At 61.1% G+C, this 57,671-nt stretch carries 48 protein-coding genes and 1 pseudogene (2 of these 49 only partly in view); 37 read left to right on the top strand and 12 right to left on the bottom strand.

Annotated elements, in window-relative coordinates:
- The 25 genes and pseudogenes from fliD to ACQKEN_RS09300 form a co-directional block, all read left to right on the top strand.
- Window positions 1-773, top strand: the 3' portion of a protein-coding gene (gene fliD, locus ACQKEN_RS09420; RefSeq protein WP_427685232.1) for a flagellar filament capping protein FliD. The gene continues 658 nt to the left of window position 1, outside the view; only the last 773 of its 1,431 coding nucleotides appear in the window; its start codon lies off the left edge, out of view; its stop codon occupies window positions 771-773.
- Between the two features lie 120 nt (window positions 774-893).
- The gene (gene fliS / locus ACQKEN_RS09415) at window positions 894-1,289 is read left to right on the top strand and encodes a flagellar export chaperone FliS (protein ID WP_427685231.1); all 396 of its coding nucleotides are present in this window, start codon (window positions 894-896) and stop codon (window positions 1,287-1,289) included.
- An 11-nt stretch (window positions 1,290-1,300) separates the two neighbouring features.
- A complete protein-coding gene (gene fliT, locus ACQKEN_RS09410; RefSeq protein ID WP_122534872.1) occupies window positions 1,301-1,597 on the top strand; it encodes a flagellar protein FliT in 297 nt (98 codons plus the stop codon).
- A 169-nt stretch (window positions 1,598-1,766) separates the two neighbouring features.
- Window positions 1,767-3,242, top strand: a complete 1,476-nt coding sequence (locus ACQKEN_RS09405) for a sigma-54 dependent transcriptional regulator (RefSeq protein ID WP_427685230.1) — start codon at window positions 1,767-1,769, stop codon at window positions 3,240-3,242.
- A 139-nt stretch (window positions 3,243-3,381) separates the two neighbouring features.
- Window positions 3,382-4,629: a sensor histidine kinase gene (locus tag ACQKEN_RS09400; protein WP_427685229.1), complete on the top strand. Its 1,248-nt coding sequence runs from the start codon at window positions 3,382-3,384 to the stop codon at window positions 4,627-4,629.
- Window positions 4,626-6,032 carry a sigma-54-dependent transcriptional regulator gene (locus tag ACQKEN_RS09395; protein WP_427685228.1) on the top strand — a complete coding sequence of 469 codons (1,407 nt, stop codon included), beginning with the start codon at window positions 4,626-4,628 and terminating at the stop codon, window positions 6,030-6,032. The genes ACQKEN_RS09400 and ACQKEN_RS09395 overlap by 4 nt, the downstream gene beginning before the upstream one ends.
- A gap of 329 nt (window positions 6,033-6,361) precedes the next feature.
- Window positions 6,362-6,691 (top strand): flagellar hook-basal body complex protein FliE, encoded by a 330-nt coding sequence (gene fliE / locus ACQKEN_RS09390; protein ID WP_427685227.1) that lies wholly within the window; start codon window positions 6,362-6,364, stop codon window positions 6,689-6,691.
- Between the two features lie 14 nt (window positions 6,692-6,705).
- Window positions 6,706-8,484: a flagellar basal-body MS-ring/collar protein FliF gene (gene fliF / locus ACQKEN_RS09385; RefSeq protein WP_427685226.1), complete on the top strand. Its 1,779-nt coding sequence runs from the start codon at window positions 6,706-6,708 to the stop codon at window positions 8,482-8,484.
- Window positions 8,477-9,493: a flagellar motor switch protein FliG gene (gene fliG, locus ACQKEN_RS09380; RefSeq protein ID WP_065987292.1), complete on the top strand. Its 1,017-nt coding sequence runs from the start codon at window positions 8,477-8,479 to the stop codon at window positions 9,491-9,493. The genes fliF and fliG overlap by 8 nt, the downstream gene beginning before the upstream one ends.
- 15 nt (window positions 9,494-9,508) lie before the next feature.
- Window positions 9,509-10,324, top strand: a complete 816-nt coding sequence (gene fliH / locus ACQKEN_RS09375; protein WP_427685225.1) for a flagellar assembly protein FliH — start codon at window positions 9,509-9,511, stop codon at window positions 10,322-10,324.
- On the top strand, window positions 10,314-11,672 hold the full coding sequence (fliI, locus tag ACQKEN_RS09370) for a flagellar protein export ATPase FliI (RefSeq protein ID WP_427685224.1): 1,359 nt from the start codon (window positions 10,314-10,316) through the stop codon (window positions 11,670-11,672). The genes fliH and fliI overlap by 11 nt, the downstream gene beginning before the upstream one ends.
- A 6-nt stretch (window positions 11,673-11,678) precedes the next feature.
- Window positions 11,679-12,128 (top strand): flagellar export protein FliJ, encoded by a 450-nt coding sequence (gene fliJ, locus ACQKEN_RS09365; RefSeq protein WP_427685223.1) that lies wholly within the window; start codon window positions 11,679-11,681, stop codon window positions 12,126-12,128.
- 982 nt (window positions 12,129-13,110) lie between these two features.
- The gene (locus tag ACQKEN_RS09360; protein WP_427685222.1) at window positions 13,111-13,413 is read left to right on the top strand and encodes an STAS domain-containing protein; all 303 of its coding nucleotides are present in this window, start codon (window positions 13,111-13,113) and stop codon (window positions 13,411-13,413) included.
- Window positions 13,413-15,122 (top strand): ATP-binding SpoIIE family protein phosphatase, encoded by a 1,710-nt coding sequence (locus ACQKEN_RS09355; RefSeq protein ID WP_427685221.1) that lies wholly within the window; start codon window positions 13,413-13,415, stop codon window positions 15,120-15,122. Before ACQKEN_RS09360 ends, ACQKEN_RS09355 begins: the two co-directional genes overlap by 1 nt.
- A 29-nt stretch (window positions 15,123-15,151) precedes the next feature.
- Complete coding sequence (locus ACQKEN_RS09350; protein WP_427685220.1) at window positions 15,152-15,535, top strand: Hpt domain-containing protein; 384 nt, start codon at window positions 15,152-15,154, stop codon at window positions 15,533-15,535.
- A 114-nt stretch (window positions 15,536-15,649) separates the two neighbouring features.
- The gene (locus ACQKEN_RS09345; RefSeq protein WP_427685219.1) at window positions 15,650-17,083 is read left to right on the top strand and encodes a flagellar hook-length control protein FliK; all 1,434 of its coding nucleotides are present in this window, start codon (window positions 15,650-15,652) and stop codon (window positions 17,081-17,083) included.
- A 345-nt stretch (window positions 17,084-17,428) separates the two neighbouring features.
- Window positions 17,429-17,935: a flagellar basal body-associated protein FliL gene (fliL, locus tag ACQKEN_RS09340; RefSeq protein ID WP_427685218.1), complete on the top strand. Its 507-nt coding sequence runs from the start codon at window positions 17,429-17,431 to the stop codon at window positions 17,933-17,935.
- Between the two features lie 9 nt (window positions 17,936-17,944).
- On the top strand, window positions 17,945-18,913 hold the full coding sequence (fliM, locus tag ACQKEN_RS09335) for a flagellar motor switch protein FliM (RefSeq protein WP_237251446.1): 969 nt from the start codon (window positions 17,945-17,947) through the stop codon (window positions 18,911-18,913).
- A 62-nt stretch (window positions 18,914-18,975) separates the two neighbouring features.
- On the top strand, window positions 18,976-19,434 hold the full coding sequence (fliN, locus tag ACQKEN_RS09330) for a flagellar motor switch protein FliN (RefSeq protein ID WP_427685217.1): 459 nt from the start codon (window positions 18,976-18,978) through the stop codon (window positions 19,432-19,434).
- Window positions 19,435-19,917 (top strand): annotated as a pseudogene (gene fliO, locus ACQKEN_RS09325) (flagellar biosynthetic protein FliO); the annotation flags it as partial.
- 119 nt (window positions 19,918-20,036) lie between these two features.
- Complete coding sequence (gene fliP, locus ACQKEN_RS09320) at window positions 20,037-20,780, top strand: flagellar type III secretion system pore protein FliP (RefSeq protein ID WP_427685216.1); 744 nt, start codon at window positions 20,037-20,039, stop codon at window positions 20,778-20,780.
- Window positions 20,781-20,805: 25 nt separating this feature from the next.
- On the top strand, window positions 20,806-21,075 hold the full coding sequence (gene fliQ / locus ACQKEN_RS09315) for a flagellar biosynthesis protein FliQ (RefSeq protein WP_065987304.1): 270 nt from the start codon (window positions 20,806-20,808) through the stop codon (window positions 21,073-21,075).
- A gap of 7 nt (window positions 21,076-21,082) precedes the next feature.
- A complete protein-coding gene (gene fliR / locus ACQKEN_RS09310; RefSeq protein WP_427685215.1) occupies window positions 21,083-21,868 on the top strand; it encodes a flagellar biosynthetic protein FliR in 786 nt (261 codons plus the stop codon).
- A 1-nt stretch (window position 21,869) separates the two neighbouring features.
- Window positions 21,870-23,009, top strand: a complete 1,140-nt coding sequence (gene flhB, locus ACQKEN_RS09305) for a flagellar biosynthesis protein FlhB (RefSeq protein WP_427685214.1) — start codon at window positions 21,870-21,872, stop codon at window positions 23,007-23,009.
- A gap of 929 nt (window positions 23,010-23,938) precedes the next feature.
- On the top strand, window positions 23,939-24,316 hold the full coding sequence (locus ACQKEN_RS09300; RefSeq protein ID WP_427685213.1) for a response regulator: 378 nt from the start codon (window positions 23,939-23,941) through the stop codon (window positions 24,314-24,316).
- Window positions 24,317-24,376: 60 nt separating this feature from the next.
- On the opposite strand, the gene ACQKEN_RS09295 is transcribed toward ACQKEN_RS09300, so the two are convergent.
- Together ACQKEN_RS09295 and ACQKEN_RS09290 are read right to left on the bottom strand one after the other, a co-directional pair.
- Complete coding sequence (locus tag ACQKEN_RS09295; protein WP_427685212.1) at window positions 24,377-26,407, bottom strand: response regulator; 2,031 nt, start codon at window positions 26,405-26,407, stop codon at window positions 24,377-24,379.
- Window positions 26,404-27,888 carry an ATPase domain-containing protein gene (locus ACQKEN_RS09290; RefSeq protein WP_427685211.1) on the bottom strand — a complete coding sequence of 495 codons (1,485 nt, stop codon included), beginning with the start codon at window positions 27,886-27,888 and terminating at the stop codon, window positions 26,404-26,406. Before ACQKEN_RS09290 ends, ACQKEN_RS09295 begins: the two co-directional genes overlap by 4 nt.
- 284 nt (window positions 27,889-28,172) lie before the next feature.
- On the opposite strand from ACQKEN_RS09290, the gene ACQKEN_RS09285 reads away from it, so the two are divergent.
- Complete coding sequence (locus ACQKEN_RS09285) at window positions 28,173-28,985, top strand: crotonase/enoyl-CoA hydratase family protein (RefSeq protein WP_427685210.1); 813 nt, start codon at window positions 28,173-28,175, stop codon at window positions 28,983-28,985.
- 88 nt (window positions 28,986-29,073) lie between these two features.
- The gene (gene nudC / locus ACQKEN_RS09280) at window positions 29,074-29,934 is read left to right on the top strand and encodes an NAD(+) diphosphatase (protein ID WP_427685209.1); all 861 of its coding nucleotides are present in this window, start codon (window positions 29,074-29,076) and stop codon (window positions 29,932-29,934) included.
- On the opposite strand, the gene ACQKEN_RS09275 is transcribed toward nudC, so the two are convergent.
- The 6 genes from ACQKEN_RS09275 to ACQKEN_RS09250 form a co-directional block, all read right to left on the bottom strand.
- A complete protein-coding gene (locus tag ACQKEN_RS09275) occupies window positions 29,896-30,669 on the bottom strand; it encodes a TSUP family transporter (RefSeq protein ID WP_427685208.1) in 774 nt (257 codons plus the stop codon). The two genes, nudC and ACQKEN_RS09275, sit on opposite strands and share 39 nt — an antisense overlap.
- Window positions 30,670-30,927: 258 nt before the next feature.
- Window positions 30,928-32,067: a Gfo/Idh/MocA family protein gene (locus tag ACQKEN_RS09270; protein ID WP_427685207.1), complete on the bottom strand. Its 1,140-nt coding sequence runs from the start codon at window positions 32,065-32,067 to the stop codon at window positions 30,928-30,930.
- Window positions 32,068-32,286: 219 nt separating this feature from the next.
- Window positions 32,287-33,054 (bottom strand): SDR family oxidoreductase, encoded by a 768-nt coding sequence (locus tag ACQKEN_RS09265; RefSeq protein WP_122538346.1) that lies wholly within the window; start codon window positions 33,052-33,054, stop codon window positions 32,287-32,289.
- A 25-nt stretch (window positions 33,055-33,079) separates the two neighbouring features.
- Window positions 33,080-34,147 carry a phosphotransferase family protein gene (locus ACQKEN_RS09260; protein WP_427685206.1) on the bottom strand — a complete coding sequence of 356 codons (1,068 nt, stop codon included), beginning with the start codon at window positions 34,145-34,147 and terminating at the stop codon, window positions 33,080-33,082.
- Window positions 34,148-34,446: 299 nt separating this feature from the next.
- Window positions 34,447-34,761: an SCP2 sterol-binding domain-containing protein gene (locus ACQKEN_RS09255; protein WP_427685205.1), complete on the bottom strand. Its 315-nt coding sequence runs from the start codon at window positions 34,759-34,761 to the stop codon at window positions 34,447-34,449.
- A gap of 57 nt (window positions 34,762-34,818) precedes the next feature.
- Window positions 34,819-35,529 (bottom strand): histidine phosphatase family protein, encoded by a 711-nt coding sequence (locus ACQKEN_RS09250; RefSeq protein WP_427685204.1) that lies wholly within the window; start codon window positions 35,527-35,529, stop codon window positions 34,819-34,821.
- 206 nt (window positions 35,530-35,735) lie between these two features.
- Here ACQKEN_RS09250 and sohB point away from each other — a divergent pair, with 206 nt between their 5' ends.
- Entirely contained in the window at window positions 35,736-36,758 is a 1,023-nt protein-coding gene (gene sohB, locus ACQKEN_RS09245; RefSeq protein ID WP_427685203.1) for a protease SohB, read from the top strand.
- A gap of 236 nt (window positions 36,759-36,994) precedes the next feature.
- On the opposite strand, the gene ACQKEN_RS09240 is transcribed toward sohB, so the two are convergent.
- Window positions 36,995-37,489, bottom strand: a complete 495-nt coding sequence (locus tag ACQKEN_RS09240) for a DUF934 domain-containing protein (protein WP_074887803.1) — start codon at window positions 37,487-37,489, stop codon at window positions 36,995-36,997.
- Entirely contained in the window at window positions 37,473-39,131 is a 1,659-nt protein-coding gene (locus ACQKEN_RS09235; RefSeq protein ID WP_427685202.1) for a nitrite/sulfite reductase, read from the bottom strand. Before ACQKEN_RS09235 ends, ACQKEN_RS09240 begins: the two co-directional genes overlap by 17 nt.
- Window positions 39,132-40,496: 1,365 nt before the next feature.
- Between ACQKEN_RS09235 and tssL the strand changes: the two genes are divergently transcribed.
- The 7 genes from tssL to tssF all read left to right on the top strand — a co-directional run bounded on the left by tssL (window position 40,497) and on the right by tssF (window position 50,798).
- Complete coding sequence (gene tssL, locus ACQKEN_RS09230; RefSeq protein ID WP_427685201.1) at window positions 40,497-41,180, top strand: type VI secretion system protein TssL, short form; 684 nt, start codon at window positions 40,497-40,499, stop codon at window positions 41,178-41,180.
- A gap of 2 nt (window positions 41,181-41,182) precedes the next feature.
- Window positions 41,183-43,909, top strand: a complete 2,727-nt coding sequence (locus ACQKEN_RS09225; RefSeq protein ID WP_427685200.1) for a type VI secretion system Vgr family protein — start codon at window positions 41,183-41,185, stop codon at window positions 43,907-43,909.
- Window positions 43,906-45,864 (top strand): phospholipase D-like domain-containing protein, encoded by a 1,959-nt coding sequence (locus ACQKEN_RS09220; RefSeq protein WP_427685199.1) that lies wholly within the window; start codon window positions 43,906-43,908, stop codon window positions 45,862-45,864. The genes ACQKEN_RS09225 and ACQKEN_RS09220 overlap by 4 nt, the downstream gene beginning before the upstream one ends.
- A gap of 86 nt (window positions 45,865-45,950) precedes the next feature.
- The gene (locus ACQKEN_RS09215) at window positions 45,951-47,144 is read left to right on the top strand and encodes a DUF6396 domain-containing protein (protein ID WP_427685198.1); all 1,194 of its coding nucleotides are present in this window, start codon (window positions 45,951-45,953) and stop codon (window positions 47,142-47,144) included.
- Window positions 47,141-48,601 carry a hypothetical protein gene (locus ACQKEN_RS09210; protein ID WP_427685197.1) on the top strand — a complete coding sequence of 487 codons (1,461 nt, stop codon included), beginning with the start codon at window positions 47,141-47,143 and terminating at the stop codon, window positions 48,599-48,601. The genes ACQKEN_RS09215 and ACQKEN_RS09210 overlap by 4 nt, the downstream gene beginning before the upstream one ends.
- Before the next feature lie 114 nt (window positions 48,602-48,715).
- Window positions 48,716-48,979: a PAAR domain-containing protein gene (locus ACQKEN_RS09205; RefSeq protein WP_427685196.1), complete on the top strand. Its 264-nt coding sequence runs from the start codon at window positions 48,716-48,718 to the stop codon at window positions 48,977-48,979.
- Window positions 48,980-49,031: 52 nt separating this feature from the next.
- Complete coding sequence (gene tssF, locus ACQKEN_RS09200) at window positions 49,032-50,798, top strand: type VI secretion system baseplate subunit TssF (RefSeq protein ID WP_427685195.1); 1,767 nt, start codon at window positions 49,032-49,034, stop codon at window positions 50,796-50,798.
- Between the two features lie 269 nt (window positions 50,799-51,067).
- On the opposite strand, the gene metH is transcribed toward tssF, so the two are convergent.
- Window positions 51,068-54,778 (bottom strand): methionine synthase, encoded by a 3,711-nt coding sequence (gene metH / locus ACQKEN_RS09195; RefSeq protein ID WP_427685194.1) that lies wholly within the window; start codon window positions 54,776-54,778, stop codon window positions 51,068-51,070.
- Window positions 54,779-55,263: 485 nt separating this feature from the next.
- Here metH and ACQKEN_RS09190 point away from each other — a divergent pair, with 485 nt between their 5' ends.
- Both ACQKEN_RS09190 and nfuA read left to right on the top strand, forming a co-directional pair.
- The gene (locus ACQKEN_RS09190) at window positions 55,264-56,283 is read left to right on the top strand and encodes an acyltransferase family protein (RefSeq protein ID WP_427685193.1); all 1,020 of its coding nucleotides are present in this window, start codon (window positions 55,264-55,266) and stop codon (window positions 56,281-56,283) included.
- 106 nt (window positions 56,284-56,389) lie between these two features.
- Window positions 56,390-56,983: a Fe-S biogenesis protein NfuA gene (gene nfuA, locus ACQKEN_RS09185; RefSeq protein ID WP_427685192.1), complete on the top strand. Its 594-nt coding sequence runs from the start codon at window positions 56,390-56,392 to the stop codon at window positions 56,981-56,983.
- A gap of 236 nt (window positions 56,984-57,219) precedes the next feature.
- On the opposite strand, the gene cobM is transcribed toward nfuA, so the two are convergent.
- Window positions 57,220-57,671, bottom strand: partial view of a precorrin-4 C(11)-methyltransferase gene (gene cobM / locus ACQKEN_RS09180; RefSeq protein WP_427685191.1) — the 3' portion only. 295 nt of this gene lie beyond the right edge of the window; the window shows 452 of its 747 coding nt (coding positions 296-747); its start codon lies beyond the right edge, outside the window — the gene reads right to left on this strand; it ends in the stop codon at window positions 57,220-57,222.

Raw genomic sequence — 57,671 nt, 5'->3', positions numbered from 1 at the left:
GCTATATCGGCGCGCAAGCGGTCGATGCCAGTCTGACCGTCAACGGCCTGAGCATCACCAGTGCCAGCAACACCATCGACAAGAGCCTCGGCGGCGTTTCCATGACATTGGTGGGGGGGTTGGGTGCTTCGACCGTGACGGTGTCGGGGAACAACGATGGCCTGAAAGCCTCGCTGCAAACCTTCGTCGATGCTTACAACACCGTCGTCAAAGCCGTGTCCAGCGTCACCAAGGCGACGGTAAGCGACACCCCGGACAAAACCACCGGCGCAACCGTGACGGCTGCGGCGCTTACCGGCGATGCGATGCCTCGCTCGATCCTCTCGGCCATCCGCGACCAGTTGGTGACGACCGGTGCCCCAGGTGGCCTTTCCGTGCTCTCGCAGTTGGGCATCACCACCGGTCAATCCGACGGTACGCTCAGTCTTGATGCGACGAAGTTTACCAAGGCGATGGACCAGGGTCTGGCGGGCGACGTGCAGCAACTGTTCAGCGGCACGGACAGCACCAACGGATTGCTGTCACGGATGAAGGCTGCCATCACGCCTTACACCCAGACCGGCGGCATTTTCGATACGCGCACCACCAGCCTCAACAAGCAGCAGACCGATCTGACGAACCAACAGACCGCCCTCGACCTGCGGGTGACGACGTTGACCGCCACGTTGACCGCCAAGTACAACGCGATGGACTTGCTGGTGGGGCAGCTGAAAGCCTCTTCCACCAGCATCACCTCGTTCTTCGACTCGCTCAATGCCCAGAAGAGTGGCTGACCGTTGACGAGTTGATCAAGACCCGGCCTTCAGTGCCGGGTTTTTGGCATCTGGCCTTAAAGTTTTTCCTGGCCGTGTCGATACCCTCACTATAGAAACTTCGTTGCGCGAGGTAAGACAATGAACCGTATGGCAGCCCTTCGGCAGTATCAGAAGGTCAACTCACACGCCCAGACCGCCGTGGCCACGCCGCACCGTCTGGTACAGATGCTGATGGAAGCCGGTCTGGACCGTATCGCCCAGGCCAAGGGTGCCATCGAGCGTAAGGACGTTCCCGCCAAAGGCCTGTTGATTGGCAAGGCGATTGAAATCATCGGTGGCCTGCGCGAAGGTCTGGACATGGAAAAACAGGCTGAAGCCCTGGCCCATGTCGACAACCTTTACGTGTACCTGATGAAGCGTCTCGCAGAAGCGAACATCAAATCCGATCCCAGGATCCTCGATGAGGTCAGCGGCCTGCTGATCACGGTCAAGGAAGGCTGGGATGCGATCGGCGATCAACAGCCCGTGCTCTGAAGGAGAAACCCATGAGCGTTGCACTCAAGCGAATCGAAGAAACCCGTGAAGCCTTGGTAGATGCCCTCGAGCAGCGGGACTGGGAGGCGATCGGCCAGCTCGATATGGCCTGCCGGGCCTGCGTCGATGAAGTGATCAGCCAGGCGAGCAACGATGAGCCTGAGTTGCGCAACAATCTGGAAGAGCTGCTAGGCGTCTATCGCAAGCTTATTGACGTCGCTGTGGGCGAACGTCAAGCGATCGTCGACGAAATGTCGCAGATCCAGCGAGCGAAAAGCGCGGCAAAGGTTTACCATCTGTTCGGTTGACACTTGGTCCATAGCCAAAATATGTACGCCATAAAATTGACTGTGTACGGTTTTTTGACTTAACTAGTGAAGTTCACTAATTTCGGTGATTGACACGTCTCAACGGACGAAACGAAAGCCAAGCTTGCCCGTGACCGGGCATCGAGTTGACTAGGGAAGTTGCTATTGCATGTGGCGTGAAATCAAAATCCTGCTGATCGATGACGATAGCCAGCGCCGCCGCGACATGGCGGTGATCCTGAACTTTCTGGGTGATGAGAACCTGTCCTGCTCCAGCACAGACTGGCAGCAAGTCGTGGGTTCGTTGACCTCTACCCGAGAAGTGCTCTGCGTGCTGGTCGGCAGCGTGAACGCCCCGGGCAGCCTTCAGGGCCTGCTCAAAACCGTGGCCGCGTGGGACGAGTTCCTTCCGGTCCTGCTGATGGGCGAGAACTCCTCGGCCGAACTGGCGGACGATCTGCGCCGCCGGGTGCTCTCCACCGTCGAGATGCCGCCCAGCTACAGCAAACTGCTGGACTCCCTGCACCGTGCCCAGGTCTATCGCGAGATGTACGACCAGGCCCGTGAACGCGGGCGTCAGCGCGAACCCAATCTTTTCCGCAGCCTCGTCGGCACCAGCCGTGCGATTCAGCACGTGCGCCAGATGATGCAGCAAGTCGCCGACACCGACGCCAGCGTGCTGATCCTCGGTGAATCCGGGACCGGCAAGGAAGTTGTCGCACGTAACCTGCATTACCATTCCAAGCGCCGCGATGCGCCATTCGTGCCGGTCAACTGCGGCGCGATTCCGGCCGAGCTGCTTGAAAGCGAACTGTTCGGCCACGAGAAAGGCGCCTTCACCGGCGCCATCACCAGCCGGGCAGGGCGCTTCGAACTGGCCAACGGCGGCACGCTGTTTCTCGATGAGATCGGCGACATGCCGCTGCCGATGCAGGTCAAGCTGCTGCGCGTGCTGCAGGAGCGCACCTTTGAGCGTGTGGGCAGCAACAAGACCCAGAGTGTCGACGTGCGCATCATTGCCGCGACCCATAAAAATCTTGAAGACATGATCGTGATCGGCAGTTTCCGCGAGGATCTCTACTACCGCCTGAACGTGTTCCCGATCGAGATGGCACCGTTGCGTGAGCGTGTGGAAGACATTCCGCTGCTGATGAACGAGCTGATCTCGCGCATGGAACACGAGAAGCGCGGTTCGATCCGCTTCAACTCCGCTGCCATCATGTCCCTGTGCCGCCACGGCTGGCCGGGCAACGTTCGCGAACTCGCCAACCTCGTCGAGCGCATGGCGATCATGCACCCGTACGGTGTCATCGGCGTCTCCGAGCTGCCGAAGAAATTCCGCTACGTCGACGACGAAGACGAGCAACTGGTCGACAGCCTGCGCAGCGATCTCGAAGAGCGCGTGGCCATCAATGGCCATACGCCGAACTTCGCCAACAGCGCGTTGCTGCCCCCTGAAGGTCTGGACTTGAAGGACTACCTGGGTGGTCTCGAGCAGGGCCTGATTCAGCAGGCGCTGGACGATGCCAACGGGATCGTGGCACGCGCCGCCGAACGTCTGCGCATCCGCCGCACCACGCTGGTGGAGAAAATGCGCAAGTACGGCATGAGCCGCCGCGAAGGCGACGAACAGGTCGAAGACTGACTGTCGATTGACGCGTCAAAAATAAACCGCTGATTTTTCAGCGGTTTTTTTTCGGCACGAGGATTGCTATGTCTCTGGGAACATACCGTTTACTGACGGTTCGCTACCCGAGAGATCAACTATGCCCCAGGCCGCTCAGATGTCTTCCGAACCCGGTTTAGCCATTGGTTCGTTAGTGCAGCAGTCCCCGGAAGTGGCGAGCAGGCAAGGGCTTGAACAGGCCTTTGCGCTGTTCAGCCAGATGTCGACTCAACTGACCGATTCCTACGGCCTTCTGGAAGCACGGGTTACCGAGCTCAAGGGCGAACTGGCCGTGGTCAGCGCCCAGCGCATGCAGGAGCTGGCGGAGAAGGAGCGTCTGGCCAACCGCTTGCAGCATCTGCTCGATCTGCTGCCCGGCGGCGTCATCGTGATCGATGGCACCGGCATGGTTCGCGAGGCCAATCCCGCGGCGCTCGATCTACTGGGCGAGCCGTTGATCGGCATGCTCTGGCGCAACGTCATCGCCCGCTGCTTTGCGCCGCGTGAGGATGATGGCCATGAAATCTCCCTGAAGGACGGCCGCCGGTTGTCCATTGCCACCCGTTCCCTGGACGCCGAGCCAGGTCAACTGGTGCTGCTCAACGACCTGACCGAAACCCGTCATCTGCAAAGTCAGCTGGCGCGCCATGAGCGCTTGTCGTCCCTGGGCCGGATGGTCGCCTCGCTTGCCCATCAGATACGCACGCCGCTCTCCGCCGCCATGATTTACGCCAGCCATCTGGCCGAACAGGCGTTGAACGTCGAGACCCAGCAGCGCTTCGCCGGCCGGCTCAAGGAGCGTCTGCACGAGCTCGAGCATCAGGTGCGCGACATGCTCGTGTTTGCCCGTGGCGAGCTGCCCCTGACTGACCGGGTGACGCCGGCCGCGCTGGTCGCCGCCGTCGAATCCGCCGCCCAGACCCATGTCCGCGACGTGGCGGTGCGCTGGCAGTGCGACAGCCCGACGGGTGAATTGCTGTGCAACCGCGATACGCTGGTCGGCGCGCTGCTCAATCTCATTGAAAACGCGGTCCAGGCCAGTGCCGGCCAGAGTGACGGGCGGCGCCGCATCAAGATCCATGCGTACAACCGCGGCACCACATTGCGCCTCTGTATTAGCGACAGTGGCAGCGGCATTGAGCCTGCGGCGCTGGCCCGCATCGGCGAGCCCTTCTTCACCACCAAAACCACCGGCACCGGCCTTGGTCTGGCCGTTGTCACCGCCGTGGCGCGAGCGCATCAGGGCCATGTTGAATTCCGCTCGCGCCCGGGCCGTGGCACCTGCGCCATCGTCTCGTTGCCCCTGATTCCTGGCGCCGGGACTGGCCCTGACGCGTTGGCCATAACGGCAGGTGAGCGCTCATGACCATCAAGGTGTTGCTGGTCGAGGATGATCCTTCTTTGCGTGAAGCGCTGGGGGAAACCCTGGCGCTGGCCGGCCATGCCTATCAGGCGGTCGGGTCGGCGGAAGAGGCGTTGATTGCCGCTGCCGATTCAGCGTTCAGCCTGGTGGTCAGCGACGTCAATATGCCCGGCATGGACGGTCACCAATTGCTCGGCCAGTTGCGCAGCCGCTACCCGCAATTGCCGGTGCTGTTGATGACCGCCCACGGCACGGTCGACCGCGCGGTGGATGCGATGCGTCAGGGTGCGGCCGATTATCTGGTCAAACCGTTCGAGCCCAAGGCGTTGGTCGCGTTGGTGGCTCGCCATGCATTGGGCCGCCTCGGGCCGGCCGATGGCGAGGGTCCGATTGCGGTCGAGCCTGCCAGCGTGCAGTTGCTCAGCCTCGCCAGTCGTGTCGCGAAGAGCGATTCGACGGTGTTGATTTCAGGCGAGTCCGGCACGGGTAAAGAAGTGCTGGCGCGTTTCATCCATGAGCAATCGCCCCGGGCCGGCAAGCCGTTCATCGCGATCAACTGCGCAGCCATTCCGGACAACATGCTTGAGGCCACACTGTTCGGCCACGAGAAAGGCTCGTTTACCGGCGCCATTGCTTCCCAGGCCGGCAAGTTCGAGCAGGCCGAAGGCGGCACCATTCTGCTCGACGAGATTTCCGAAATGCCCATGGGGCTGCAGGCCAAGCTGTTGCGTGTGCTGCAGGAGCGGGAAGTGGAGCGCGTCGGTGCGCGCAAGCCTATCGAACTGGACATCCGCGTACTGGCGACGACCAACCGCGACCTGGCGGGCGAAGTGGCCGCAGGGCGCTTCCGGGAAGATCTGTTTTATCGATTGTCGGTGTTCCCGCTCGCGTGGCAATCCTTGCGCCAGCGTCCCGCCGACATTTTGCCGCTGGCCGAGCGTCTGCTGGCCAAGCACGTCAATAAAATGAAGCATGCCCCGGTGCGGCTGTCGGCCGAAGCGCAGCAGTGCCTGATCAGCTACGCCTGGCCGGGCAACGTCCGCGAGCTGGACAACGCGGTGCAGCGGGCGCTGATTCTGCAGCAGGGCGGCGTGATCCAGGCCGAGGACTTCTGTCTGGCCGGGCCGGTGACATTCGCCGTCGCGCCGACGCCTCAAGTGTCGGCAGTCGCAAGCGGTGCCATGGACGCGTCGCCCGACACGAGCAGCGGGGAAGGGGCCGGCGCCCTGGGGGAAGACCTGCGTCGCCGCGAGTTCCAGATGATCATCGACACCCTTCGCGCCGAACGCGGCCGTCGCAAGGAGGCCGCCGAACGCCTCGGTATCAGCCCGCGTACGTTGCGCTACAAGCTGGCGCAGATGCGTGATGCGGGGATGGATGTCGAAGGGTTTCTGTTTGCCTCCTGAAACTGCGGGCCTGCCGGTAATCCTGAACGCGCGACGACACGTGATAACCCGGTAGGAGCGTGGCTTGTCCCGCGATCGGCTGCGCAGCAGTCGTGAATCAATAGACCCTGTGTGTTCGATACACCGCATCCACCGGTTTGCTGCCGCTGCTCGCCAGATCGCGGGACAAGCCACGCTCCTACACGTTCTTGTCCTGCCGAAATGTACCCATCCGAACACTTTCATCAAACGTGGCATATGGCCGCTATTGGTCTGGCACCCTTGTTGCTAATGCTTAGGTAACCGCTGAATCCGTGTCAAAAATTTGCGGCCCTTTTGAGAGAAACGTCATGACCCAAGGTGTTGAATTTAATCGCTTGATGTTGGACATGCGCGCCATGCAAATGGACGCCATGGCTCAGCCCAAGGCCATCGCAGCGCCAGAACAGGCCGGTGCGAGCAGTTTCGCTGACATGCTCGGCATGGCGGTGAACAAGGTCAACGACACCCAGCAGGCGTCGAATCAGCTGTCGACCGCCTTCGAGATGGGCAAGAGCGGCGTGGACCTCACCGACGTGATGATCTCCTCGCAGAAAGCCAGCGTGTCGTTTCAGGCGCTGACCCAGGTACGCAACAAGCTGGTTCAGGCGTACCAAGACATCATGCAAATGCCGGTTTGAGGACTATTTAAGTCATGGCCGAAGCCGTCGTCGATAACGTACCCGCCAAAACGGGTGCGCCAGGAAGCAAGCCGCCGATGTTCGGCCTGGCGTTCCTGCAAAATCTCTCCGAGATGACCATGCTGCGTCAGGTCGGCCTTATGGTCGGTCTGGCTGCCAGCGTGGCGATTGGTTTCGCCGTCGTGCTTTGGTCGCAGCAGCCTGATTACAAGCCGCTCTATGGCAGCTTGTCGGGCGTCGACACCAAGCAGGTGATGGACACGTTGGCCCAGGCCGACATTCCCTACACCGTCGAGCCCAATTCCGGCGCGCTGCTGGTGAAGTCCGATGACCTGTCCCGCGCTCGCATCAAGCTGGCCGGTGCCGGTATCGCCCAGAGCGACGGCAACGTCGGTTTCGAAATCCTCGACAAGGATCAAGGCCTGGGCACCAGCCAGTTCATGGAGGCCACTCGTTATCGTCGTGGCCTGGAAGGCGAACTGGCGCGGACCATTTCCAGCCTCAATAACGTCAAGGGCGCCCGCGTTCACCTGGCGATTCCGAAGAGCTCGGTGTTCGTGCGTGACGATCGCAAGCCCAGCGCTTCCATCCTGGTCGAGCTGTATGCCGGTCGTTCGCTGGAGCCGGGTCAGGTGCTGGCGATCATGAACCTGGTCGCCACCAGCGTGCCGGAACTGAGCAAGTCGCAGATCTCCGTCGTCGACCAGAAAGGCAATCTGCTGTCCGATCAGGCCGAGAACTCCGAACTGTCCATGGCCGGCAAGCAATTCGACTACACCCGCCGCATGGAAAGCATGCTAACCCAGCGTGTGCAGAACATTCTGCAGCCGGTGCTGGGCAATGACCGCTACAAGGCAGAAGTGTCGGCGGACGTTGATTTCAGCGCCGTCGAGTCCACCGCCGAAAGCTTCAACCCGGACCAGCCTGCCTTGCGCAGCGAGCAGACGGTCAACGAACAACGCTCCAGCAGCAGCGGTTCAGGGGGCGTACCGGGTGCACTGAGCAACCAGCCGCCAGGCCCGGCGACCGCGCCGCAGAACGCCGCCGCCGGTGCTGCCGGAGCCGCGGGCGCCATCGCCCCGGGCCAGCCGCTGCTGGACGCCAACGGCCAACAGATCATGGACCCGGCCACCGGTCAGCCGATGCTGGCGCCGTACCCGGCCGACAAGCGTAACCAGTCGACCAAGAACTTCGAGCTCGACCGTTCCATCAGCCACACCAAGCAGCAGCAGGGCAAGGTCAATCGCCTGTCGGTAGCGGTGGTGGTCGATGATCAGGTCAAGGTCAACCCGGCCAATGGCGAAACAACGATGGTGCCGTGGACCGCCGATCAATTGGCGCGCTTCACCCGCCTGGTGCAGGACGCCGTCGGCTTCGATGCCAGCCGTGGCGACAGCGTCAGCGTGATCAACGTGCCGTTCTCTACCGAACGCGGCGAAGTGATTCCGGACATCGCGTTCTACTCGCAGCCCTGGTTCTGGGACATCGTCAAACAGGCCATGGGCGTGCTGTTCATCCTGGTACTGGTGTTCGGTGTACTGCGTCCGGTGCTCAAGGGCATCACCAATCCTCAGGGCAAGGCCGGCGACAGCGACTCCGAGCTGGGCGGCATGATCGGGATGGACGGTGAATTGGCAAATGACCGCGTCAGTCTGGGCGGTCCGCAAAGTATTCTGTTGCCGAGCCCTACCGAGGGCTATGACGCACAGCTCAACGCAATCAAGAGCCTTGTGGCCGAGGACCCGGCGCGTGTAGCCCAGGTCGTCAAAGAGTGGATCAACGCTGATGAGTGATAGAGCTGCTGCGCTTAAATTGACCCGTGTGGACAAGGCCGCGATTCTGCTGCTTACTCTGGGCGAAACCGACGCTGCGCAGGTCCTGCGCCACATGGGCCCGAAAGAGGTCCAGCGGGTGGGCGTGGCCATGGCGCAAATGCGCAATGTGCACCGCGAGCAGGTCGAGCAGGTGATGAGCGAGTTCGTCGACGTGGTCGGCGATCAGACCGGTGTCGGCATCGGCTCGGACGGCTACATCCGCAAGATGCTTACCCAGGCACTGGGCGAGGACAAGGCCAACGGCCTGATCGACCGGATCCTGCTGGGCGGCAATACCAGTGGTCTCGACAGCCTCAAGTGGATGGAACCCCGCGCGGTGGCCGACGTCATCCGTTTCGAGCACCCGCAGATTCAAGCCATCGTCGTCGCCTACCTGGACGCCGATCAGGCCGGTGAAGTGCTCAGCCATTTCGACCACAAGGTGCGCCTGGACATCATCCTGCGCGTGTCGTCGTTGAACACCGTGCAGCCGGCGGCGCTGAAAGAATTGAACCAGATCCTTGAGAAGCAGTTCTCGGGCAACGCCAACACGTCGCGTACTACCCTGGGTGGTATCAAGCGTGCGGCGGATATCATGAACTTCCTCGACAGCTCGATCGAAGGCCAGCTCATGGACTCGATCCGCGAAGTGGACGAGGACCTGTCGACGCAGATCGAAGACCTCATGTTTGTCTTCAACAACCTGTCCGACGTCGACGACCGTGGTATTCAGGCTTTGCTGCGCGAAGTCTCCTCCGATGTGCTGGTGCTGGCATTGAAGGGCTCCGACGACGCCATCAAGGAAAAGATTTTCAAGAACATGTCCAAACGTGCCGCCGAACTGCTGCGCGACGACCTGGAAGCCAAAGGCCCGGTTCGCGTCAGCGATGTGGAAGGCGCCCAGAAAGAAATTCTCACCATTGCCCGTCGTATGGCGGAGGCCGGGGAGATCGTTCTTGGCGGCAAAGGTGGCGAGGAAATGATTTAAGCGTAGGTGCCGTTGATGTCCAGCTCCGATAAAGCAGCACCCAGTGAGCTCATCCGCGCCCAGGATTTGCGCGGCATCGACGTCTGGGCCCTGCCCAGCTTCGACCCGCACGTGGAAATGCCCGAGCCGGAACCGGTGGTCGAGGAAGCCGAGCTCGCCGAAAGCGAAGAAGTGCCGCTGGAAGAAGTCCAGCCGATGACCCTGGAAGAGTTGGAGAGCATCCGTCAGGACGCCTACAACGAGGGGTTTGCCATCGGCGAAAAAGAGGGCTTTCACAGCACCCAGCTCAAGGTTCGTCAGGAAGCGGAAGCGGCCTTGGCGGCCAAGCTCGACAGCATGGAAATTCTGATGGGGCATCTGTTCGAACCCATCGCTGACCAGGACGCGCAGATCGAGAAATCGATGGTGTCACTGGTCGAGCATGTGGTCCGCCAGGTCATCCAGCGCGAGCTGAAAACCGACTCCAGCCAGATTGGCACGGTGCTGCGTGAAGCGTTGCGGCTGTTGCCGATGGGCGCGGCCAACGTGCGCATTCTGATCAATCCCCAGGACTTCGCGCTGGTCAAAGCCATGCGCGAGCGTCACGAGGAAACCTGGCGCATTCTCGAGGACGAGACGCTGCAGCCGGGCGGTTGCCGTGTCGAGAGCGAGCACAGTCGCATCGACGCCACGGTCGAGGCGCGGATCAGTCAGGCCCTCGGCAAAATGTTCGACCAGTTGCACGAGCAGGCTCTGCACCCGGCGCCGCCGGATGTAACCATCGAACTGGAAGAGGCGATCCAGAGCGCCGAGAAAACCACTTACCCGCTGGGTGCTGTCGATGCGCCTTGAACGCACCAGTTTCGCCAAACGCCTGAGCACGTACCCCGAGGCCATTTCCCTGCCTGCGCAGCCGATCGTCGAAGGACGGCTGCTGCGCATGGTCGGCCTGACCCTCGAAGCCGAGGGCTTACGCGCCGCCATGGGCAGCCGTTGCATGGTGATCAACGACGGCAGTCATCATCCGGTTGAGGTTGAGGCCGAAGTCATGGGCTTCTCCGGTGGCAAGGTATTCCTGATGCCGGTCGGCAGCGTCTCCGGCATTGCGCCGGGCGCCCGCGTCGTGCCGCTGCCGGACACCGGCCGTCTGCCCATGGGCATGACCATGCTCGGCCGCGTCCTCGACGGCGCCGGTCGTCCGCTCGACGGCAAGGGCGGCATGAAAGCCGAGGACTGGGTGCCGATGGACGGCCCGACCATCAACCCGCTCAACCGCAACCCCATCAGCCAGCCGCTGGACGTGGGCATTCGTTGCATCAACGGTTTGTTGACGGTCGGCCGCGGTCAGCGTCTGGGCCTGTTCGCCGGTACCGGCGTGGGCAAGAGCGTGCTGCTGGGGATGATGACCCGCTTTACTGAGGCCGACATCATCGTCGTCGGGCTGATCGGCGAACGGGGCCGCGAGGTTAAGGAGTTCATCGAGCACAGCCTGGGCGAGGAGGGCCTCAAGCGCTCGGTCGTCGTGGCCTCTCCGGCGGATGACGCGCCGTTGATGCGTCTGCGCGCAGCGATGTATTGCACGCGGATCGCCGAGTATTTTCGCGACAAGGGCAAGAACGTCCTGTTGCTGATGGATTCGCTCACGCGTTTCGCCCAGGCCCAGCGGGAAATCGCCCTGGCCATCGGCGAGCCGCCCGCCACCAAAGGTTATCCGCCGTCGGTGTTCGCCAAGCTGCCCAAGCTGGTCGAGCGCGCCGGTAACGCCGAGGCGGGCGGTGGCTCGATCACTGCGTTCTACACCGTATTGTCCGAAGGCGACGACCAGCAGGACCCGATCGCCGACTCGGCCCGGGGCGTGCTCGACGGCCATATCGTGCTGTCGCGGCGGCTGGCCGAAGAAGGCCATTACCCGGCCATCGACATCGAAGCGTCGATCAGCCGGGTGATGCCGTCCGTGGTCGATCCGCAGCACATGGTTCAGGCGCAGTATTTCAAGCAGTTGTGGTCGCGTTATCAGCAGAGCCGCGATTTGATCAGCGTTGGCGCCTATGTGGCCGGCGGCGATCGCGAGACTGACCTGGCGATTTCGCTGCAGCCTCAGTTGGTGAAGTATCTACGCCAGGGCTTGACGGAGAACGAGAGCATGCAGAGCAGTGAGGAGCAGTTGGCGAAGATTTTCAATCCTCAGGCCGGCGGTTAACCGGTCGTGGCACTCAGTCGCGCAGCCCGTCTGGCGCCGGTGGTCGAGATGGCCGAGAAGGTCGAGAAGGCCGCGGTGCAGCGCCTGGGGCATTTTCAGGGGCAGGTACGGCTGGCCGAGGCCAAGCTGGGTGAGCTGGACAAGTTTCGCTCTGATTATCAGCAGCAGTGGATCGACAAGGGCGCCCATGGGGTGTCGGGTCAGTGGCTGATGAATTATCAGCGCTTTCTCAATCAATTGGAGACGGCGGTGGCACAGCAGCGTCAGAGTCTGGCGTGGCATGAGAATAATCTGAACAAGGCGCGCGGCGAGTGGCAGAAGGCGTATGCGCGGGTGGAGGGGCTGCGTAAGTTGGTGCAGCGGTATATCGATGAGGCGCGTGCGCTGGAAGATAAACGCGAGCAGAAATTGCTGGATGAGTTGGTACAGAGATTGCCCAAGACGGAGCAGTTTTAGGAGCTTGAGATCAAGAGCATCTGCCTGGGGGCAGATTGTTTCGCCTTCGGCGAGTTACTTTAAAAAGCACTAAAAGTAACCAAAAGTGCCTGCTCCTGGTTTGGCCCTCCTGCGTCGGGTTCCCTCGCTCCGGTCTTGCTCCGTGGGCCCGCGCCGAACGGACATCCATGTCCTGACGGCGCTCTCGCCGCATCCATGCGGCTCGGCCAACTGCGCAAAACCTCCGCTCGGCCTGCACCCAAGTCGCGTTTTGTGGTGTTTGGGCTGGCGTGGGAGAAGATCAAAAGCAATGCAAAGCAAAGCAACGGTAGGGCTGAATGGTATTACGGTAGGGCTTAAGGTTATTGGTGAGTGATCGGGCTGGAAAAATACCCGGCGCTTCTGGGCTACCGCGTTGAAGATGGGTATGAGGTCTGTAGGAGCCGGCTTGCTGGCGAACGCGGTTGATCATTCACTGCTGTGGTGCCTGGCCGGACGCATTCGCCAGCAAGCCGGCTCCTACAGGGAAATTGCATCCGGTCATTGAGAATGTACGAAAGGCCACCGAAACACCGCGCGCACCCGTGGGACCGGCTTCAGCCGGGAAGCTTTTGATCTGCTTTTGATCCGCTTTTGATTTTCGTACACAGAAATCCCAAACACCGCCAATCGCGACTTGGGTGCAGGCTGAACGCAGACGACGCGGAGTGGGTCGAGCGGCATGGATGCCGCGAGAGCGCCGTCAGGACATGGATGTCCGTTCGGCGCGGGCCCACGGAGCGTCGTCGGAGTGAGGGAACCCGACGAAGTCGGGCCAAACCAGGAGCAAGCACCCTTGGTTACTTGGGGTGCTTTTCCAAGTAACTCGCCGAAGGCGAAACAGTCTGCCCCCAGGCAGACGCTCTTAGTCCTGAAAGCCAAGTAAAAGCTAACGATTTGCCACGCCTCACAAGGGCTGCTAAAACTCAAGCGTCTGGCGCTGTTTCATACAAGGAATTTGCCAATGTCAGTTACCTCCGAACGTTCCGCCGATGGCCAAGAACTGATCATCATCATCAAAGGACGCTTCGACTTTTCGACGCACCAGGATTTCCGCGGCGCCTACGAAAAAGAAACCCAGGCCAAACGCTACACGGTTGACCTGAGCGGCACGACCTACCTCGACAGTTCGGCGCTGGGTATGCTGCTCCTGCTGCGTGACCACGCCGGTGGCGAGAGAGCCGAAGTCCAACTGGTCAACTGCAACGCCGACGTCCACAAAATCCTCACCATCTCCAATTTTTCCAAACTCTTCAAAATCGCCTGATGATTTCGTCTGCCTCCGATCGCCTGACGGTCCTCATCGCCGATGACAACGTCAGCGACAGGATGCTCCTGTCCGCCATCGTCAGCCGCCAGGGCCATGACGTTCTGACCGCCAGCGACGGCGCCGAAGCCGTCGGGCTGTTCGAGCGTCGGCGGCCGCAACTGGTGCTGATGGACGCCATGATGCCGGTCATGGACGGTTTCGAAGCGGCGCGCCAGATCAAGACCCTCGCGGGTGACGCGCTGGTGCCGATCATCTTCCTGACGTCGCTGACCGAAGGCGAAGACCTCGCCCGTTGCCTCGACGCCGGGGGTGACGACTTCATTGCCAAGCCCTACAACCAAGTGGTGCTGGCCGCCAAGATCAACGCCATGAACCGCCTGCGCGTGTTGCAGGAAACCGTCCTGCACCAGCGCGACCTGATCACCCGCCACCATAAATACCTGCTCAACGAACAACGCGTGGCCAAGGCGGTGTTCGACCAGATCGCCCACTCCGGGTGCCTGAGTTCGCGCAACATCCGTTACCTGCAATCGCCCTACGCGCTGTTCAACGGCGACCTGCTGCTCGCCGCGTGGTCGCCGTCCGGCAACATGCACTTGCTGCTGGGGGATTTCACCGGCCATGGTTTGCCGGCAGCGGTGGGGGCGATGCCGCTGGCCGAAGTGTTCTACGGCATGACCGCCAAGGGTTACGGCTTGCCCGAAACCCTGCGGGAGATGAACGCCAAGCTCAAACGCATCCTGCCGGTCGACATGTTCTGCTGCGCCGCGCTGCTGTGCCTTAACTTCAAGCAGCAACTGGTCGAGGTCTGGAACGGCGGCCTGCCGGATGGGTACCTGCTGCACGGCGACGGCCGGGCGCATACGCCGCTGATCTCGTCGAACGTGCCCCTTGGTGTGTTGAGCGCCGGCAGCTTTGATGACAACACCCAAGTGTACCCGTTTGGCCCGGGGGATCGGGTCTTTCTGTTGTCCGACGGCGTTGTGGACAGCACCGGTCAGGACGGCGAACTGTTCGGCGCCCGGCGTTTGCAGAACGTGCTGGTGAGCAACCGCAACCCGGCGCTGCTGATCGAAGAAGTGCAATGGGCCCTGGCGCGGTTTCGCGGCCAGGCGCGAGACGACGTGAGCATGGTCGAAGTGGCATTCACCGAACCTGACGCGCTCGGCCCGCCTTCTGTCATCTACACCGACAGCGGCGATTCCAGCCCGCTGGATTGGTCCGCTTCGTTCGAGTACCGCGCGGCAACCCTCAAGCGCTTCAACCCGCTGCCGTATCTGTTGCAGCTGGTACAGGAGGTCCATGGCTTGCGCATGCAGAGCAGCGAGCTGTATATCGTGCTGTCGGAGCTGTACAGCAATGCGCTGGAACATGGCGTTCTCGGGCTCGACTCGGCGCTGAAACGCGACGCCGCAGGTTTTGGGCTTTACTATCAGCAACGCGCCGAACGCCTCGATCGTCTGGAAGACGGTTTTATCCGCATCGATTTCCAGATCGTTCCGGACGGCGAGGGCGGTCGCCTGACGGTGCGGGTGCAGGACAGCGGCGCGGGTTTCGATTCCGATCGCGTGCTGGCGCTGCCGCCGGCAGTCACCCAATTGTCCGGGCGCGGCCTTGCGCTGGTGCGGCAACTCAGCGACCGGTGTCAGTGGTCCGATGATGGCCGGACGGCCAGCGTGGAATTTGTCTGGGAGGGTCTGGCATAATCCGCGCGTCTTGATCAAGGAGTGAACAAGTGTCGAATAATCCTGTGGACTTCAACGTGCTCAGCACGCTGCGTGACGTAATGGAAGCTGAATACCCGGCGCTGCTGAAGGTGTTCATTTCCGATTCCGTCAACCGTGTCAACGACATGACCCTGTTGTTGCGTGACCCTTCCTTCACTGCCGCCTCGCTGCAACGCCTCGGCCTGATGGCCCACAGCTTCAAGGGCAGCACCGGCAATATGGGCGCCACCCACTTGTCCGAACTCTGCCTGCAACTGGAAGAACAGGGGCGCGGGTCAGTGGCGGCGGACGACGCCCTGATAAGGCTGCTGGTGTCCGAGATCAAGGAGGAATTCTGCGCCGTCAGGAAGGTTTTCGAAGACGAACTGCAGCTCTGCCATGCCAGCCACTGAGCCTGGCGTCCTCCCCGGTTTTCAACCTGAAGCACGCCTTTAATCCAGCCAGTCGGCGCAGTTGGCCCGCCATTTGCTTTGTCTCTCTGCAATTGTGCTCTTGCGGAGATTCACATGGCCCTCGCCAACAACCCATTACTGACCGCTTTGACAGCGGCCAAAGTCCAGAAAGCCGGGAATACCTCGCCGGCAAAGGCGCCGGACCCCGTCAAGCACAGCACTTCCAGCTTCTCTGACGTGTTCGCCAAGCAGGCGCCCGTCAAGTCCCACAGTGCGGATAACTCATCGGCAAAGGCGGCAAGCGCCAAGAGTTCGGTAGCGGACGACAAGCCCGCCGCCAGCCATACGTCTGCCGCTGACAACAAGACCGTTGCCGATAACGGCAATGGGTTGCCTGCCAAGCCGGTGAACGGCAAGGCCGACGATGAGGCAGGCGCGGGCAAAGGTAAGGATGACGGCAAGGATGACGCCTCCGACAGCGGGCAGGACCAGACGGTGGCAGATGCGCCTGTGGCCGATCCTGCGCTGGACCCGACCCTGGCCGTCACGCCGCCGGTTCAAGAGCCTGTGGCCGTCGCGCCTCCCGTTCAACCGGTGGTGGATCCGGCGCTCCTCGCCGCCGCGCTGCCAGTGATGCCGCCGCCTGCCGTGCAAGCGCCGACCGACGCAACCGATGTAACCGACGCTGCCGGCGACGGTTTCGATCCGTCCGCCGATCCGCTGGAAGGCTTGACCGCCGTGCAAGTCGCTCTGGAAAACAAGGCGCAGCAGACGGCCCGGAACAACGGTGTGCAGGGCGACGGAAAAGGCGGGGGCAAGCAAGACCCGAACGCCGATCCTTCGCAGCTGCTGGCCACTAACCTGGCGGCGCTGGGCGACCAACCCGTGGACAAGAGCACCACCGAAGGCGGCGGCGACAAAGCGTTCAGCGGCCTGCTGGCTGACGGCCTGAAAGACGTGAAGGGCGCCACCAGTGATACACGGGTGGACAACTTCGCCGACCGGCTGGCGGCGTTGTCCCAGGCCGCTCAGGTGAAAAACACCTCGGCGGCTCCGGCCACGCCACTGCTCAATCAGCCCTTGGCGATGAATCAGGGGGGATGGACCGAAGGTGTGGTCAACCGCGTGATGTACCTGTCGAGCCAGAACCTCAAGCAGGCGGACATCCAGCTGGAGCCTGCTGAACTGGGCCGTCTGGACATCCGCGTCAATATGGCGGCGGACCAGCAGACCCAGGTCACGTTCATGAGCGCCCACGTTGGCGTGCGTGAAGCGCTGGAAAGCCAGATGTCCCGGCTGCGTGATTCCTTCGTCCAGCAGGGCATGGGGCAGGTCAACGTCAACGTCTCCGACCAGTCCCAGGGCTGGCAGCAACAGGCTCAGCAGCAGTCGGGCGGCGACGGTCAGCGCAACGGCGGCGGCAGCCGTGTCAACGGTGCCGGTGGCAGCGACCTCATCGCCGACGGCGCCCCGGTGGACGCCGCTTCGGCCGCCGCCAGCGCGCCGCTGACCGTCGTGGGTTCCAGCGCAGTCGATTATTACGCCTGATCTAGCGGCAAGCCTACTTCTGCCGAAGGCGTAGGAGCGTGGCTGGTCCCGCGATCGGCTGCGCAGCAGTCGTGAAACCTGAATCCTTGATCCCGTCTGACACACCGCGTCAACCGGTTTACTGCCGCTGCGCACCAGATCGCGGGACAAGCCACGCTCCTACGCCCTTCGGGCAGAATCCAAAGCCAACATCGTGGTTTCGCCCTTCAGGCAGAATCCAAAGCCAACATCGTGGTTCCAACCGCCAGGCATAATCAGCCGACCCCTCGCGCCAACTCTGGCACAACCCTTGCTCTTCCTCTGTCACGCAACACCGAACCCCTTGGATAGTGACGGATTATTGGCATGGCGAAGAGTGACGACGCAGCAGTGGCGGACCCTGCGAAAAAGGGCAAGTTAAAGATCATCATCCTCATTGTGGTGGGGTTGCTGCTGGCCATTGGTGTGTCGGTAGGCGCGACCTGGTTCATCATGCACAAGGCCGAGAGCAAGCCCGATGCAGCCGCCATTGCAGAAGCGGCGAATGCCAAAAAAGAGGCGATCTTCGAACCGCTGACGCCGCCCTTCGTCGTCAACTACAACGTCAACGGCCGTCAGCGCTACATGCAGGTCAGCATCACTTTGCTGGCCCGCGACAAGGCCGACCTCGAAGCGTTGAAAGCGCACATGCCGGTCATCCGTAATAACCTGGTGATGATGTTCTCCGGTCAGCCATTCGATACCATCGCAACGCCGGTGGGCATGGAAATGCTGCGCCAGAAGGCTGCAGCCGTGGTCCAGGAAGTGGGCCAGAAAGAGCTGAGCAAGAGCGTGATCGAACAGGTACTTTTCACTAACTACGTACTGCAGTAGGACCACGACATGGCCGTGCAAGACCTGCTGTCCCAGGATGAGATCGACGCGCTGTTGCATGGCGTCGACGACGGTCTGGTACAGACCGATAGTGTTGCCGAGCCTGGCAGCGTAAAGAGTTATGACCTGACCAGTCAGGATCGCATCGTCCGCGGACGCATGCCGACCCTGGAAATGATCAACGAGCGTTTCGCCCGCTACACCCGCATCAGCATGTTCAACCTGCTGCGCCGCTCCGCCGACGTGGCCGTGGGGGGCGTGCAGGTGATGAAGTTCGGCGAATACGTGCACTCGCTGTACGTGCCGACCAGTCTCAACCTGGTCAAGATCAAGCCTCTGCGCGGCACCGCGCTGTTCATCCTCGACGCCAAGCTGGTGTTCAAGCTGGTGGACAACTTCTTTGGCGGCGACGGCCGTCACGCCAAGATCGAAGGGCGTGAATTCACCCCGACCGAACTGCGCGTGGTGCGCATCGTGCTGGATCAGGCCTTCATTGATTTGAAGGAAGCCTGGCAGGCGATCATGGAAGTCAACTTCGAGTACATCAACTCGGAAGTGAACCCGGCCATGGCCAACATCGTCGGCCCGAGCGAAGCCATCGTGGTCTCCACCTTCCATATCGAACTGGACGGCGGTGGCGGTGATCTTCACGTGACCATGCCGTATTCGATGATCGAGCCGGTGCGCGAAATGCTCGACGCCGGTTTCCAGTCGGATGTCGACGACCAGGACGAACGCTGGGTCAACGCCCTCAAGCAGGACGTGCTCGACGTGTCGGTGCCGTTGCGCGTCGCCGTCGCCACGCGTCAGCTCAAGCTGCGCGACATCCTGCACATGCAGCCGGGCGACGTGATCCCGGTCGAGCTGCCGGAACACCTGGTCATGCGCGCCAACGGCGTGCCGTCCTTCAAGGTCAAACTGGGTTCGCACAAGGGCAATCTGGCCCTGCAAGTCGTCGAACCCATAGAACGCCGCTGACCCTCCGTCTCCGGCAAAACGAATGTGCTGCGTAAACGAATCAATGTTCCCCGAGGACCACCATGGCTAATGACAACGATATGACTTCCGCAGACGACCAGGCTCTGGCCGACGAGTGGGCTGCTGCACTGGGTGAATCCGGGGACGGGCAAGCGGACATCGACGCGCTGCTGGCCGCCGATGCCGGCAACTCCGCCAACCGCATGTCGATGGAAGAGTTCGGCGGCGTGCCGAAAAGCAACGGCGCGGTCAGCCTGGACGGGCCGAACCTGGACGTGATCCTGGATATCCCGGTCTCGATTTCCATGGAAGTGGGCAGCACCGACATCAACATCCGCAACCTGCTGCAGCTCAACCAGGGCTCGGTAATCGAACTGGACCGTCTGGCCGGCGAGCCGCTGGACGTGCTGGTCAACGGCACCCTCATCGCCCATGGCGAAGTGGTGGTGGTCAACGAAAAGTTCGGCATCCGTCTGACCGACGTGATCAGCCCGAGCGAACGTATCAAGAAGCTGCGTTAAGTGCGCGGCGTGATCAGAACCCTGTCGAGCCTGCCGCTGCTGGCGTTGTCCTGGGCGGTGATGGCGGCCGATCCGGCGACGCCGGCCGCGCCTGCAGCAACGACGGCGACGACGGCTGCAGCGACGGCACCGGCCGTCGCCGCGCCGGTGGCCGGTTCGCTCAATGGCGGGATGGCCGGTCAGTTGCTGCAACTGGTGCTGGGGCTGCTGCTGGTGATCGGGCTGATCTTCGTGCTGGCCTGGCTGATGCGCCGGGTGCAGCGCGCAGGGCCGGCCGGCAATCAGGTGATCAAGCTGGTGGGCTCCCGCGCTCTGGGGACCCGCGATCGGCTGGTGCTGGTGCAGGTCGGCAACGAACAGGTGTTGCTTGGCGTCTCGCCGGGCAGCATCACCGCGCTGCACGTAATGAACGAGCCGGTCGAGGTTCCAGAGGCGCAAAACGCGCAGCCGGAATTCGCAAAACGCCTGCTTGAGGCGCTGGGCAACAAGGGCACGGCCGGGCCACGCACGGGCAAGAACGTGTTCGGTGGTGCAGGGAAAAATGCAGGTACGCCGGGCACGACGGGCGCGACACGTACTACGGATCAGAAGGACACGAACTGATGCGCATTGTTTTGACGCTGCTGCTGTTGCTTGCAGCGCCGCTGGCGTTCGGCGCCGATCCGTTGTCGATCCCGGCCATCACGCTGGGCACCGGCGCCAACGGCCAGCAGGAATATTCGGTCAGCCTGCAGATCCTGCTGATCATGACCGCGCTGAGCTTCATCCCGGCGTTCGTCATGCTGATGACCAGCTTCACGCGGATCATCATCGTCTTCTCGATCCTGCGTCAGGCCCTCGGCCTGCAACAGACGCCGTCCAACCAGATCCTCACCGGCATGGCGCTGTTCCTGACCATGTTCATCATGGCGCCGGTGTTCGACCGGGTGAACACTGACGCCTTGCAGCCCTACCTGGCGGAAAAACTTACCGCCCAGGACGCCGTGGCCAAGGCCGAAGTGCCGATCAAGGATTTCATGCTGGCGCAGACCCGCTCCAGCGACCTTGAGCTGTTCATGCGCCTGTCCAAGCGCACCGACATTCCGACGCCTGATGCGGCGCCGCTGACGATTCTGGTGCCGGCATTCGTGACCTCCGAATTGAAAACGGCGTTCCAGATCGGCTTCATGATTTTCATCCCGTTCCTGATCATCGACCTGGTGGTCGCGAGCATCCTGATGGCCATGGGCATGATGATGCTGTCGCCGCTGATCATTTCCCTGCCATTCAAAATCATGCTGTTCGTGCTGGTGGATGGCTGGGCGCTGATCATCGGCACCCTGGCCGGCAGTTTTGGTGGCGTATGAATTCGTCTGATGTGGAGTGCGCAGCATGACCCCGGAAGTAGCCGTCGACCTGTTTCGAGAAGCGCTGTGGCTGACCACGACCATGGTCGCCATTCTGGTGGTGCCGAGCCTGATCGTCGGCCTGATCGTCTCGATGTTCCAGGCCGCGACGCAGATCAACGAACAGACCTTGAGCTTCCTGCCACGCCTGCTGGTCATGCTGGTGACACTGATCGTGGTCGGCCCGTGGATGGTGCGCACCTTCATGGAGTACATCACCAACCTGTACACCAGCATTCCCCAAGTGATCGGCTGACCTCTCGATGGAACCTGTGCTGGCGTTGACCGACACCCAGATCAGCACCTGGGTGGCGGCGTTCATGCTGCCGCTGTTTCGCATCGGCGCGCTGCTGATGACCATGCCGATGATCGGAACCGCGCTGGTGCCCAAGCGCGTGCGGCTTTATCTGGCGCTGGCGATCACCGTCGTGGTTGCGCCAAGCCTGCCACCGATGCCCGCCGTAAGTGCCCTCGACCTCAGCGGCCTGCTGCTGATCGCGCAACAGATCATCATTGGCGCCGGGCTCGGACTGTCGCTGCAGCTGTTTTTCCAGACCTTCGTGATCGCCGGGCAGGTCATCGGGATTCAGATGGGCATGGGCTTCGCGTCCATGGTCGACCCGGTCAATGGCGTATCGATCGCGACGGTCGGGCAGTTCTTCACCATGCTCGTGACCCTGCTGTTCCTGGCCATGAACGCCCACCTGGTGGTGTTCGAAATCCTCATTGAAAGTTTCACCACCTTGCCGGTGGGGCAGGGCCTTGGTACCGCCGACCTCTGGTTGTTGGTGATGCGTCTGGGCTGGGTGCTCGGCGCGGCGCTGGTGCTGGTGCTGCCGGCCATCGCTGCGCTGCTGGTGGTGAACATCGCCATGGGCGTGATGACCCGGGCGGCGCCGCAGCTGAACATCTTCTCGATCGGTTTTCCGCTCACGCTGGTGCTGGGCATGGTGATTCTGTGGATCACCCTCGGCGACATTCTCAATCAATACCAACCGCTGGCGGTCGACGCCCTGCAGTTGCTCAGAGACCTGGTCAAGGCGCGCTGACATGGCCGAAAGCGAGAGTGGTCAGGACAAGACAGAAGACCCCACGGACAAACGCAAACGCGACGCCCGGGAGAAGGGCGAGATCGCCCGCTCCAAGGAGCTGAACACGGTTGTGGTGATGATTGTGGGGGCTGCGGGGCTGCTGGCGTTCGGCGGTTCCATGGCGGAAATGATGATGCAGTTGATGCGCGACAACTTCACCATCACCCGCGAGGCGATTCTCGACGAGCGCAGCATGGCGATCATGCTGATGGCCTCGGGCAAGGCGGCGTTGCTGTCGGTGCAGCCGATTCTGCTGGCGTTGACCGTGGCAGCGTTCGTCGGCCCCATTTCCCTCGGCGGCTGGCTGTTTGCCGCAGGCTCCCTGGCGCCCAAGTTCAGCCGCATGAACCCGGCCGCCGGCATCAAGCGAATGTTTTCGCCCAAGGCGTTGATCGAGCTGCTGAAGTCGCTGGCCAAGTTTTTGATTGTGCTGGTGGTGGCGCTGGTGGTGCTCATGAAGGACAAGGGCGATCTGATTTCCATCTCTAAGGAGCCGCTTGAGATGGCGGTGGTGCACAGTTTGCAACTGGTGGGTTGGAGCACGTTGTGGATGGCGCTGGGCCTGTTGATCATCGCGGCGATCGATGTGCCGGTGCAGTTGTGGGAGGCCCACAAAAAGCTGCTGATGACCAAGCAGGAGGTGCGCGATGAGCACAAGGACAGTGAGGGGCGGCCGGAGGTCAAGCAGCGGATTCGTCAGTTGCAGCGGGATATGTCGCAGCGGCGGATGATGGCGGCGATTCCCGAGGCGGATGTGATTATCACGAACCCGACGCATTATGCGGTGGCGTTGAAGTATGACGCGGAGCGGGGCGGGGCGCCGATTCTGTTGGCCAAAGGCAGTGATTTCATGGCGCTGAAGATTCGGGAGATCGCGGCGCAGCATGAGATTTTGTTGTTGCAGTCGCCGGCGCTGGCGCGGTCGATTTATTACAGCACGGAGTTGGATCAGGAGATTCCGGCGGGGTTGTATCTGGCGGTGGCGCAGGTGTTGGCGTATGTCTATCAGATTCGGCAGTATCGGGCGGGGCGTGGCAAGCGGCCCGATCCGCTGAGAGACAATCTGCCGATTCCGCCGGATTTGAGGCGTGATTCTTAAGTCTTCTAGATCGTCAAGATCAAGGGCGTCTGCCTGGGGGCAGACTGTTTCGCCTTCGGCGAGTTACTTGATAAAGCCCCAAGTAACCAAGGGCTTTTGCTCCTGGTTGGGCTCCTCCTTCGTCGGAGTACCCTCACTTCGGTCTCGCTCCGTGGGCCCGCGCCGAACGGACATCCATGTCCTGACGGCGCTCTCGCGGCATCCATGCCGCTCGGCCCACTGCGCGAGACCTGCGTTCAGCCTGCACCCAAGTCGCGTTTGGCGGTGTTTGAGCCTTTTGTGTATGAAGATCAAAAGCGCTGCGCAGATCAAGAGCTTCCCGGCTAAAGCCGGTCCCACGGAGTGCGCGTTGTTTCAACGATCTTCGATCGCTCATCGTCGTACCTGACAGAACGCATTTTTTCTGTAGGAGCCGGCTTGCTGGCGAACGCGGTGGGTCAGATATGAAGACGTAGGCTGACAACCTGCATTCGCCAGCAAGCCGGCTCCTACGGTGAAATCGCGTTCACCCAGTAGGATCGGCTTCAGCCGGGAAGCTTCCGGTTTTGCTGTTGCTGTTGATCTTCTACGCGGTAGTCCGAACATCACAAAACGCGACTTGGGTGCAGGCCGAACGCAGACGACGCGCAGTGGGCCGAGCGGCATGGATGCCGCGAGAGCGCCGTCAGGACATGGATGTCCGTTCGGCGCGGGCCCACGGAGCGTCGTCGGAGTGAGGGTACTCCGACGGAGGAGGAGCCCAACCAGGAGCACAAGCCCTTGGTTACTTGGGGCTTTATCAACTAACTCGCCGAAGGCGAAACAGGAGGCCGTTAGGCCGACCATTGCTCATCCCGCAGCCCTTCAATCAAATAACTCATCAACCTGCGCAACCTCCAGCGCGGGCCATGGTCGTAATGGCAGCTATCTATAAGATCAAAGGCGTTCAAATGAGCTCTGATGCAGAAAATGTCGTACTCATCGTCGAAGACGAGCCGCTCATTCTGATGCTGCTGTCCGATTACCTGTCGGGCGAAGGCTATCGGGTGTTGCAGGCGGAGAACGGGGAGCAGGCATTCGAAATTCTTGCCACCAAACCCCACCTCGATTTGATGATCACCGATTACCGCCTCCCCGGCGGGGTGTCTGGCGTGATGATCGCCGAGCCCGCCGTCAAGCTGCGACCGGAGCTCAAGGTTATCTTCATCAGTGGCTACCCGGCAGAGATCGTCGAGTCGGGCAGCCCGATCGCCCAGAAGGCTCCGATCCTGGCCAAGCCGTTCACCATGGAAACGCTGCACTCGCAGATCCAGACCCTGCTCAACTGACCCCTTCGGAAAACAACAAAGCCGGCAATCGCCGGCTTTTGTGTGAGCCGCTGTCTTGCGTCAGCCCTCGATCATCTCCCGCACCTTGGCCGTCAATTGGTCAAAGGCAAACGGCTTGGTGATCATCTGCATGCCTTCTTCAAGGAACCCCGAGCGGGCGCTGGCGTTTTCCGCGTAGCCGGTGATGAACAGCACTTTCAGATCCGAGCGCAGCTGCCGACCAATGTCAGCCAGCTGACGCCCATTCATGCCCGGCAGGCCGACGTCACTGATCATCAGGTCAATGCGCTGGCTCGATTCCAGAATCGGAATCGCCCCGACCGCATCGCCTGCTTCCACGTAGGCATACCCCAGCTCGCTCAACACCTGGCTGACCAGCGCGCGCACGGCCGGATCGTCCTCGACCAGCAGAATGGTTTCGCCTTCACGGGCCTGCGCCGTGTCGTTGGGGAGGGCGGGATCATCTTGCTGCGCCGCCCCGTGGTAACGCGGCAGGAACAGCTGCACCGTGGTGCCGTCGCCCACCTGGCTCTCGATCTCGACATGACCGTGGGATTGCTTGGTAAAGCCGTAGATCATCGACAGGCCAAGGCCGGTGCCCTGGCCAATCGGTTTGGTGGTGAAGAATGGATCGAACGCCCGGCTGATGACGTTTTCCGGCATCCCGCAGCCCGTATCGCGCACGCTGAGCACCACGTAATCACCCGGCAGGAGATTTTCGTAGGCGTTGGTGAAGTCGCGGTCGAGGCGGCGGTTGAAGGTTTCGATCATCAGCATGCCGCCGTCGGGCATGGCGTCGCGGGCGTTGAGCACCAGGTTGAGCAGGGCGCTTTCAAGCTGGTTGGGGTCGGCCTCGGCGGTCCAGAGTTCCGGGTCCAGGCACATGTCGAGACGGATGCTCTCGTTGACGCTGCGGTTCAGCAGTTCGCCCATGGAGTTGACCAGGTCGTTCATCAGGACCGGCTTGGGGTCCAGCGACTGGCGGCGCGAGAACGCCAGCAAGCGGTGGGTCAGGGCGGCGGCGCGGTTGGCCGAGGTGACGCCCAGGTCGATCAGGCCATCAAGGTCATCGGTGCGACCCCGCGCCAGACGGCGCCTTAGCAGTTCAAGGCTGCCGATGATACCGGTCAGCATGTTGTTGAAGTCGTGGGCGATACCGCCGGTGAGCTGGCCCACCGCTTCCATCTTCTGCGACTGCCGCAGGACTTCTTCGTTGTGGCGCAGCTGGGAGGTGCGTTCCTCGACCTGCTGCTCCAGGGTTTCGTTGAGCCGGCGCAGCTGCTGTTCGGCCAGCTTGCGCTCGGTGATGTCCGAGGTCACGCCGGACAGCAGGCTGACGCGGCCATTGCGCGCCCGGATCGCCCGGGCCCTGATATCCACCCAGTGCACCGAGCCGTCCGGCCAGACGTTGCGAAACTCGATGATGAAGTCGTCGCCGCTGTCCACCGTGTGCTGTAGCACGGACTGCATGCGCGGCTGATCTTCCGGGTGCACGGCGCTCAGCCACTCGTGATAGGAGAGTGGGTCGCGCTCGTCCCGACCAAAGTGCGCCTTGGTGATGGCCGAGCATTCCAGCGCCAGAAATTCGGTGTCCAGCTGCCAGGAGCCCAGCCGTCCCGCCTTGAGCGCGTGCTGCAGGCGCTGTTCGCTTTCCAGCAGTTCTTCCAGCCGGGTGCGGGCCTCGTATTGCCTTCTACGCCCGCGCACGGCGGTGCTCACCAGACTAATGAGCGTGGCAGGGTGAAACGGCCGCTCCAGAAACGTGACGTTGCCGAGCATCTTGCCAAGGTGCGCCGAGGGGTTCTGTTTCGGGCCGCCGTGGTGGGTCAGCAACACGATGGGGAAGTCCGACCAGGCCGCTTGATTGGCCAGCAGGCTGAGCAGCGGATTGATGTCCGCGCTGCGCAAGGCCTCATCGGCGATGATCGCCAGGCCGGCACCGGACATCAGCTCACTGCAGAGCTGCGCCAGGTCGTGGGTGATGATCGCCGGGTAGCCCGCTTCCTGCAGCATGGTCAGCGCAATCTGGCTGTCACGTCCAACAGGGGCCAGGATAATGGCCCGTTCCGATAACTGTCCCGGAGTGCTCACGCGTCGGTGTCCCGCAACAGGGGGTTTTTCTCACCGTGATATTGAGGGATGCCACGCAATACGCCCTGAAAGGCTTCCAGCGGTTCGCCGATGGTCATGCCGGACGAACTGATGCGGTATTCACGAATGGTTGATTCATGGGTGCCTGTGCGTTTTTTGATGACAGAAATGGCCCGACGGACCTGACCCATTGCCTCGAAGTAACGCAGCAGGATCACTGAGTCGGCGAGGTAGGTGATGTCCACCGGGGTCTGCATGTCGCCGACCAGACCGTGCTGGGCGACGGTCATGAACGTCGAGGCGCCATGACGATTGAGGTACAGCAACAGTTCGTGCACATGCAGCACCAGCGCGTTCTCTTCGGGCATCGCGGCCTGATAGCCGTTGAGGCTGTCGATCACCACGGTCTGGATGCCCAGTTCGTCGACACAGCGGCGAACGCGGTGGGCAAATTCACCCGGCGACAATTCAGTCGCGTCGACTTGCTCGATGAGCAGATTGCCGGTCGCTTCAAGTGCTCGAAGATCAATGCCCAGCTTGCTCATCCGCGTGTACAGCAGGCCGAGCTCTTCATCGAAGATAAACAGCGCCGCCTTTTCACCACGCTGCACCGCGGCCGCAGCGAACTTGAGCGCGATCAACGATTTGCCGGTGCCCGCAGGACCCAGAATCACAGTGCTGGATCCGCTGTCCAGTCCGCCACCCAGCAGGGCATCGACTTGCTTCATGCCGCTGCTCAGCTGTCGGCTGACATACCCGGCACGATGCTCGGCCGCGACCAGGCGCGGGAACACCTGAATGCCATCGTCCATGATGTTGAAGTCGTGATAACCACCGCGGTACTTCTGGCCGCGGTACTTCACCACGCGCAGGCGTCGGCGATCAGTGCCGTAGGCGGGTGTCAGACCCTCGAGACGGATCACGCCGTGGGCAACGCTGTGCACGGTTTTATCCAGGGATTCGGTGGTGAGGTCGTCAAGCAATACCACCGTCGTGTCGTAGCGCGCGAAATAGTGCTTGATCGCCAGGATCTGCCGGCGATAGCGCAACGAACTCTGCGCCAGCAGGCGGATTTCCGAGAGGCTGTCGATGATCACCCGCGAAGGTTTGACCTGCTCGACGATTTCGAAAATCTGCTTGGTCGCCTCGCCCAGTTCAAGGTCCGAGGAGTACAGCAAACTCTGCTGATGGGCAGCGTTCAACAAATCTTCAGGGGGTGTCAGTTCGAACACCGAGATGTTCTCGTCCAGCTCCCAGCCGTGGGAGCGTGCGCCGTCGCGCAATTCGCGTTCGGTTTCAGACAGCGTGATATACAGACCACGTTCGCCCGCCGCTGCGCCTGCCAGCAGAAACTGCAGCGCGACGGTGGTTTTGCCGGTGCCGGGCTCTCCTTCGAGGAGAAACACGTGACTGCGCGAAAGGCCACCCGCAAGGATGTCGTCCAGGCCCACGATACCGGTTGCCGCTTTTGATGTAGTCAAGAATCGCCCTCTTGCGACCTGAGAAAGGGTCGGGCGCCGAAACGGGTTCGACTGCCCAGGCAGTCATGGTCGGGAGTGTCCGATCCCATGCAGCCATCACTCTGGACCGTTACCGGCTGAGACCGTTCAGTTTATTGCTGGCCGACCGATGGCAAATGTGGCGGCCCCGGCGGGTTCACTGTCCGGCAAATGGCGCAACCGTGGCCTGCGGGCGCCCATACTGACTTGCTATGATCCGCGGTCAAGAAATAAACCTCGTCTGGCCTCTACAAGGATCTAAAGCCGTGTCTGACTACAGTGCGTTCAAGGTCGAGATGGCCGACCACATTGCCCACGTGCAGATCAATCGCCCGGAAAAAATCAACGCCATGAACGCTGCGTTCTGGCAGGAAATCATCGAGATTTTCCGCTGGGTCGAGGACACTGACGACGTGCGCGTGGTGGTGCTCAGTGGCGCAGGCAAACACTTCTCTTCCGGCATCGACCTGACCCTGCTCGCGTCGGTGGCCAGCGAGCTGGGCAAGGACGTGGGCCGCAACGCCCGCCTCTTGAGGCGCAAGATACTGCACATGCAGGAATCCTTCAGCGTGGTCGACCGTTGCAGTAAACCCGTGCTCGCCGCTGTTCAGGGCTATTGCATCGGCGGCGCCATCGACCTGATCAGCGCCTGCGACATGCGCTACGCGGCGGACGATGCACTGTTTTCCATTCGCGAAATCGACATGGGCATGGCGGCGGATGTCGGCACTTTGCAGCGCCTGCCGCGATTGATCGGCGACGGCATGATGCGCGAAATGGCCTACACCGGCCGCAACGTCGGCGCCGAAGAAGCGCTGCGCATCGGCCTGGTCAATCGCACGTTTGCCGACCTGCCGCAGTTGCTCGAAGGCGTGTTCGCCATCGCCCGGGACATCGCGGGCAAATCCCCCATCGCCATCAGCGGCAGCAAGCGCATGATTAGCTACATGCGCGATCACAGCGTGGACGACGGCCTCGAATACGTTGCCACCTGGAACGCTGCCATGTTGCAATCGGCCGACCTGAAGCTGGCGATGATGGCTCACATGAGCAAACAGAAGCCGGTTTTCGACAATTGACTGACCTAATTGAATGCGTCGCCACCTGCCGCTTTTGAGCCTCTCTGGAGCTGCAGAAGGGAAGGTCGGTGATCAGAGGAGTTGAGGCATGACGCGCCCGAAGCGTTGGACCACCGCCGTGCTTGATGTTCAGGGGCCCGGCGGTTGGGCTGTGGTTCAGAGTGACCAGGGCTTTCTGAAAGACAGCAACGGCGTGCTGTTCCCGCGTGAATGGCTGAAGCGGCAGGAGCTGTCGTTGATGCATGAGCACGGCATTGGCCACTTCGATGGCGAGCCGGTGTACGTGCAGACACTTCGACATTCGCCGGAGTCGGCGTTGGATTTAGAGGGTGCGCAATGGCAGACCCTGCGCCAGTTCATGCTCGCCGATGACGCCGATGTGTTCCAGATGCTCGGCTACGCGGCGCAGATCAGCACATGGGCCCGCGAACACGGTTTTTGTGGCAGTTGCGGTCAGCCGGCGCAGCAAGTGCCGGGGGAGCGGGCGATGTATTGTCCGCACTGCGATCTGCGCGCCTATCCGCGGATCTCGCCGAGCATGATCGTGCTGATCACCCGAGGCGATGAGGTGCTGCTTGCGCGCTCGCCGCGTTTTGTGACCGGGGTCTACAGCACGCTGGCCGGGTTCGCCGAGCCGGGTGAGTCGGCCGAGGACTGTGTCCGGCGGGAGGTGATGGAAGAGGTACAGGTGACGGTCAAGAACATCCAGTACATGGGCAGCCAGTGCTGGCCGTTTCCGCACTCGATGATGCTGGGCTTTCACGCTGAATACGACAGTGGCGACATCGTGCCCCAGGCAGACGAAATCGAAGACGCTCAGTGGTTCAGCATCCATGACCTGCCGCCGTTGCCGGCCAGTCGCTCGATTGCGCGCTACCTGATCGATCTGTATCTGGCCCGGCGCTCAGGCTCAGTTGAACCAGTGCTGCCAGGCCAGGCGGACGGTTAAGCCCAACACCACGGTGATGAACACAGGGCGGATGAACTTGGCGCCGCCCTTGATCGCTGTTTTAGCGCCCATAAAGGCGCCGGCCATCACCGCCACACCCATCGTCAACCCGATGACCCAGTCCACCGAGCCGTTGATGGCGAAGATCATCAATGCGGCGGCGTTGCTGACGAAGTTCATGCTGCGGGCGACGCCGCTGGCCTTCACCAGATCGACTGGGTACATCAACAGCGTGCTGACCGTCCAGAACGCCCCGGTGCCGGGACCGGCCACGCCGTCGTAAAAGCCCAGCCCGAGGCCCTGGGGCAGCTGCCATTTGGTCTTGATCGGCGCGTTGCTGTCCAGCGGCGCCTTGGGCGTGCCGCCGAACAGCAGGTACAGCCCGCAGCCGAACACGATCACCGGGAGCATCTGGTTCAGCAGTTCAGCCGGCAGATAATGCGCGACCACGGCGCCGATCAGCGCACCCACCGCCGTCCCGATCAGGCCGCGTTTCCACTGAGCGGGGTGAAACAGCTTGCGGCGGTAAAAGGTGTAGCTGGCGGTGGCCGAACCGAAGGTCGAGCTGAGCTTGTTGGTGCCCAGCACCAGGTGCGGCGGCAGGCCCGCGGTGAGCAGGGCAGGCGTGGTCAACAGACCGCCGCCGCCGGCAATCGCATCGATGAAACCGGCGACAAAGGCAACGACGGCGAGCACCAGCAGGGTGGTGGGTTCAACGGTGAGTTCGAACGGCATGGGAAGGCGCTTATCGGGCAGATGGGCAGAAGGGCTGCCCGGAAGCGCAGCATTCTACCTGCAAGGCGCGCGGTGGAGTAGGACCGGCTTCAGCCGGGAAGAGGCCGGCACGAACACCCTGAATTTCGCGGTGTGGCGCCCGACGCCTTCCCGGCTAAAGCCAGTCCCACCAACCGCACACGCGGTCAGTCAGTAGGACCGGCTTCAGCCGGGAAGGGACCGGCATGAACATCCTCCATTTTCGGGCTCATACCCGACTCAAATATCCGAAACACTCACCCAACGCATTTCCTTCGCCGCAATCCGAATCGCGGTAGCCAGGCGCTCGACTTCCATCGCTTCGGCAAAATCCGTCCCGTTCGAACCCTGCCCACCCAGCGCCTGAATCAGTTCATACACTTCCAGCGTCTTCAGCTCGTTGTACCCCAGCTGATGCCCCGGCGCCGGGCAGAAAGAGGCATACCCGGGTTGCGCGGGCCCCGCCAGAATCCGCTGGAACCCGTCGCGTCCCGGCGCGCCCGCGCGGTACAGCCGCAGCTCGTTCAAACGTTCCTGATCAAACGACAACGTGCCTTCGGTGCCACCGATTTCGAAGCTCAGGTGATTCTTGTAGCCGTGCTTGAGCCAACTGCTGCCGAACGTACCCCGCGCGCCGTTGGCGAAGCGCAGCAGCGCGTAGGTCTGGTCATCGATGCTGATCGCCCGTCGCTCTTCGCTGCCGCGCGCGACCGGTCGCTGTGGGTGCACCGTTTGCGAGTCCGCGCACACCGCCTCGACATCGCCGAGCAGGTACCGCGCCATCGCCAGCAAATGACTGCCGAGGTCCGCCAGGGCGCCGCCGGCATGGGCCTCTTCACAGCGCCAGGACCACGGCGACAACCCGTCGCCCATGAAGTCCTCGCTGAACTCCCCCTGGAAACTGACGATCCGCCCCAGCTCGCCGCTTTCAATCATCTGCTTCGCCAATCCGATGATCGGATTGTGCTGATAGTTGTAGCCCACCCTTGTGACCACCTCGGCCTTGCGCGCTGCGGCCTGCATCTCCCTCGCCTGTGCCAGACTCACCGCCAGTGGCTTCTCGCAATACACCGCCTTGCCCGCTTCAAGGGCGGCCATGGCCATGGGGAAATGCAGCAGGTTCGGCGTGGTGATCGCCACCAGATTGACCGCCGGATCGCTGATCAGCTGTTGCCAGTCGCCATGACTGCGCTCGAACCCCCAACTGGCTGCGCACTGTTCCGCGCGCGCAGCATCTGCATCGGCCATCGCGACAAGCGTGAGGTTGAACGGAAGATCAAACGTGGTGCGTGCGTTGTGGAACGCCAGGGCATGAGCCCGGCCCATGAAGCCTGTGCCGATCAGGCCGACGCCCAGTTCTGGAAGAGAATTTCCGCGCATGACAGCGTGTCCTTTAAGACCTGTTGTTGTGCGGAAAATGTAGGCGGTTGGGGGTGCCCGATGGAATCTTTATTCCATCAGGAACACCTCAGTTTCACCTCATGGGCAGATGCTATGGGGGCGCGCTTGACCCCGATTGCAGTGTGTCAGGGAGTGAATGAACACCAGATACATCGAATTCGCGGGCAAGCGCGCTCCTACAGATGATCGCTCAGTGGCTCAGGACAGGAACCCGCCGTCCACGTTCAACGCCACGCCCGTCGTGTAGCTGGACGCATCGCTGGCCAGGTACAGCACCGTCCCGGCCATTTCGCTCGGCGCCGCCACCCGCTTGAGGGGAATCTGCGCCAGGGCGGTGTTGAGGATCTTCTCGTTGCTCACCAGCGCCGAGGCGAACTTGGTGTCGGTCAGGCCGGGGAGCAGGGCGTTGCAGCGGATGCCGAACTGCGCGCATTCCTTGGCGAAGACCTTGGTCATGTTGATCACCGCCGCCTTGGTCACCGAATAGATGCCCTGGTACACGCCCGGCGAGACGCCGTTGATCGACGCTACGTTGATGATGCTGCCACCGCCGTGTTCGCGCATCAGCTTGCCGGCCTCCACGGACATGAAGAAGTAGCCGCGGATGTTCACGTCGACGGTCTTCTGGAACGCGCCGAGGTCGGTGTCCAGCACGTTGCAGAACTGCGGGTTGGTCGCCGCGTTGTTCACCAGAATGTCCAGCCGACCGAACTGCTCGCGGATCTGCGCGAACACCGCCGTGATCTGTTCCATTTCACCGATGTGGCAGGCAATAGCGGTGGCTTGGCCGCCGTCGGCAATGATCGCGTCCGCCACCTGCTGGCAGCCGTCGATCCTGCGGCTCGAGACGATGACATGGGCGCCTTGCTGGGCCAGCAGTTTTGCGATGGCTTCACCGATGCCACGGCTGGCGCCCGAAACGAAAGCGATCTTGCCATCGAGGTCGAACAGTTGAGTCTTGGACATTGTTGTTTTCCTTGTCGTGTCGCAATCAGAGGCTGGAACGCTCAATCACTTGCAGGGCCATGCGCTCGAGCAGGGCGTTCATGTGAATGAACTGCGCGAAGCGCTTGTCCTGTGTCTGGCCGTGGAAGAAGCGGTAGTAGATCTGCTGGACGATGCCCGCCAGACGGAACAGACCGTAGGTGTAGTAAAAGTCGAAATTGTCGATGGCAATGCCCGAACGCTCGGCGTAGTACGCCACGAACTGCTCGCGGGTGAGCATGCCCGGGGCATGGCTGGGCTGGCGACGCATCAGTTGCACCGGCGCCGGGTCGTCCGCCTGAATCCAGTACGCCAGGCTGTTGCCCAGGTCCATCAGCGGATCCCCCAGCGTGGTCAGCTCCCAGTCCAGCACGCCGATGATCTGCATCGGGTTGTCGGGGTCGAGGATGACGTTGTCGAAGCGATAGTCGTTGTGCACCAGGCTTGAAACCGGGTGGTCGGCCGGCTTTTTCTCGTCCAGCCAGAGGGCGACCTTTTCCCAGCTCGGCGCATCGGCAGTGCGCGCTTTCTCGTAACGCTCGGTCCAGCCGCGAATCTGCCGCTCAACGTAACCCTGGGGCTTGCCCAGATCGCCGAGCCCACAGGCGGTGTAATCCACCTGATGCAGCTCGACCAGCCGATCAATGAAGCTCTTGCACAGGGTCTCGGTCTGCGCGGCATCGAGGTTCAGCTCGGCGGGCAGCTCCGAACGCAGGATGATGCCCTTGACCCGCTCCATTACGTAGAACTCGGCGCCGATCACCGTCTCGTCGGTGCAATGCAGGTACGCCTTGGGGCAATAAGGGAAGGCGTCGCGCAACTGATTGAGGATGCGGAATTCGCGGCCCATGTCGTGGGCGCTTTTCGCCTTGTGGCCAAAAGGTGGACGGCGCAGAACGAATTCCTGCTCGGGGTACTTCAGCAGGTAGGTCAGGTTTGACGCGCCACCGGGAAACTGACTGATCTGCGCGCTGCCGCTCAGGCCGGGGATATGGGCTTTCAGGTAGGGGGCGATCAACCCGGCGTCGAGTTCTTCGCCGGATCGAACCTGGGTGGACTGGTCGGTGAGCGCCATGCTTATCCCTGCAGATTATTTTGGTTGGCCAGGATCATTGGCTAATCTAATGCGCCCCGCCGCCTGCGAACAAGGGCTATTGGCGTGGGTGTTACGGGGCAATCAGCATCCCTGATTCACGGCTGCGGCCGCTGTCCTCACATCGCCCGGACGAAAAAAAACCGAAGCCGGGCAGCTTCGGTTTTTCGGGATGGAACAGTCCCTTGTAGGAGCGCGCTTGCCCGCGATTGCGGTCCATCAGCAACACAAACTGCCACCGACAAACCTCGCAGCCCGAGCAAATACCTGCACGCCTGTCCTCAGGAAGGAAACAACTCGCTCAGTTTCATCGCCAGCATCATGTCGCCTTCAGCGCGCAGTTTGCCGCCCATGAACGCCTGCATGCCGTCGGTTTCGCCGCTGACGATGCCTTCCAGGGTTTCGCCGTCCATCACCAGGGTGACTTGCGCGTCCGGGTTGACGCCTTCCTGCAGTTCGCAGGTGCTGTCCTTGACGATCAGGGAGAAGTTCTTGGTTTCGTCGATGCGGAAACCGAACACCAGGTCCAGGCCCGCAGCGGCGGACGGGTTGAACTTGGCTTTCATGGCTTGGACGGCGTTTTCTACGGAGCTCATGGTGTGATCCTTTTATATGAGTGATGACGAGCACTTTGCGGGTGCGATTGGCCGGGCTCAGCGGTAGGTGATGAGCTCCGGCGCCTTCATCAGTTGCAGGTGCGCGTAACTGTTGAAGGAAGCCAGGGACACCTCGCGCTCACGGAACTTGAGGTGATTGAGCGAGGTGTTGACGATGTGCCAGTTGAGTTCAAAGGCCTGGGTGGCCGGCATTTGCGTGATCAGGTGGAGCAGGGCGGTGATGGTACCGCCGGAGGTGAACACGGCGATGCGATCGCTTGGCCCGGCGCTGTCGAGAATGCCGCTGAGGCCGGCTTCGACCTGCTCGACGAAGGCCTGCCAGCTCTGCAGCGCCGCAGCGTCATGATCGCCCACCAGCCAGCGGCGAATGATCGCGGCAAACAGGCGCTGGAACTCGGCGCGGTTGTTGGCGGCGTCGCGCATGATCTCGAAGGCGTGAGGCTCGTCATCAAGCATCGCCGGGAGCAGCGCGCGGATCACGCCTTCGGCGTTGAATTCGTTGAAGGCGATGTCGGTTTCGAGTTCGGGTGTGGCGAGGCCGGCGGCATTGAGCTGCGCGATCACCGTCTCGGCCGTGTGGCGCTGGCGGAACAGCGCGCCACTGATGCAGCGGTCGAAGCTCAGACCCAGCTGCGCGAGGTGGGCGCCGAGGATTTCCGACTGACGAAAACCGGTGGGCGACAGGACGTCGTAATCGTCTGCACCAAACGAGGCCTGGCCATGTCGTATGAGATAGATGCTGCCCACGACCGCTTCACCCTGGCACGTTGAAAGTGCTGGGAGGTTATGAGGACGGCCCGCGGTCTGTCAATGAAAAAACATACGCTCGTTTGAATTGGCCGATCTGTCCCGTATTCACCGTCTCGTCGCTGGCCCGGTCACCGGCGCGCCGGTATGCTTGGCCCCATTCGCGATCCTCTGCCGAGGGTCTGCTGTACCGGTAAGGAGTTTCTGTGGAGTTCATTTTCGATTACGCCAGCTTCCTGGCAAAGACTGTCACCATCGTGATCGCGATCATTGTGGTGCTGGTGGTCATCGGTTCGATGCGCGGTCGTGGCCGCCGTGGCGCAGGCGGCCAGCTGCACGTCACCAAGCTCAATGACTTCTACAAAGGGCTGCGTGATCGCCTTGAAGGTTCGCTGCTGGACAAGGCCCGGCTCAAGGCGCTGCGCAAGGCCCAGGCCAAGGAGCTGAAGAAGGACAAGAAGTCCACCGAGGTCAAGTCGCGGGTTTACGTGCTGGATTTCGACGGCGACATCAAGGCCTCGGCCACCGAGAACATGCGCAACGAGATCACCGCGCTGCTGAGCCTCGCCACGCCCAAGGATGAAGTGGTGCTGCGCCTCGAAAGCGGCGGCGGCATGGTGCACAGCTACGGACTGGCCTCGTCGCAACTGGCGCGGATTCGTCAGGCGGGCATTCCGCTGACCATCTGCATCGACAAGGTCGCGGCCAGCGGCGGCTACATGATGGCGTGCATCGGCACCCGGATCATCAGCGCGCCGTTCGCGATCCTGGGATCGATCGGCGTGGTGGCCCAACTGCCCAACGTCAATCGCCTGCTGAAAAAGCATGACATTGATTTCGAAGTGCTGACCGCCGGCGAGTACAAGCGCACGCTGACGGTGTTTGGCGAAAACACCGAGAAGGGCCGCGAGAAATTCCAGGAAGATCTGGACATCACCCATGAGCTGTTCAAGAACTTCGTCGCCAGCTACCGCCCGCAGTTGGATATCGACGAAGTCGCCACCGGCGAAATCTGGCTGGGCATCGCGGCCAAGGACAAGCAACTGGTGGATGAGCTGAAGACCAGCGATGAATACCTGTCGGAGAAAGCCAAGACCGCCGAGGTGTTCCATCTGCACTACGCCGAACGCAAAAGCCTGCAGCAGCGCGTTGGCATTGCCGCAAGCACATCGGTAGACCACTTGGTGACCGGGTGGTGGGGCAAGCTGACGCAGCAGCGGTTCTGGTAGGTGAGCTGATGTGCATGAGTCTGTAGGAGCGTGGCTTGTCCCGCGATCGGTTGCGCAGCAGCCGCAATGGCCGCAGTTTTTTGCGAAACTGACACACCGTTGAACTGATCTACTGCCGCTTCGCGGCAGATCGCGGGACAAGCCACGCTCCTACATGAACCGTTCACCCTCTCCATTAAAAAGCCCCGACTTCTCACGAAACCGGGGCTTTTTGTTGCCTGTTGATCAGTGTCGGATCAACGGCGCCGGAACAGCGGCAGCGGCTCGTCGGTGGCCGCCTGATAGGTTACCGAGAAGTCTCTCAGACCTTCCAGCGCCTCATACGGGTCCTTGTCGGCACGAATCGCGAACGCGTCGAACCCGCAGCGGTGCAGGTAGAACAGCTGATCGCGCAATACATCGCCAATCGCCCGCAGCTCGCCCTTGTAACCGTAGCGGTCACGCAACAGGCGCGCGTTGGAGTAGCTGCGGCCGTCGGTGAACGCCGGGAAGTTCAGGGCGATGACCTGGAACTGATCCGCGTCGTCACCGATTTCCTCGGCTTCCTCGTCGCTGTCCAGCCAGACACCCAGACCGCCGTCACGGGCCTTCAACGCATGGGCATGCTCGCGCCACAGGTTCAGCGGCACGATCAGGTCGTCGCAGTTGGACAGACTGTCGAACGTCGTGTCCTTGGGCAGCAGGTGCCAGGTCTCGTCGATGACCGCGTTGTTCTTAATGATTCGCTGCATAGACGCGCTCCTTGAAAGGGTCGATGCCAATACGCTGGAAAGTGTCGATGAAGCGTTCGTCTTCGTTACGTTTTTCAACGTAGACGTTGATCAACTTCTCGATCACATCCGGCATGACGTCCTGGGCGAATGACGGGCCGAGGATCTTGCCAAGGCTGGCGTCACGGCTGGCGCTGCCGCCCAAGGACACCTGGTAGAACTCTTCGCCTTTCTTGTCCACGCCGAGAATGCCGATGTGGCCAACGTGGTGGTGGCCGCAGGCGTTCATGCAGCCAGAGATGTTCAGGTCCAGCTCGCCGATGTCGAACAGGTAATCAAGGTCGTCGAAGCGACGCTGGATCGACTCGGCAATGGGGATCGACTTGGCGTTGGCCAGCGAGCAGAAGTCACCACCCGGGCAGCAGATGATGTCCGTCAGCAGGCCAATGTTCGGCGTCGCGAAGCCCTGCTCGCGCAGCTCGCCCCACATCGTGAACAGCTGGCTCTGCTCGACGTCGGCCAGAATAATGTTCTGCTCGTGGGAGGTGCGCAGCTGACCGAAGCTGTAGGTGTCGGCGAGGTCGGCGATGCCGTCCAGTTGCTTGTCGGTGAGATCCCCCGGCGCGACGCCGGTAGGTTTCAGCGACAGCGTCACCGCTGCGTATCCCGGCTTTTTGTGGGCCAGGACATTGCGCGAGCGCCAGCGGGCGAAACCCGGATGCTGTTGATCCAGCTGAGCCAGTTCGGCGCTGTAATCGGGCAGCGCCTTGTAGTCCGGGTCGACGAAGTGCTTGGCGACGCGATGCACTTCGGCCTCGGTCAGGGTCGTCTGGCCGCCGCGCAGGTGGGCCATCTCGGCTTCGACCTTCTCGGCGAACACTTCAGGCGTCAGCGCCTTGACCAGAATCTTGATGCGCGCCTTGTACTTGTTGTCGCGACGGCCGTAGCGGTTGTACACACGCAGGATGGCGTCGAGGTAGCTCAACAGGTCCTGCCACGGCAGAAACTCGTTGATGAACGCGCCCACCACCGGCGTACGGCCGAGGCCACCGCCGACCAGCACGCGGAAGCCGAGCTCGCCGGCAGCGTTCTTCACCGGCTCCAGGCCGATGTCGTGGACTTCGATGGCGGCGCGGTCGGACGTCGAGCCGTTGATCGCGATCTTGAACTTGCGCGGCAGGTAGGCGAATTCCGGGTGGAACGTCGTCCACTGACGGACGATTTCACACCAGGGGCGCGGGTCTACCAGTTCGTCGGCAGCGACGCCGGCGAACTGGTCCGTGGTGACGTTGCGCAGGCAGTTGCCACTGGTCTGGATGGCGTGCATCTGCACGGTGGCCAGCTCGGCGAGAATGTCGGGAATGTCTTCGAGTGCCGGCCAGTTGAACTGCACGTTCTGGCGGGTACTGATGTGCGCGTAGCCCTTGTCGTAATCGCGGGCGATCTTCGCCAGCATGCGAGCCTGGCGCGAGGTCAACTGGCCGTAGGGCACAGCGACGCGCAGCATCGGGGCGAAGCGTTGGATGTAGAGGCCGTTTTGCAGGCGAAGCGGGCGGAACTCTTCTTCGCTGAGCTCGCCGGCCAGATAGCGGCGGGTCTGGTCGCGGAACTGCTTGACGCGGTCCTCGACGATCCGCTGATCGTACTCGTCGTATACGTACATGGTGGTCCTGTTCTCAGGCGGTTCACTGCTGCTGGGCCAGCCGGAAAGGCGATGCGTTGTCGTCTGCTTTCAGGCTACCGAACAAATCTGCGCGCACGGCCGCGCACTCCTTGCGGAGCCGGGGGAGGTTACCAGTTTGCAGATATGCGCAAAAGTGATGTTTGAGTATATGCACAGAACCAAAAGTGCTAAGCAGCGCGTCGGGCCAGCTTAACCTCACTTGTGATAAGGGCATGGCTAAACTTTACTCTGGTGATGGCCGCCGACACCTGTCGACGGTCTGCGAGTTTTGCGATCACCCATAAAACAGACAAAAGGCGATGCAATGCGAAATCACCCGAAAGTAATCAAAACCGGCAGCCATGTGGATGCATGGGCCATTCTCTTCATTATTGTGCTGGTGGTGGGGGCGGCGCTGTTCTGGGTGAATCATCAGTAGCGCGGCCCTGCGTGCTCCTGAAATGTTTTGACTGATGCATAGGCTTGGCGGATACCGCCCATCCGTAGGAGCCGGCTTGCTGGCGAATGCGTTCGTGCAGACACTGCAACGATTTATGCGAAATCGGGTTCGCCAGCAAGCCGGCTCCTACGGGCACCGTGTGCCGCAGATCGGTGCAGGAGCGCGCTTGCCCGCGAAGGGGTCAGTACATCCGACGCTTCTTTGTCGTTTGCGGATGTCTCCGCGGGCAAGGTGAAGCGCTACCCCGGTCGCTCCTACAGGCTGACGTCCGCCGAATGGGCGAGGTTTGGCGCTAGTCATTGACACCGCCATTTCCCGTTTCCACTCTTCATATTTCGGCCCTGACGATTTAAATACTCAGGTGTTCCCGGCTGAATCGGGTAAAGGGTCTGCATTTAAAATTTAAACAGTGGGCAAACGTTCCGTTAAACGGAATGTGTATTCGGGCTGTTCGCCGATGAATATAAAACCTTGCCGTTGTGTTGGCGTTCACAGTGCCGGCTTTAACTCACTTCAGATTCTGGCTTCGTATTCATTTCGCTTAGCGTGTCAGAACTTTCCGTAGGATCGCTCCTGATCTTTGTAAGAAGTTTCTTGATATGAAAAGTCGGGTAGCATTTTATTTTTTCAGTGATTAGCCTTGCTTCTCAACGCCGGGTGGACTCTGGGCGACGTAGCTGCGGCCCAGGGCTGTCGGCCCCTTGGACACGCCGCGGGGTTCGCGTTGTGCACATTTCCGCGGTCGAGTTCCCGCCCTTAAATATCGATTATCAAGGCGGATGGCAAGCCAGCAGTAACGACATGCGTTATCCAGTGCGCGCACTTTATTGATGTGGGCCGGCATCACGTTATCGCCTGGGTGATCGATTAATCATTCAATCCTGAAATTGTTCTCGGTGTTACCTATGAATCCAGTCAGTCATGAGCCCTCCGGTACTGCGCCGATCAATGTAGACCTTATCTTCCAGGACACCTATTTGCTGGCCGTTGAACTGAATTATGGTTGCACCATGACCAACAGCAAAATATTGCGCGAGACGTGCATTGCCCAGGTCGAAGGCGCGCGCAGCGCATTGCAGGAAGCAGGCATGTGCCGGCGCAGTGTCGACTTGATCATCCATGCGCAATGCGCGCTGCTCGATGAAGCCGTGCTGGCCAACGTCGGGGAAGGCGTCCGACAGATATGGATCAACGAATCGTTGCAGGCGAGGTTCTGCGGGCATCACCGAGCGGGTGAAATCCTGCATGAGCAAATGCGGGAAGTACTGCGCGAGCCTGCGCCGGACATGCACGTCGTGACCCTATTCCAGCGGGTGATGATGTTGGGATTTCTGGGCAATTATCGATCGCTGGATGACGAAGAGCGCATGGTCTTGAAAAACCAGCTGGACGCACTGGCAGGGCCGCAACTGTTCCCGGTGCGGCCGACCTGGATAGACGCCAGAGGGCCTGTCCGCAGATTCCCCTGGTGGCTACGTTCTCCACTCCTGCACCTGGCAATCGCGGGGCTGGCGCTGGTCGTCGTGTGGTGGTTCCTGAATCGTACGCTCGCCAACATGGTCGACGAGCTTGTCGTGAGGGGCGTCTGAACATGACGGACTCACTCCCGGCCTTCTTTGACCACAGCCGTCACACCCTGCGCGTCGATGAGCTGGATGCCGACCTTGACGTGCTGACGTTCACGGGCGAAGAGCAGCTCAGCCAGCCATTCATCTATGTCATCGAATTCACCTCGTCGAGGCAGGATATCGGCGCCGGTCAGATGCTCGGCAAAGCCGCGCGGTTCACGCTGCACACCGCGCCCCACGTGCTGTCCAGCGCCATGGGCGGTCTGCCGCTACCCGCCGTACCCCCGCTGCGCACCCTGTGTGGCGTGGTCACCGGTTTCAAGTGCCTGTCAGCCTCCAGAGACGAGGCGCGTTACGAAGTCACCCTTGAACCGCGGCTGGCGCTGCTCTCCCGCGGGCATCAGTACCGTATCTACCAACACATGTCGGTGCCGGAGATTGTCGACAGCATTCTGCGCAGTCGCCACGGCATGGAAGGCCATGATTTCCGCTTCAAGCTCGTCCGTGACTACCCCCGGCGCGAGCAAGTGATGCAATTCGGCGAAAGCGATCTGGCGTTCATCTCACGGCTGCTGGCCGAGGTGGGCATCTGGTTTCGTTTCGCCCACGACGCCCGTCTCGACATCGACGTGATCGAATTCCACGACGATCAGCGCCACTACCAATGGCCGCAAACCCCGGTGCCGTGTCGCTCGCCATCGGGTCTGGACAGCCATGATCAGGACGCGGTGTGGCAGCTGCAATCCGACCATTGCGTGGTGGAAAAGAGCATTCACTTTCGTGCCTACGACCCTCGCGATGCTGATGCGTGGCTCGACGGGGAGGTCGATCAAAGCCGTCGCGCCACCACCACCTACGGCGAGGCCTATCACTACGCCGAACCCTATACCGTGCTGGGCGACCCACGGGATCAGGACGAAGACCTTGAAAGCGAAAGCGGCTTTTTCTATGCCCGGCTGCGCCACGAACGTTATCTCAATGCCCAGACGCGTTTAACCGGTGTCAGCAGCAGTGCGACCCTGGCGCTGGGGCAAATCCTCGACGTCACCGGCGACGCCCCCCACGCCTTCGAGCCTGGCGCCGTGATCACGGGCCTGAGCCTGCGCGCCGCCCGGGACCGCAGTTTCGAAGTCGCCTTCGTGGCCATTCCCTTCAGCGAGACCGTTTGCTTCCGTCCCCCGGTGCCGCGCAAGCCGCAGCTCGCCGGCACCGTGGCCGCCCGGGTGACCAGCGTCATCGCCAACGACCCTTACAGCCACATCGATAAGGAAGGTCGCTACAAGGTCAACTTTCTGTTCGACCGTGACCACTGGGAGCCCGGTGAAGAAAGCGCGTGGCTGCGTCTGGCCCGGGCCTACGCCGGCGACACCCACGGCCTGCACCTGCCGTTGATTGCCGGCACCGAAGTGGCCGTGGCCTTCGAGCACGGCGACCCCGACCGGCCCTACATCGCCCATGCCTTGCACGACGACCGGCATCCTGACCCGGTAACACTGGCGGACCGGGACTTCACCCGCAACGTGCTGCGCACCCCCGCCAACAACAAACTGCGCATGGAAGATGAGCGCGGCAAGGAACACGTCAAGCTCAGCACCGACCACAGCGGCAAGAGCCAGCTGAACCTGGGGCATCTGGTGGATGCCAACAAGGACAAGCGCGGCGAAGGCTTCGAACTGCGCACCGACGGCTGGGGGGCGATTCGCAGCGGCAAAGGGATGTTCATCAGCGCCGATGAACAGGCCGGCGCTCAAGGGCAGCAGCTGGAGATGGCTGCGGCGATTACCCACCTGCAGCACGCGGTGGAGCAACTGCAAGGGCTGTCCCAGGATGCCCAGGCGAGCAGGGCCGAGCCCGCTGGCGTTCAGGCGCAAGTGGACTTGCTGGAGCAGAATCTCGAACAGCTCAAATCCGCCGTGCTGTTGCTCAGCGCACCCCAGGGGATTGCCCTCACCAGCGGCAAGCACCTGCAACTGGCCGCCCACGACAACCTCATGCTCAACGCCGGCGGCGAAGCCGACATCAGCGTGGTCAAGCGGATGTTCATCGGGGTCGGCAAAGGCTTGAGCCTGTTCGTGCGCCAGTTGGGCATCAAGCTGATCGCCAACCAAGGGCCGGTCACCGTGCAGGCCCAGAACGACACGCTGGAGTTGTTGGCCCGGCAAGGCCTGAGCATCACCAGCACCGAAGACGAAATCCACATCGTCGCCAAGAAGAAGATCGTGCTCAACGCCGCAGGCAGCTACCTGACGCTGGAGCAGGGCCTCATCGAGTCGGGGACGGCGGGCGACCATCTCCTCAAGGCCGCGAGTTTTCAGTTCATCAAGGGCGGCGCGACCATGGCCGCCGACCATCCCGACTCCCCGAAACAGCTGACCCGCCAGCCCCTGCGCCTGAAGCTGGCCGCAACGCCCAACCTTGGCAGCAGCTGGACTCACATGCCCTACAAGCTTTATGCCGATGGCGGACTGATCAGCGAAGGCGTCATGGACGGCAGCGGGCACGTCGAGGTTGATCATCAGCCGACGACGCAGGAATACCGGCTGGAAATGGCCAACGGCGTCAGCTACCGCATTCCCGCCGTGACCGCTTACAGCCATCCCGAGCAGGGAAGGCTGGCCAATCAGGGCCTGCACAACCACCGTTCCGCGCCCGACACCCCGGTCAATCAGCCGGCTTCACACACCGACCACCGCACGCAGTATGCCGCCGTGCTGAATAACACCGCCGATCAGGAAGAGGAGGCCCCATGACGCAGCCCGAAATCGTCGCGCCCGTATCGTTTCAAGAAACCGACACCGTGACTCTGTGTGCGCCCTGGTACGTGCAGGAGTCCGAGTACGGACCGGCCCTGGCCACGTATAAGTCGCTGGTCAATGGAGAGGAGACCTTTGGTGCCGTGCACGAGGCCATCGAAAACGCGACCCATTCGGTGGACATCATCTGCTGGGGATTTCAGCCTTCGATGTATTTCATTCGTGGGGCATCCCATCCGGCCTGCACAACCGAAGTGCCCAAAGTCGGTGGTTTAAAAGGGGTGACGTGGCACCACGCGTGCATCGGCGAACTGCTCATGCAGAAGGCTAAACAGGGCGTAAAGGTACGCGTATTGGGCTGGGAGGCGCCTTTCAACGCCGCAGGGGTGGCGGGTGAGGCCAACTTGCCGGGGAAGCGGGGGTTGCCGATTGACGATCGCAAGATGCAGAGCGCCACCGATGATCAATACGCCTATGACCGCAAGTGGTTCGCGATGTGTTCTATCGCAGGTATTCCTATGCCGTTATGGCGTGACCTGGAAAGGCCTGCCTTCGCCAGTCGCGGCTTTAGCCTGTTCGACCGCGCCGAGATCATTCACCAGGCCCGGTATCACGGCTCCGACCCGAACCTTAGTGTCAGCACACTCGGGGCTCTTGGCGCGTTCGCCACCCACCACCAAAAAACCGTGCTGGTGGACTATGAAGCCCCCGAACACGCGGTGGGTTTCGTCATGGGCCACAACACCCTCGACGAATATTGGGACACCGACGCTCATTCGGCGCTTAAGCGCGACAAATCCAGTAAACCCGCGCCCAATGCCGGGCCTCGCGGTGACACGCCGCGTCAGGACATTTCCAGCCAGGTGGCCGGGCCGATCCTGGAACACCTGCACCACAACTTCGCCACCGCCTGGTTCGACGCGACGGGCGAAGACCTGATGACCACTCGCGACGCCATGGCCCTGGGCAAACGCCTGCAATGCCCGCCCGACCAGCAACGGCACTTCGCCCAGATCCTTCGCACCCAGGCCCAGGAAGGCCGCCGCGACATCGAGACGCTCTACCTGCAAGCGGTGAACAACGCCACGGGCTTCATCTACATCGAAAACCAGTACTTTCGCTGGCCGCCCCTGGCCGAAATGATCAAGAAGGCCGCCCTCGCCCAGACCCAGGGCGGACGCGACCCCGGCAAGCACGGCGCATTGCACCTGTTCGTGATCACCAACGTCACCGACGACGGCATCGGCAAAGGCACCGTCAACACCCAACGTATGCTCGACAGTCTGGGGCGCGCCGACACCATGCCGGAGATCACCCGACTGCAACGCATCGAGTCAGCCAAGGCACAGGCCGCTGCGCAAGAGCCGGACCTGAGCGAATTGATCGCTGATCAGGCGATGACCTTTGTGAGCCATTTGCTGACCGGGCCAAATAGCGAGATGAGTGAAAAGGCCCTGCAAAAGCAGCGCGACGCCGAAAGCGCAGCGGCCTTCCGGCGGGCCGTGCTCGAAGGCCAGATCAAGGCCATCGAACAGGAAGTGCTCAAGCCCGAGGACATCCCCAACCTCAAAGTGCATATCTGCTCGCTGGTGGCGCCCGACTCACTTCCCGGTAACTGGATGCCGGTGTACATCCATTCCAAGTTGATGATCGTCGACGACGTGTTTACCACCCATGGCTCCGCCAACATCAACACCAGAAGCATGCAGGTGGACAGCGAATTGAACATTGCCCATGAGTGGGCCGGTGAGACTCAGGCGTTGAGGAGGAGGTTGTGGGACCTGCATACGGCTGGAGTGGGGGTGCAGGATGATCCGAAAGTGGCGTTTGAGGCTTGGCAGAAAATTATCGAAGAGAACAAAAAGAGTCAGAGTGAGGAAGGGGGAGGCAAACCCTACGCCCCCCTCGTAGAGTTTCACTATTGCCCCGCCACGCTGACGAACCTCGACTGATGCGCCGCTTACTGCTGCTTGCTTGCCTAACCCTGCCTGCCTGCGACAGCGGCAACGGCTTACCACCACCGGACAAGGACATCCACATGAAATCCCTCGCTGCCATTAAGGACAACCTGGCCTTTACCTGCAAACACGAAGCGCTACCTCTGGCGAGTCCTGACAGCGATGTGCTGTTTCAATACGCCCGTTGGCTGGAGAAAAACAATCAGCTGAAACAAGACCCGGATATCGACCTTGAAATCGCCCGGCTTTACCGGATCGCCACTGAGAATGGTCATCCGAAGGCCAATATCAACCTGCAGAACGGAGGCCTGCGCGGGAAATACAAACTGCGGGGTCACGAACACCTGCGCTTCAGTCAAGACCTGATCGATGCAAACGTAGCCACGGGTTACTACTTTGTGTCGGCGTTTCTAAAAAACGGTATCGCCGATCTCAAGCAGGACATGGAAATCTCACTGCGCTATCTGCGCAAGGCCGCTGACGAGGGTAGTGCGCAAGCCCAATACGAAATCGGTGATGCGCTTGCTCCCAGTAGCAGGGCCCCGGACGTCGCGCGACAGATGCGTCATTGCGCAGCTGAGCAAGGGCAGGGGCGAGCCGCTCGCGCGCTAGGCGTTGATCTCAAATACACCAAGCAATACGGTGAAGCGCTTGAGGTCTTTCAACTCGGGGTCGCTGCAGGTGATTCAACTTCAGCTAGTTTTTTAGAAGGAGGATTTTCAGGCCCTGAGCCAGCGAATAAGTTGGATTATCTAGGTCAGCAGAAAGACGCTGAGCGGGCCGAGCGCTACAACAAAATCTGGAGCATCCTCGCCGACTACTCCTACGCCCACCCCAAAGTCCCCGAAATCAACGACATCCTCCCGCTGCCCCCGGCCAAACTGCCGCCGTGGGACGGCAAGCTCCAATGGCTGGAAGCCCGCGAAGCCAATGTCCCGCCTGAAAAGCCTTCGCCGGAGTTAATTCAGCGCCTGACCCAGGACCTGAAGCTCGACCCTGCCACCGGCAGACCGATGCCGGGCGCCAAGGGCTTCAGCCAGGCAGACCTGTCAGCCGATCAATGCGTCGCCGGGACCAAGTGCCCGGTCAGCGGTTGGTGGCAGGTGGTCGTTCACCGGGAGCTGCACACCCCCGACGGCCAGCCGATTGTTCGTCACTTCGAGCAAGGAGACGTTTTCCCTGTCGAGCGCATGCGCTACTACCGTGACCGAATCTGGCCGCTTGCCAAGAGCGAGCACGAAGGCCCGGTACGGGTCTGGTGGAGGCTGGCATGAAGAAATGGTTTTTGATGGTGCCATTAATGCTGTTCGCAATAAGGTGGCTCGCCATAGAGTCTTTCGAGCGCTACAGCGAAGTGCCGGTCTGTGAAGAGCGGGAGAACCGGTGGGATGCCCCTATCCGCAGTTGCTCAACCTATGACCAGACGCTTGCATCCCACTATAGGGTTTTAAAGGGTGAGGTATATTGGGAGCACCAAAACTATGCCCCTGAGTTTGGCTGCGGACAAGGTCCGGGTGCGATTGGTGGAAATCTTATAAGTTTCAAGTGCTGGATGCAGCGGGATGGGTACGCTCGCACAGTAGAACATCGAACGTTAATAAAAGTAGAGACGTATTCACCATCATTCAAGATATTAGAGGGTCGGAGTTCCGTCCCTTTGGAATGGCAAAAAAGGCAATTCAATAACTACGCTATAGGTCAACGTGGTGTCTATTATAAAGGTTATTTGATGGAGCACGTTGATCCGGATGACTTTGAAGTGATTTTTCCTTTCGGCAATGAAGAAGAGTGGAGCTTCATCAACGTGGCTCGCGCTGGAAAGATGACGTTTGTGCAAGGGGTGGAATTTGGTGAAATTGACTTGGCTAAATTCCGCTTGATTAAGCCTTCAAAATGTCCAGAAAATTCTCGCGAATGTTTCTCTTATGATCTAACGAAATTGCTCAGCGGGGATCGTGATAGAGGTGTGTTTGGGTCGATAGGTAAGGATTTGATTTTTTTAAGTGCGGACGGCGCAATTCTTTTTAAAAACAAATCTTCTTCGGGTATGTTCACATTTTCTGATAAGTTGGGCCAGTATATTTATACCGGTGGGGTTCTATACGAACTCTCCAGAGCGTCGGATGAGCTTACTGTCGCCAATTCGTACGCAATAAAAAGGTCGAGATGGTTTCGCCCAGATCACAAGCCGCTTGCGCAGCCTCTAGAAGGAAACCTCAGATGGCAGCACGAGCAGATCATGCGATATGACCTCACCAGTGAAGCAGTCTATTTTGATGGTGAGCGGTTGCCGGGGGCTGACCCTAATGACTTAACTGTTGTCTTTCCTTTCGGGACAGATGAGCGCTGGAAGATATTCAATATATCGAGGAGCGGTAAATCTTCATTCGTTGGGGCTCGTAATGTCGGAAAGATCGACTTCAATGGGCTAAGGATTTTGCCTCCATGTAAGGTTTTCTCAAGCGGCGTCAGCAGTGCCTGCTGGTCTGAGCAGCGTATTTTGAGGTCGATTCGTGAGCAAGGGGTAGTGACTATTGTTGGGGAAGATGTCTTTTACTTTAGTCCTTATGGAGGGGTGCGTCGTTTTACAGGTGCGGCTTCGGTCGACCTCTATGCATATGAGAAAAGTGGGGTTTTCTACATTCATAGTGATGGCGAGAACTATAAAGTATCCAACTATACTCGGCGCTACGAAGTATTGAATACTCGCCTAGGCCAAGGTATGGAATGACTGAAAGTTTAGCGAGTATGAAGTGCTTTATGCGTCAGGAGAAAGCGTGCACGTAAGTAGCCTGCGATAATTATCTCAATATATTGCTCTATCTTTTTTATGAAGGTGCAAACCATGAAAGGCATCATCCGCATCGGCGACACCATCACCGGCGGCGGCATCGTCAAAACCGGCTCGGACGCAATGATCTTCGAAGGCATTGGCGCAGCACGCGTAGGCGACATCGTGCTTTGCCCGCTGCCAGGCCATGGCACCACCCGCATTGCCCAGGGCAACTCAGGCTACAGCGAAGACGGCGTGCCGATCGCGTTTAACGGCGACCTCTGTGAGTGTGGCTGCGCATTAATCACCTCGTTGCCGGAAGCCACCGCCGGCTAAGCGGGGATGATGTATTCCAACACCCGAGACATCCAGGACAAGGACATCTGCCATGAGCAAGGACAACCCGACGCTGGCCTACTTCGACGCCGAGATGCGCTACCTGCGCGAAGCGGCTAAAGAATACGCCGAAGCATTTCCCGACCGCGCCGCCGCGTTGAATCTGGACAGACCCGGGGCGCAGGACCCCGCGGTCGAGCAGCTGTTCCAGGGCTTTGCGTTTCTCATGGGGCGACTGCGGGAAAAGCTCGACGACGATTTGCCGGAATTGACCGAGGGCTTGGTCGGGCTGGTCAGGCCGCAGTATCTGCGCATGATTCCGTCGCTGTCGATCGTTGAGTTCTCGCCTGACATCCATGAGATGAAGACCTGCGAGACCCTGCGCAAAGGCTTCGAGGTGCGCTCGCGGCCGGTCGGCCCACAGGGGACTCGCTGCCGTTACACCACCACTCAGGACCTGACGCTGCGTGCGCTGTCCCTCGATGCCGTGGAGGTTGGACAGGAGGTGGATGGCCGCTCGGTGATCAGGCTGCGTTTCTCCCGGGGCAAGCTGTTGCAATGGGACACGATGGACCTGCGCCAACTGCCGTTGTACCTGAACGCCAGCGCTCCCGTCGCCAGCGCGCTGCATCAGGCGCTGACACTCAATGCCCGCAAGGTCTATGTGCGCAAGGGCGACGCTGAACGCGAGCAGATCGAGGGAGGTTTCGGCCCCAGCGGCTTTGGTCCCAACGACCGTCTCTGGCCTCAGGGCGATGAGCGTTTCAGCGGCTGCCCGCTATGGCTGGAGTACTTCAGCTTCCCCGAGAAGTTCATGTTCGTCACGCTCCATGGGCTGGAGCAGGTGAAGTTCGAGGCCCACACCAAGGCGTTCGAGCTCGAGGTGGTCCTTGATCAACCCTGGCCCCGCGGGTTTGCGCTCAGTGCTGAGCATGTTCGTCTTCACGCCGTGCCGGTCGTTAACCTGTTTGCCCTGGAGGTGGACCCTCTGGCCCTCGACCCCTTACAGACCGATTACCGGGTGCGGCCGGTGCAGGTGGAGGATGCCGACGCGGAAATCTACTCCGTGGACAGCGTTATCGCGGGCAAGCGTGATGCGCGGCATGAGTATGTGCCCTTCACCCATTTTCAGCACCGGGGCGGAATGCTGCGTGACGACGCTCCGGAGCGCTATTTCCATACCCGGCTCAAACGCGCGCCGGATGGGTCCCACGACACATGGCTGGTTCTCGGGGGAGACGGTTTCGAGCAGGACCGCTCGAACCCGGCACACCGCCTGACGCTGCAGTTGACGGGCACCAACGGTCAGTTGCCGCGGATGGCGTTGGCGGAGACGGTGCTGGACCAGCCTGCGAAGTCGAGTCGGCGGACATTGACGGTGCGCAACCTGTGCGCGCCGACAATGCCCTGTTACGCCCCCGACAAAGACCGCTTTCATTGGCGTGTGCTCAGTCACCTGGGCTCAAGTTTTCTGCCGCTGCTGGACAGTGCCGAGGTCTTGCGCAATACGCTGGCGCTTTACGACTGGACCGACAACGAGCTGAACCGGCGACGGCTGCAGTCGATCATCGAGGTTCGCCATCACCTGATCCAACGCTTTGAGGGCGGTTTTCTGCTGCGGGGTGTGGACATCGAAGTCACGCTGGAGGCGGGCAATTTTGCCGGGGAAGGGGACATCTGCCTGTTTGGTGAACTGCTCAGCCGCTTCTTCGCGCAGTACGCCGACATTCATCTGTTCAACCAACTGACGTTGATCCTGCAACCGCAGGATAAATGTTTGCGGTGGAGTGAAAATCACAGCCAGCGAGTGCCTGGATAAGCGTTCGGCCTGAACAGTATGTGGACTCTCACCGGATCAGGCGAGGCAACGGGGGTGCTAAATCGGGTTCACAGCAAGCGGCTCCTGCACATTGTGCGCAGGGCCTCGGAATAGACGCAGCGCAAATCCACTGTAAGAGCCGGCTTGCTGGCGAATGCGGTCGTGCAGACACCGCAACGGCGTCTGCGAGATCGGGTTCGCCAGCAAGCCAACTCCTACAGGCCCGGCATTGGCCGAATCCCGCTCGGCCGAAAATGACTGGGCCGTGATTACTCGTCATACCCCAGATTCGGCGCCAGCCAGCGTTCGGTCACGCTCAAATCCTGCTGCTTGCGCGCCGTGTAGCTTTCCACCTGATCCTTGTCCACTTTCCCCACGGCGAAGTATTGCGCCTGAGGATGGGCGAAGTACCAGCCGCTGACCGCCGCCGCCGGGAACATTGCGTAGTGCTCGGTCAGGAACACGCCGCTGACGCCGGGTTTGCCGTCGCCCTGGGCCGGGTCGAGGAGGTCGAACAGCACGCCTTTCTCGGTATGGTCCGGGCAGGCTGGGTAGCCCGGGGCAGGGCGGATGCCGGTGTATTGCTCCTTGATCAGCTCGTCGTTGCCCAACTGTTCGTCGCGGGCATAACCCCAATATTCTTTGCGCACCTGCTGGTGCAGCCACTCGGCGCAGGCCTCGGCCAGCCGATCCGCCAAGGCCTTGACCATGATCGCGTTGTAGTCGTCGCCCTTGTCCTGATACGCCTTCGACACCTCTTCCGCGCCAATGCCGGCAGTGGTGATGAAGCCACCGACGTAATCGGTCACGCCGCTGCCCTGGGGCGCCACGAAGTCGGCCAGGGAGAAGTTCGGTTTGCCGTCGGTCTTGATGATCTGCTGGCGCAGGTGATGCAGCTTGGCCAGTGGCGCGCCGTTGTCGTCGAGCAGTTGAATGTCGTCGTGATCGACCTGATTGGCCGGCCAGAAGCCAAACACGGCGCGGCTGCGGATCAGCTTCTCGTCGATCAGTTTGCGCAGCAGCTCCTGGGCGTCCTTGAACAGTGAAGTGGCCGCTTCGCCCACCACTTCGTCGGTGAGGATGCGCGGGTACTTGCCGGCCAAGTCCCAGGAAATAAAGAACGGCGTCCAGTCGATGTAATCCACCAGCACGTTCAGGTCGATGTCTTCCAGCACCTTGACCCCGGTGAACGTCGGCTTCACCGGCTGATAGCCGGCCCAGTCGAACTGCGGTTTCTTGGCGATGGCCGCGCCGTAGCTCAGGCGCTCGGTGCGGGCGCTGCGGGCGGAGGTGCGCTCACGCACTTCAACGTATTCGGCGCGGGTCTTCTCGATGAAGCCGGCTTTCAGCTCCTTGGACAGCAGCTGCGTCGCCACGCCCACGGCGCGGGAAGCGTCGGTGACGTAGATCACCGCGTCGTTGCTGTACTTGGGTTCGATCTTCACCGCCGTGTGGGCTTTGGAGGTGGTCGCGCCGCCGATCATCAACGGCAGGTGGAAGTCCTGACGCTGCATTTCGCGGGCGACGTGAACCATTTCGTCCAGGGACGGCGTGATCAGGCCCGACAACCCGATGATGTCGCACTTCTGCTCGCGGGCCACCTGCAGGATTTTCTCCGCCGGCACCATCACGCCGAGGTCGACGATGTCGTAACCGTTGCAGCCCAGCACCACACCCACGATGTTCTTGCCGATGTCGTGGACGTCGCCCTTGACCGTCGCCATGAGAATCTTGCCCTTGGCTTCCGGCTTGTCGCCTTTCTCTTCTTCAATGAAAGGGATCAGGTGCGCCACGGCCTGTTTCATCACGCGAGCGGATTTAACGACTTGCGGCAGGAACATCTTGCCCGAGCCGAACAGGTCGCCGACCACGTTCATGCCGGCCATCAGTGGGCCTTCGATGACCTCGATCGGGCGCTTGAAAGACTGGCGCGACAGCTCGGTGTCTTCAACGATGTGCGTGGTGATGCCCTTGACCAGCGCGTGCTTGAGCCGCTCGTTGACCTCCCAGCCGCGCCACTCTTCGGTTTCCGCTTCCTTGACCGAGCCGTCGCCCTTGTACTTGTCGGCGAGGGCCAGCAGCGCATCGGTGCCTTCCGCCGTGCGGTTGAGCACCACGTCTTCCACCGCGTCGCGCAGTTCGGCCGGGATCTGGTCGTAGATCTCCAGCTGGCCGGCGTTGACGATGCCCATGGTCAGGCCGTTGCGGATCGCGTACAGCAGGAACACCGAGTGAATCGCCTCACGCACCGGGTTATTGCCACGGAACGAGAACGACACGTTGGACACGCCGCCGGAGGTCAGCGCATGGGGCAGCTCGTCGCGGATGTAGGCGCAGGCATTGATGAAGTCGACGGCGTAGTTGTTGTGCTCTTCAATGCCGGTGGCGATGGCGAAGATGTTCGGGTCAAAAATGATGTCTTCCGGCGGGAAGCCCACTTCGTTGACCAGAATGTCGTAGGAGCGCTTGCAGATTTCTTTCTTGCGCGCCTCGGTGTCGGCCTGACCGGCTTCGTCGAAGGCCATGACCACCACCGCCGCGCCGTAGCGCTTGCACAGTTTTGCGTGATGGATGAACTGCTCGACCCCTTCTTTCATGCTGATCGAGTTGACGATGCCCTTGCCCTGGATGCACTTGAGGCCGGCTTCGATGACTTCCCATTTCGACGAGTCGATCATGATCGGCACGCGAGAGATGTCAGGCTCGCCGGCAATCAGGTTGAGGAAGGTCACCATCGCCTTCTTCGAATCCAGCATGCCCTCGTCCATGTTGATGTCGATCACCTGGGCGCCTGCTTCGACCTGCTGCAGGGCGACTTCCAGGGCTTCGGTGTAGTTGTCTTCGCGGATCAGGCGGGCGAAGCGGGCAGAACCGGTGATGTTGGTGCGCTCGCCGACGTTGACGAACAGCGAGCTGCGATCGATGGTGAACGGCTCCAGACCCGACAGGCGGCAGGCCTTGGGGATTTCCGGAATCGGGCGCGGCGCATAGGGCGCGACGGCGTTGGCGATGGCCTTGATGTGTGCCGGCGTGGTGCCGCAGCAACCGCCGACGATGTTGAGGAAGCCGCTCTGGGCGAACTCTTCGACGACTTTGGCCATCTCTGCCGGGGCTTCGTCGTACTCACCGAACTCGTTGGGCAGGCCGGCGTTCGGGTGGGCCGACACGTGGGTTTCGGCTTTATTGGACAGCTCTTCCAGATACGGCCGCAGCTCGCTGGCGCCCAGCGCGCAGTTGAGGCCCACGGAAATTGGCTTGGCGTGGCGCACCGAGTTCCAGAACGCTTCGGTGGTCTGGCCGGAGAGGGTGCGGCCGGAGGCGTCGGTGATGGTCCCGGAAATCATGATCGGCAGCTCGAAACCCAGCTCGTCGAACACGCCCTGAACGGCGAAGATCGCGGCCTTGGCGTTGAGGGTGTCGAAGATGGTTTCGATGAGGATCATGTCCGCACCGCCTTCGATCAGCCCTTTGGTGGCCTCGGTGTAGTTCTCCACCAGTTCGTCGAATGTGACGTTGCGGTAGCCGGGGTTGTTGACGTCCGGGGACAGCGAGCAGGTGCGGCTGGTCGGGCCGAGCACGCCGGCGACGAAGCGCGGCTTGTCGGGGGTTTCCAGGGTCTTGGCGTCGGCGACCTGGCGGGCCAGGCGCGCGCCTTCCACGTTCAGCTCGTAGACCAGCGCTTCCATACCGTAGTCGGCCTGGGACACCTGGGTGGCGTTGAAGGTGTTGGTTTCAAGAATGTCGGCGCCGGCGTCGAGGTATTCCTTTTCGATTGCGCCAATCACGTCGGGCCGGGTCAGGATCAACAGGTCGTTGTTGCCCTTCACGTCGCTCGGCCAGTCCGCGAAGCGCTTGCCGCGGTAGTCTTCTTCCTCCAGTCGATAACTCTGGATCATGGTGCCCATGCCGCCGTCGAGGATCAGGATTCGCTGTTGAAGAGCCTGCTGGAGTGCTTGAAGACGCGCGCTGCGATCTGACATGAGGTTACCCGGACGAAGAAGTACAAAATAAGGTGGCGCTGAAAAGTGCGAAATAATAGCAAACCTGCGCGGATTTAAATCATTCCGGGATTTACATGAATTCTGTTCATGTTAATCGGGTGATTCTTTCTGATCGGGGCGCATTCTGATTGCATGGCTTGAGCGAACATCGTTATCGACCTGTCGGAGCCGGCTTGCTGGCGAAAGCGGCATTTCATCCAACACCGCAGCGAGCGGCCAGACGGGTTCGCCAGCAAGCCGGCTCCTACGGGTTTTGCGAAACGCTGCTTCAGGTGTCAGCCCCGCATACGCTGTTTGAAACGCTGAAACCCTTGTAATACATGGCGCGCAGCCATTATGCAGCCCGTCAGTGAGGGCGAACCTTTTCGCAACTTATGAAGTCGGACGTTGGGAGTCGCTCTTCGACACCCGCTCTGTTTTTGCGTGGGACCGAGGGTCAATCCAGACGAAGCAAGAGGTTGCAGATGTTGATTTCGGTTCAGGCCCTGCGGGCGCTCGCCGCGTGGGCTGTTGTGTGTCACCACTTCATGCAGATTTTTTTCGACTTCCATCCGAGCGGGCCGGTCGGTCGCTTTTTCACTGAAAAAGGCGCCGTCGGTGTCGACATTTTTTTCGTCATCAGTGGTCTGGTCATCTACCTGTCGACGGTGGACAAAGATATTCCTGCCGGCCGTTTCATGCTCAACCGTGTCATTCGCATCGTCCCCGCGTACTGGCTTTACACGCTGGTGATGGGCCTGCTGGTCCTCGTTGCTCAGCCGCTGCTGCCCCACCAAGTCGTTGACTGGCAGAGCTTTGTGCTGTCGCTGCTGTTCATCCCTTCGGAAAACCCCGGCGGCTACGGCCTCTATCCCACCCTCAACGTGGGCTGGACGCTGAATTACGAGATGCTGTTCTACGTGCTGTTCTCCATGGTCTTCCTGTTTCAGCAACGTCTGCGCCCGTTGATTCTGGCGGCGGCGCTGTTCGCCATTACCGACGTGCTCGGCCGTTCGGGGCTGGTCAGCCGGTTCTACGCCAACGACATCGTTTATGAGTTCCTGCTCGGCATTTTCGTCGGCGTGATGTATCGCCGGGGCTGGATCAGCGAGCGGCTGTGGCTGCCATTAATTGCCATCGGCGCTGCGCTGTTCACCATCGACCACCTGCAACCGGCGCCGCGCATCATCAACTGGGGCCTGCCGAGTGCGGTAATCGTGGTGGCCTGCATCTCCCTCGAACCGTACCTGCGCGGCTACCGTTTGCTGAAAGTCATGGGCGACTGCTCGTACTCGGTGTACCTGCTTCACGTGCTGGTGCTGTATGCGGGTTGGCTGGTCAGCGAGCGTTATGGTCTGAACCCGTACCTGGTGTTTGCGGTGTGTGTGCCGGTCATCGCGATGGGCGCGTGGCTGAGTTATGAGTGGATCGAGAAGGGCTTGTACCGGCGCATGAAAGGTTGGCTGGACCAGAGACGGGCGAGCAAGGAGGCGGCGCTGTCCTGACCGTCGCCGGGGTGGTGGTCGGGTCACTTACCCGACTAAAACACTAGGGCTTTGTCAGGCGCAGTTGATTGGCGTAAACTCCGCCCCACGTCTGCGAGGAATTTTCATGACCGCTATTACGATTACTGATGCCGCCCACGATTACCTGGCCGATCTGCTCGAGAAGCAGAACACACCCGGCATCGGCATCCGCGTGTTTATTACCCAGCCTGGCACCCAATACGCTGAAACCTGCATTGCCTACTGCAAGCCGGGCGAAGAAAAACCCGAAGACACGGCCATCGGCCTGAAAAGCTTCACCGCCTGGATCGACGCCTTCAGCGAAGCGTTTCTGGATGACGCCGTCGTCGATTACGCCACCGATCGCATGGGCGGCCAGCTGACCATCAAGGCGCCAAACGCCAAAGTACCGATGGTCAAAGCCGACAGCCCGATCAACGAACGCATCAATTACTACCTGCAGACCGAGATCAATCCGGGCCTTGCCAGTCACGGCGGCCAGGTCACCTTGATCGATGTCGTTGAAGAAGACGCGGCGAATATCGCCATTCTGCAGTTCGGCGGCGGTTGCCAGGGTTGCGGTCAGGCGGATGTGACGCTGAAGGAAGGCATCGAGCGCACCCTGCTGGAGCGCATTCCCGAGCTGACCGGTGTGCGTGACGTGACCGACCACACCCAGAAAGAAAACGCGTATTACTGAGAAGTAACCGCGTTGCACGCAAGCCCCGACGAGTTCGGGGCTTTTTTGTGGGCCGTGGTGAGTGACGGTGGTGATGGTCACTGTAGGAGCGCGCTTGCCCGCGAAGCAATTTTCCAGACAATTCTCTAGTGATTGACCCACCGCATTCGTCCGGATGCGGCCCAGACCAAGCGCGCTCCTACGGCCTTCGGCCAGAATCAAAGGCAGATCGGGTTGGTTTCGGGTGCATCGTTCGGCTAGGGCCTGTAGAGATGGGCATGGCCCGCGCGATACAGCGACGATTCGCTGAATACGTCGTTGCCCAGCACGCGACCCACCAGAATCAGCGCGGTGCGGCGGAATCCCTTGGTCCGTACCTTCTCCTCAATGTCCTCCAGTGTGCCGGCGACCCAGTCCTGATCCGGCCAGCTGGCGCGATGCACCACGGCAATCGGGCAATCAGCGCCGTAATGCGGGGTCAGCTCGGCGACGATCTTGCCGAGGTTGTTGACCCCCAGATGGATCGCCATGGTCGCTTGATGCCGGGCCAGATCGCCGAGGGCTTCGCCTTCGGGCATGTCGGTTTTGTCCGCGTAGCGGGTCAGAATGACACTCTGGGAAATGCCCGGCAGCGTCAGCTCGGTGCCCAGCAGCGCGGCGCACGCAGCGGTGGCGGTGACGCCGGGGATGATTTCGAAGGGTATCTGCA

This window comes from Pseudomonas sp. NPDC078416 (assembly GCF_050268485.1).
GTDB lineage: Bacteria > Pseudomonadota > Gammaproteobacteria > Pseudomonadales > Pseudomonadaceae > Aquipseudomonas.
The sequence above is the reverse complement of the archived record's forward strand: the minus strand, read 5'-3'. Positions and strand labels throughout refer to the sequence as shown.

Excerpts from the sequence above, each read along its gene's own strand:
- fliE (WP_427685227.1), top strand. The coding sequence starts at position 6,362 with ATGACCCAAGGTGTTGAATTTAATCGCTTGATGTTGGACATGCGCGCC.
- ACQKEN_RS09360 (WP_427685222.1), top strand. The coding sequence starts at position 13,111 with ATGTCAGTTACCTCCGAACGTTCCGCCGATGGCCAAGAACTGATCATC.
- ACQKEN_RS09355 (WP_427685221.1), top strand. The coding sequence starts at position 13,413 with ATGATTTCGTCTGCCTCCGATCGCCTGACGGTCCTCATCGCCGATGAC.
- ACQKEN_RS09205 (WP_427685196.1), top strand. The coding sequence starts at position 48,716 with ATGAAAGGCATCATCCGCATCGGCGACACCATCACCGGCGGCGGCATC.
- ACQKEN_RS09345 (WP_427685219.1), top strand. The coding sequence starts at position 15,650 with ATGGCCCTCGCCAACAACCCATTACTGACCGCTTTGACAGCGGCCAAA.
- ACQKEN_RS09405 (WP_427685230.1), top strand. The coding sequence starts at position 1,767 with ATGTGGCGTGAAATCAAAATCCTGCTGATCGATGACGATAGCCAGCGC.
- fliH (WP_427685225.1), top strand. The coding sequence starts at position 9,509 with ATGTCCAGCTCCGATAAAGCAGCACCCAGTGAGCTCATCCGCGCCCAG.
- ACQKEN_RS09300 (WP_427685213.1), top strand. The coding sequence starts at position 23,939 with ATGAGCTCTGATGCAGAAAATGTCGTACTCATCGTCGAAGACGAGCCG.
- fliS (WP_427685231.1), top strand. The coding sequence starts at position 894 with ATGAACCGTATGGCAGCCCTTCGGCAGTATCAGAAGGTCAACTCACAC.
- fliN (WP_427685217.1), top strand. The coding sequence starts at position 18,976 with ATGGCTAATGACAACGATATGACTTCCGCAGACGACCAGGCTCTGGCC.
- ACQKEN_RS09260 (WP_427685206.1), bottom strand. The coding sequence starts at position 34,147 with ATGGCGCTCACCGACCAGTCCACCCAGGTTCGATCCGGCGAAGAACTC.
- fliG (WP_065987292.1), top strand. The coding sequence starts at position 8,477 with ATGAGTGATAGAGCTGCTGCGCTTAAATTGACCCGTGTGGACAAGGCC.
- ACQKEN_RS09190 (WP_427685193.1), top strand. The coding sequence starts at position 55,264 with ATGTTGATTTCGGTTCAGGCCCTGCGGGCGCTCGCCGCGTGGGCTGTT.
- ACQKEN_RS09235 (WP_427685202.1), bottom strand. The coding sequence starts at position 39,131 with ATGTACGTATACGACGAGTACGATCAGCGGATCGTCGAGGACCGCGTC.
- fliF (WP_427685226.1), top strand. The coding sequence starts at position 6,706 with ATGGCCGAAGCCGTCGTCGATAACGTACCCGCCAAAACGGGTGCGCCA.
- flhB (WP_427685214.1), top strand. The coding sequence starts at position 21,870 with ATGGCCGAAAGCGAGAGTGGTCAGGACAAGACAGAAGACCCCACGGAC.
- fliM (WP_237251446.1), top strand. The coding sequence starts at position 17,945 with ATGGCCGTGCAAGACCTGCTGTCCCAGGATGAGATCGACGCGCTGTTG.
- ACQKEN_RS09240 (WP_074887803.1), bottom strand. The coding sequence starts at position 37,489 with ATGCAGCGAATCATTAAGAACAACGCGGTCATCGACGAGACCTGGCAC.
- fliT (WP_122534872.1), top strand. The coding sequence starts at position 1,301 with ATGAGCGTTGCACTCAAGCGAATCGAAGAAACCCGTGAAGCCTTGGTA.
- ACQKEN_RS09395 (WP_427685228.1), top strand. The coding sequence starts at position 4,626 with ATGACCATCAAGGTGTTGCTGGTCGAGGATGATCCTTCTTTGCGTGAA.
- fliR (WP_427685215.1), top strand. The coding sequence starts at position 21,083 with ATGGAACCTGTGCTGGCGTTGACCGACACCCAGATCAGCACCTGGGTG.
- tssL (WP_427685201.1), top strand. The coding sequence starts at position 40,497 with ATGAATCCAGTCAGTCATGAGCCCTCCGGTACTGCGCCGATCAATGTA.
- fliL (WP_427685218.1), top strand. The coding sequence starts at position 17,429 with ATGGCGAAGAGTGACGACGCAGCAGTGGCGGACCCTGCGAAAAAGGGC.
- ACQKEN_RS09215 (WP_427685198.1), top strand. The coding sequence starts at position 45,951 with ATGAAATCCCTCGCTGCCATTAAGGACAACCTGGCCTTTACCTGCAAA.
- tssF (WP_427685195.1), top strand. The coding sequence starts at position 49,032 with ATGAGCAAGGACAACCCGACGCTGGCCTACTTCGACGCCGAGATGCGC.
- ACQKEN_RS09265 (WP_122538346.1), bottom strand. The coding sequence starts at position 33,054 with ATGTCCAAGACTCAACTGTTCGACCTCGATGGCAAGATCGCTTTCGTT.
- ACQKEN_RS09270 (WP_427685207.1), bottom strand. The coding sequence starts at position 32,067 with ATGCGCGGAAATTCTCTTCCAGAACTGGGCGTCGGCCTGATCGGCACA.
- ACQKEN_RS09225 (WP_427685200.1), top strand. The coding sequence starts at position 41,183 with ATGACGGACTCACTCCCGGCCTTCTTTGACCACAGCCGTCACACCCTG.
- fliP (WP_427685216.1), top strand. The coding sequence starts at position 20,037 with ATGCGCATTGTTTTGACGCTGCTGCTGTTGCTTGCAGCGCCGCTGGCG.
- ACQKEN_RS09275 (WP_427685208.1), bottom strand. The coding sequence starts at position 30,669 with ATGCCGTTCGAACTCACCGTTGAACCCACCACCCTGCTGGTGCTCGCC.
- ACQKEN_RS09255 (WP_427685205.1), bottom strand. The coding sequence starts at position 34,761 with ATGAGCTCCGTAGAAAACGCCGTCCAAGCCATGAAAGCCAAGTTCAAC.
- ACQKEN_RS09220 (WP_427685199.1), top strand. The coding sequence starts at position 43,906 with ATGACGCAGCCCGAAATCGTCGCGCCCGTATCGTTTCAAGAAACCGAC.
- fliI (WP_427685224.1), top strand. The coding sequence starts at position 10,314 with ATGCGCCTTGAACGCACCAGTTTCGCCAAACGCCTGAGCACGTACCCC.
- fliQ (WP_065987304.1), top strand. The coding sequence starts at position 20,806 with ATGACCCCGGAAGTAGCCGTCGACCTGTTTCGAGAAGCGCTGTGGCTG.
- ACQKEN_RS09210 (WP_427685197.1), top strand. The coding sequence starts at position 47,141 with ATGAAGAAATGGTTTTTGATGGTGCCATTAATGCTGTTCGCAATAAGG.
- ACQKEN_RS09400 (WP_427685229.1), top strand. The coding sequence starts at position 3,382 with ATGTCTTCCGAACCCGGTTTAGCCATTGGTTCGTTAGTGCAGCAGTCC.
- nudC (WP_427685209.1), top strand. The coding sequence starts at position 29,074 with ATGACGCGCCCGAAGCGTTGGACCACCGCCGTGCTTGATGTTCAGGGG.
- metH (WP_427685194.1), bottom strand. The coding sequence starts at position 54,778 with ATGTCAGATCGCAGCGCGCGTCTTCAAGCACTCCAGCAGGCTCTTCAA.
- nfuA (WP_427685192.1), top strand. The coding sequence starts at position 56,390 with ATGACCGCTATTACGATTACTGATGCCGCCCACGATTACCTGGCCGAT.